The 55678-nt window shown below is 58.8% G+C and carries 57 protein-coding genes and 5 tRNA genes (2 of these 62 cut by a window edge); 19 read left to right on the top strand and 43 right to left on the bottom strand.

The annotated features are described in order from the left end of the window. The 11 genes from PVE98_RS04005 to PVE98_RS03955 all read left to right on the top strand — a co-directional run. A protein-coding gene (locus PVE98_RS04005; protein WP_407568545.1) for a phage tail protein I crosses the window boundary here: on the top strand, nt 1–245 show its 3' end. Its footprint begins 367 nt before the window's first position; the window shows 245 of its 612 coding nt (coding positions 368–612); its start codon lies beyond the left edge, outside the window; it ends in the stop codon at nt 243–245. Continuing rightward, on the top strand, nt 242–1375 hold the full coding sequence (locus tag PVE98_RS04000) for a phage tail protein (RefSeq protein ID WP_333620519.1): 1134 nt from the start codon (nt 242–244) through the stop codon (nt 1373–1375). The genes PVE98_RS04005 and PVE98_RS04000 overlap by 4 nt, the downstream gene beginning before the upstream one ends. Further along, entirely contained in the window at nt 1375–1965 is a 591-nt protein-coding gene (locus PVE98_RS03995; protein ID WP_333620520.1) for a tail fiber assembly protein, read from the top strand. The genes PVE98_RS04000 and PVE98_RS03995 overlap by 1 nt, the downstream gene beginning before the upstream one ends. A gap of 117 nt (nt 1966–2082) precedes the next feature. Next, a complete protein-coding gene (locus PVE98_RS03990) occupies nt 2083–3252 on the top strand; it encodes a phage tail sheath protein (RefSeq protein WP_333620521.1) in 1170 nt (389 codons plus the stop codon). Between the two features lie 12 nt (nt 3253–3264). Continuing rightward, nucleotides 3265–3780: a phage major tail tube protein gene (locus PVE98_RS03985; protein WP_333620522.1), complete on the top strand. Its 516-nt coding sequence runs from the start codon at nt 3265–3267 to the stop codon at nt 3778–3780. A 54-nt stretch (nt 3781–3834) separates the two neighbouring features. Continuing rightward, nucleotides 3835–4137: a phage tail assembly protein gene (locus tag PVE98_RS03980; protein ID WP_033752527.1), complete on the top strand. Its 303-nt coding sequence runs from the start codon at nt 3835–3837 to the stop codon at nt 4135–4137. An 11-nt stretch (nt 4138–4148) separates the two neighbouring features. After that, nucleotides 4149–4274, top strand: a complete 126-nt coding sequence (locus PVE98_RS03975) for a GpE family phage tail protein (RefSeq protein ID WP_224481611.1) — start codon at nt 4149–4151, stop codon at nt 4272–4274. Then, complete coding sequence (locus PVE98_RS03970) at nt 4267–6951, top strand: phage tail tape measure protein (protein ID WP_333620523.1); 2685 nt, start codon at nt 4267–4269, stop codon at nt 6949–6951. Before PVE98_RS03975 ends, PVE98_RS03970 begins: the two co-directional genes overlap by 8 nt. Next, complete coding sequence (locus PVE98_RS03965) at nt 6951–7436, top strand: phage tail protein (protein ID WP_333620524.1); 486 nt, start codon at nt 6951–6953, stop codon at nt 7434–7436. The genes PVE98_RS03970 and PVE98_RS03965 overlap by 1 nt, the downstream gene beginning before the upstream one ends. Continuing rightward, nucleotides 7433–8530: a phage late control D family protein gene (locus PVE98_RS03960; protein ID WP_333620525.1), complete on the top strand. Its 1098-nt coding sequence runs from the start codon at nt 7433–7435 to the stop codon at nt 8528–8530. The genes PVE98_RS03965 and PVE98_RS03960 overlap by 4 nt, the downstream gene beginning before the upstream one ends. A 69-nt stretch (nt 8531–8599) precedes the next feature. Continuing rightward, nucleotides 8600–8830, top strand: a complete 231-nt coding sequence (locus PVE98_RS03955) for an ogr/Delta-like zinc finger family protein (RefSeq protein ID WP_333620526.1) — start codon at nt 8600–8602, stop codon at nt 8828–8830. A 147-nt stretch (nt 8831–8977) separates the two neighbouring features. On the opposite strand, the gene rplS is transcribed toward PVE98_RS03955, so the two are convergent. From rplS to ffh, 5 genes are all read right to left on the bottom strand, one after another. After that, a complete protein-coding gene (rplS, locus tag PVE98_RS03950; RefSeq protein ID WP_033752010.1) occupies nt 8978–9325 on the bottom strand; it encodes a 50S ribosomal protein L19 in 348 nt (115 codons plus the stop codon). Between the two features lie 42 nt (nt 9326–9367). Then, a complete protein-coding gene (trmD, locus tag PVE98_RS03945) occupies nt 9368–10129 on the bottom strand; it encodes a tRNA (guanosine(37)-N1)-methyltransferase TrmD (RefSeq protein ID WP_033752014.1) in 762 nt (253 codons plus the stop codon). A 35-nt stretch (nt 10130–10164) separates the two neighbouring features. Continuing rightward, nucleotides 10165–10713 (bottom strand): ribosome maturation factor RimM, encoded by a 549-nt coding sequence (gene rimM / locus PVE98_RS03940; protein ID WP_033752018.1) that lies wholly within the window; start codon nt 10711–10713, stop codon nt 10165–10167. Nucleotides 10714–10731: 18 nt separating this feature from the next. Continuing rightward, nucleotides 10732–10980 carry a 30S ribosomal protein S16 gene (gene rpsP, locus PVE98_RS03935; RefSeq protein WP_007893313.1) on the bottom strand — a complete coding sequence of 83 codons (249 nt, stop codon included), beginning with the start codon at nt 10978–10980 and terminating at the stop codon, nt 10732–10734. Nucleotides 10981–11124: 144 nt separating this feature from the next. Beyond that, nucleotides 11125–12486, bottom strand: a complete 1362-nt coding sequence (ffh, locus tag PVE98_RS03930) for a signal recognition particle protein (protein WP_333620527.1) — start codon at nt 12484–12486, stop codon at nt 11125–11127. 168 nt (nt 12487–12654) lie between these two features. On the opposite strand from ffh, the gene PVE98_RS03925 reads away from it, so the two are divergent. Both PVE98_RS03925 and PVE98_RS03920 read left to right on the top strand, forming a co-directional pair. Next, nucleotides 12655–13452, top strand: a complete 798-nt coding sequence (locus tag PVE98_RS03925) for an inner membrane protein YpjD (RefSeq protein WP_096073717.1) — start codon at nt 12655–12657, stop codon at nt 13450–13452. 18 nt (nt 13453–13470) lie between these two features. Then, nucleotides 13471–14757 carry an HlyC/CorC family transporter gene (locus PVE98_RS03920; RefSeq protein WP_033752031.1) on the top strand — a complete coding sequence of 429 codons (1287 nt, stop codon included), beginning with the start codon at nt 13471–13473 and terminating at the stop codon, nt 14755–14757. Nucleotides 14758–14824: 67 nt separating this feature from the next. Here the strand turns inward: PVE98_RS03920 and luxS are convergent, their stop codons facing one another. The 15 genes from luxS to tam all read right to left on the bottom strand — a co-directional run bounded on the left by luxS (nt 14825) and on the right by tam (nt 25895). Continuing rightward, the gene (luxS, locus tag PVE98_RS03915; protein WP_033752034.1) at nt 14825–15340 is read right to left on the bottom strand and encodes an S-ribosylhomocysteine lyase; all 516 of its coding nucleotides are present in this window, start codon (nt 15338–15340) and stop codon (nt 14825–14827) included. Between the two features lie 149 nt (nt 15341–15489). Further along, a complete protein-coding gene (gene gshA, locus PVE98_RS03910) occupies nt 15490–17094 on the bottom strand; it encodes a glutamate--cysteine ligase (protein ID WP_033752036.1) in 1605 nt (534 codons plus the stop codon). Nucleotides 17095–17125: 31 nt separating this feature from the next. Continuing rightward, complete coding sequence (locus tag PVE98_RS03905) at nt 17126–17554, bottom strand: YqaA family protein (protein ID WP_096073719.1); 429 nt, start codon at nt 17552–17554, stop codon at nt 17126–17128. Continuing rightward, nucleotides 17551–18117: a fructose-1-phosphate/6-phosphogluconate phosphatase gene (yqaB, locus tag PVE98_RS03900; protein WP_096073720.1), complete on the bottom strand. Its 567-nt coding sequence runs from the start codon at nt 18115–18117 to the stop codon at nt 17551–17553. Before yqaB ends, PVE98_RS03905 begins: the two co-directional genes overlap by 4 nt. Before the next feature lie 403 nt (nt 18118–18520). Continuing rightward, a tRNA-Arg gene (locus PVE98_RS03895) sits at nt 18521–18597 on the bottom strand. 105 nt (nt 18598–18702) lie between these two features. Next, a tRNA-Arg gene (locus PVE98_RS03890) sits at nt 18703–18779 on the bottom strand. A gap of 95 nt (nt 18780–18874) precedes the next feature. Further along, nucleotides 18875–18951: transfer RNA gene (locus PVE98_RS03885), tRNA-Arg, on the bottom strand. Nucleotides 18952–19043: 92 nt separating this feature from the next. Beyond that, nucleotides 19044–19120 (bottom strand) — tRNA-Arg (locus tag PVE98_RS03880). A 9-nt stretch (nt 19121–19129) separates the two neighbouring features. Further along, nucleotides 19130–19222 (bottom strand) — tRNA-Ser (locus PVE98_RS03875). Nucleotides 19223–19527: 305 nt separating this feature from the next. Beyond that, nucleotides 19528–19713, bottom strand: coding sequence for a carbon storage regulator CsrA (csrA, locus tag PVE98_RS03870; RefSeq protein WP_004155916.1), 186 nt, complete (start codon nt 19711–19713; stop codon nt 19528–19530). 250 nt (nt 19714–19963) lie between these two features. Then, nucleotides 19964–22591 carry an alanine--tRNA ligase gene (alaS, locus tag PVE98_RS03865; RefSeq protein WP_096073721.1) on the bottom strand — a complete coding sequence of 876 codons (2628 nt, stop codon included), beginning with the start codon at nt 22589–22591 and terminating at the stop codon, nt 19964–19966. A 136-nt stretch (nt 22592–22727) separates the two neighbouring features. Next, nucleotides 22728–23240, bottom strand: a complete 513-nt coding sequence (locus PVE98_RS03860; RefSeq protein WP_081876066.1) for a regulatory protein RecX — start codon at nt 23238–23240, stop codon at nt 22728–22730. Between the two features lie 112 nt (nt 23241–23352). Next, nucleotides 23353–24426, bottom strand: coding sequence for a recombinase RecA (gene recA, locus PVE98_RS03855; RefSeq protein WP_033752052.1), 1074 nt, complete (start codon nt 24424–24426; stop codon nt 23353–23355). Nucleotides 24427–24521: 95 nt separating this feature from the next. Beyond that, nucleotides 24522–25016 (bottom strand): nicotinamide-nucleotide amidase, encoded by a 495-nt coding sequence (pncC, locus tag PVE98_RS03850; protein WP_096073722.1) that lies wholly within the window; start codon nt 25014–25016, stop codon nt 24522–24524. Between the two features lie 99 nt (nt 25017–25115). After that, a complete protein-coding gene (tam, locus tag PVE98_RS03845) occupies nt 25116–25895 on the bottom strand; it encodes a trans-aconitate 2-methyltransferase (protein ID WP_033752057.1) in 780 nt (259 codons plus the stop codon). Between the two features lie 145 nt (nt 25896–26040). Here tam and PVE98_RS03840 point away from each other — a divergent pair, with 145 nt between their 5' ends. Next, the gene (locus tag PVE98_RS03840; RefSeq protein WP_096073723.1) at nt 26041–26928 is read left to right on the top strand and encodes a dihydrodipicolinate synthase family protein; all 888 of its coding nucleotides are present in this window, start codon (nt 26041–26043) and stop codon (nt 26926–26928) included. A 33-nt stretch (nt 26929–26961) separates the two neighbouring features. Here PVE98_RS03840 and PVE98_RS03835 read toward each other — a convergent pair whose 3' ends face one another. Beyond that, nucleotides 26962–27300 (bottom strand): zinc ribbon domain-containing protein YjdM, encoded by a 339-nt coding sequence (locus PVE98_RS03835; RefSeq protein WP_033752063.1) that lies wholly within the window; start codon nt 27298–27300, stop codon nt 26962–26964. Between the two features lie 77 nt (nt 27301–27377). Continuing rightward, the gene (mltB, locus tag PVE98_RS03830) at nt 27378–28460 is read right to left on the bottom strand and encodes a lytic murein transglycosylase B (RefSeq protein ID WP_033752066.1); all 1083 of its coding nucleotides are present in this window, start codon (nt 28458–28460) and stop codon (nt 27378–27380) included. 290 nt (nt 28461–28750) lie between these two features. On the opposite strand from mltB, the gene PVE98_RS03825 reads away from it, so the two are divergent. Beyond that, complete coding sequence (locus PVE98_RS03825; RefSeq protein ID WP_096073724.1) at nt 28751–29539, top strand: A24 family peptidase; 789 nt, start codon at nt 28751–28753, stop codon at nt 29537–29539. Nucleotides 29540–29871: 332 nt separating this feature from the next. Continuing rightward, a complete protein-coding gene (gene mutS / locus PVE98_RS03820; RefSeq protein WP_096073725.1) occupies nt 29872–32433 on the top strand; it encodes a DNA mismatch repair protein MutS in 2562 nt (853 codons plus the stop codon). Between the two features lie 101 nt (nt 32434–32534). Here mutS and rpoS read toward each other — a convergent pair whose 3' ends face one another. The 13 genes from rpoS to cysG form a co-directional block, all read right to left on the bottom strand. After that, on the bottom strand, nt 32535–33527 hold the full coding sequence (gene rpoS / locus PVE98_RS03815; protein WP_048783701.1) for an RNA polymerase sigma factor RpoS: 993 nt from the start codon (nt 33525–33527) through the stop codon (nt 32535–32537). Nucleotides 33528–33577: 50 nt separating this feature from the next. After that, nucleotides 33578–34669, bottom strand: coding sequence for a murein hydrolase activator NlpD (gene nlpD / locus PVE98_RS03810; protein WP_048783698.1), 1092 nt, complete (start codon nt 34667–34669; stop codon nt 33578–33580). Nucleotides 34670–34833: 164 nt separating this feature from the next. After that, the gene (locus tag PVE98_RS03805; protein ID WP_033752075.1) at nt 34834–35460 is read right to left on the bottom strand and encodes a protein-L-isoaspartate(D-aspartate) O-methyltransferase; all 627 of its coding nucleotides are present in this window, start codon (nt 35458–35460) and stop codon (nt 34834–34836) included. Continuing rightward, the gene (surE, locus tag PVE98_RS03800) at nt 35454–36215 is read right to left on the bottom strand and encodes a 5'/3'-nucleotidase SurE (RefSeq protein ID WP_096073726.1); all 762 of its coding nucleotides are present in this window, start codon (nt 36213–36215) and stop codon (nt 35454–35456) included. Before surE ends, PVE98_RS03805 begins: the two co-directional genes overlap by 7 nt. Beyond that, a complete protein-coding gene (truD, locus tag PVE98_RS03795) occupies nt 36196–37245 on the bottom strand; it encodes a tRNA pseudouridine(13) synthase TruD (RefSeq protein ID WP_096073727.1) in 1050 nt (349 codons plus the stop codon). Before truD ends, surE begins: the two co-directional genes overlap by 20 nt. After that, nucleotides 37242–37724, bottom strand: a complete 483-nt coding sequence (ispF, locus tag PVE98_RS03790) for a 2-C-methyl-D-erythritol 2,4-cyclodiphosphate synthase (RefSeq protein WP_033792059.1) — start codon at nt 37722–37724, stop codon at nt 37242–37244. The genes truD and ispF overlap by 4 nt, the downstream gene beginning before the upstream one ends. Beyond that, on the bottom strand, nt 37724–38440 hold the full coding sequence (gene ispD / locus PVE98_RS03785; RefSeq protein WP_033752084.1) for a 2-C-methyl-D-erythritol 4-phosphate cytidylyltransferase: 717 nt from the start codon (nt 38438–38440) through the stop codon (nt 37724–37726). Before ispD ends, ispF begins: the two co-directional genes overlap by 1 nt. A 3-nt stretch (nt 38441–38443) precedes the next feature. Beyond that, nucleotides 38444–38758 (bottom strand): cell division protein FtsB, encoded by a 315-nt coding sequence (ftsB, locus tag PVE98_RS03780; protein WP_033752087.1) that lies wholly within the window; start codon nt 38756–38758, stop codon nt 38444–38446. Between the two features lie 171 nt (nt 38759–38929). Further along, on the bottom strand, nt 38930–39250 hold the full coding sequence (locus PVE98_RS03775; protein ID WP_033752090.1) for a DUF3561 family protein: 321 nt from the start codon (nt 39248–39250) through the stop codon (nt 38930–38932). A 55-nt stretch (nt 39251–39305) separates the two neighbouring features. Then, nucleotides 39306–39911 carry an adenylyl-sulfate kinase gene (gene cysC, locus PVE98_RS03770; RefSeq protein ID WP_033752092.1) on the bottom strand — a complete coding sequence of 202 codons (606 nt, stop codon included), beginning with the start codon at nt 39909–39911 and terminating at the stop codon, nt 39306–39308. Beyond that, nucleotides 39911–41338, bottom strand: coding sequence for a sulfate adenylyltransferase subunit CysN (gene cysN, locus PVE98_RS03765; RefSeq protein WP_033752095.1), 1428 nt, complete (start codon nt 41336–41338; stop codon nt 39911–39913). The genes cysC and cysN overlap by 1 nt, the downstream gene beginning before the upstream one ends. Nucleotides 41339–41348: 10 nt before the next feature. Next, complete coding sequence (gene cysD, locus PVE98_RS03760; RefSeq protein WP_033752098.1) at nt 41349–42257, bottom strand: sulfate adenylyltransferase subunit CysD; 909 nt, start codon at nt 42255–42257, stop codon at nt 41349–41351. Between the two features lie 9 nt (nt 42258–42266). Then, nucleotides 42267–43682, bottom strand: coding sequence for a siroheme synthase CysG (gene cysG, locus PVE98_RS03755; protein WP_096073728.1), 1416 nt, complete (start codon nt 43680–43682; stop codon nt 42267–42269). A 254-nt stretch (nt 43683–43936) separates the two neighbouring features. On the opposite strand from cysG, the gene PVE98_RS03750 reads away from it, so the two are divergent. Further along, the gene (locus tag PVE98_RS03750) at nt 43937–44956 is read left to right on the top strand and encodes an aminopeptidase (protein WP_096073729.1); all 1020 of its coding nucleotides are present in this window, start codon (nt 43937–43939) and stop codon (nt 44954–44956) included. A 73-nt stretch (nt 44957–45029) separates the two neighbouring features. On the opposite strand, the gene PVE98_RS03745 is transcribed toward PVE98_RS03750, so the two are convergent. Genes PVE98_RS03745 through cysJ form a run of 3 tightly spaced genes read right to left on the bottom strand, consistent with a single transcriptional unit; the run spans nt 45030 to nt 49290 of the window. Further along, nucleotides 45030–45764, bottom strand: a complete 735-nt coding sequence (locus PVE98_RS03745) for a phosphoadenylyl-sulfate reductase (RefSeq protein ID WP_096073730.1) — start codon at nt 45762–45764, stop codon at nt 45030–45032. Then, entirely contained in the window at nt 45761–47485 is a 1725-nt protein-coding gene (cysI, locus tag PVE98_RS03740; protein WP_096073731.1) for an assimilatory sulfite reductase (NADPH) hemoprotein subunit, read from the bottom strand. Before cysI ends, PVE98_RS03745 begins: the two co-directional genes overlap by 4 nt. Continuing rightward, nucleotides 47485–49290: an NADPH-dependent assimilatory sulfite reductase flavoprotein subunit gene (gene cysJ, locus PVE98_RS03735; protein WP_313620090.1), complete on the bottom strand. Its 1806-nt coding sequence runs from the start codon at nt 49288–49290 to the stop codon at nt 47485–47487. The genes cysI and cysJ overlap by 1 nt, the downstream gene beginning before the upstream one ends. A gap of 296 nt (nt 49291–49586) precedes the next feature. On the opposite strand from cysJ, the gene queD reads away from it, so the two are divergent. Further along, nucleotides 49587–49946 carry a 6-carboxytetrahydropterin synthase QueD gene (gene queD, locus PVE98_RS03730; RefSeq protein WP_033752114.1) on the top strand — a complete coding sequence of 120 codons (360 nt, stop codon included), beginning with the start codon at nt 49587–49589 and terminating at the stop codon, nt 49944–49946. Between the two features lie 151 nt (nt 49947–50097). Continuing rightward, entirely contained in the window at nt 50098–50694 is a 597-nt protein-coding gene (locus PVE98_RS03725) for an inorganic diphosphatase (RefSeq protein WP_096073733.1), read from the top strand. A gap of 39 nt (nt 50695–50733) precedes the next feature. Here PVE98_RS03725 and queE read toward each other — a convergent pair whose 3' ends face one another. The 5 genes from queE to relA all read right to left on the bottom strand — a co-directional run. Next, nucleotides 50734–51405, bottom strand: a complete 672-nt coding sequence (gene queE, locus PVE98_RS03720; RefSeq protein ID WP_096073937.1) for a 7-carboxy-7-deazaguanine synthase QueE — start codon at nt 51403–51405, stop codon at nt 50734–50736. A gap of 162 nt (nt 51406–51567) precedes the next feature. Then, nucleotides 51568–52866 (bottom strand): phosphopyruvate hydratase, encoded by a 1299-nt coding sequence (gene eno / locus PVE98_RS03715; protein WP_033752120.1) that lies wholly within the window; start codon nt 52864–52866, stop codon nt 51568–51570. A 76-nt stretch (nt 52867–52942) separates the two neighbouring features. Continuing rightward, nucleotides 52943–54580 (bottom strand): glutamine hydrolyzing CTP synthase, encoded by a 1638-nt coding sequence (gene pyrG / locus PVE98_RS03710; protein ID WP_033752123.1) that lies wholly within the window; start codon nt 54578–54580, stop codon nt 52943–52945. A 229-nt stretch (nt 54581–54809) separates the two neighbouring features. Further along, nucleotides 54810–55598 (bottom strand): nucleoside triphosphate pyrophosphohydrolase, encoded by a 789-nt coding sequence (mazG, locus tag PVE98_RS03705; protein ID WP_096073734.1) that lies wholly within the window; start codon nt 55596–55598, stop codon nt 54810–54812. A gap of 63 nt (nt 55599–55661) precedes the next feature. Then, a protein-coding gene (gene relA, locus PVE98_RS03700; RefSeq protein ID WP_033752126.1) for a GTP diphosphokinase crosses the window boundary here: on the bottom strand, nt 55662–55678 show its 3' end. The gene runs 2215 nt beyond the window's last position; only the last 17 of its 2232 coding nucleotides appear in the window; its start codon lies beyond the right edge, outside the window; its stop codon occupies nt 55662–55664.

Genomic DNA, 55678 nt, shown 5'->3' with positions numbered 1-55678 from the left:
GCATTACGGAAGAAACCTATCACGAGCTGGAGCGGCTCATCAGTGACGCCAAACCCTGCAGCCGTCACCTGCTGGGCATGTCCATCAACCTGCAGGTGAGCGGCGAAACGCGCATAGCCGCCGCGAGCTATGACGGTGACGATCTCTCGATTTACCCGTATACCCCGGAAATTCTTTCCGTCAGCGGCCCGACGTATGCGGGCGCGGCGGTTCACGTTATCGACCTGATGGAAGTGGGACAATGACACAAAAATTTTACGCAATCGTGACCAACCTCGGCGCGGCCAAAATTGCCAATGCCGCCGCGCTCGGCACAAAGCTGAACATCACGCAGATGGCCGTGGGCGACGGCGGCGGCACGCTGCCCACGCCGAACGCCAGCCAGACAAAGCTGGTAAACGAGGTGCGCCGGGCAGCCATCAACACGCTGAGCATCGATCCGGCCAACGCCAGCCAGGTGATTGCCGAGCAGGTGATCCCCGAAACGGAGGGCGGATTCTGGATCCGGGAAATGGGCCTGTTTGATGCAGACGGAACGCTGATAGCGGTCTGCAATACGCCGGAAACCTACAAGCCCGCGCTGCAGGAAGGCAGCGGACGCACGCAGACCGTGCGGATGCTCATCATCGTAAACAGCACCGACGCCATCACCCTGAAGATTGACCCCTCCGTGGTGCTGGCTACCCGTAAATATGTTGATGACAACATTCTGACGGTCAGGCAGTACGCGGATCAGCTTCTGGCAGACCATGTAGCAGCTGCCAATCCGCATAATCAGTATCCGTTAATCAAGAACGCCCTGAAGGAAATGGCTGATGCCGGTTTACTGCCGGACGTTCTCAAAAACCTCGGTTTAGGCGAAGGCTCGCCAGTCATAGGTTCGCCGTTCCCCTGGCCGCACGCGAAAATGCCCAACGAGCTGTTCCCCTCAATGGCGGGCATGGTCTTTCTAAAAAGTAACGGGGCGAGCTTTAGCGGCACGCTTTATCCAAAGCTGGCGCTGGCTTATCCGGGACTGGTGCTAACAGATTTGCGGGGCGAGTTTATAAGGGGATGGGATGACGGGAGAGGAATAGACAGTGGGCGTAAAATTTTGTCAGCGCAAGGACATGCATTTAAGGACCACGCTCACAATCTGCAGATCTGGACCGGCTCACCAACGACCTCAAGCAATATAGGTCAGACCGGAAATTTCGCGCCACTGGCAACGGGCGGCGATGGCGGGATAGTCAACACTGATGCCGCACCGCAGGGTCTGCCATCAGCGGTGCGGGCCGTCGGTACGCGCACTGTTACTGCAGATAATGCAGCCAATATCAGCACAGAGACTCGCCCGCGCAACGTCGCATTTAACTACATCGTGAGGGCTGCATAATGGCTAAGGTGACGCTTGATAAAAATGGCCTGGCGAAATCGGCCGGCACGCTGACTATCTACAGCTTTAACAGTATTACCGGCGAGTTTACCGGCTCAGCTGATGAGTACCTGCAGCAGGGTGTCGGGCTTCCTGCGAGCGCCTGTACTGTCGCCCCGCCGCAAACAGACGCGGGAAACGTTGCTGTATATCGTGATGGCGGCTGGCAAAACGTTGCCGACCATCGAGGCGAAACGGTCTACTCCGTTGCAGATGGCTCGGCAACCGTAATATCAGAGCTAGGCGATTATCCGGCAGATACGACACCGCTTGCGCCCGCAACCGCCTGGGATCAGTGGGATGGTGAAAAGTGGGTGACTGATGCAGATGCACAGCTGGCCGCCAATATGAAGAGCGCAGACAGGCAGAAATCTGCGCTCATCAGCGAGGCGAACGGCGTAACGCAGGCATGGCAGACGCAGCTGCTGCTCGGCATCATCACGGATGCAGACAAAGCCTTGCTCACCGAATGGATGAAATATATTCAGGCGGTGCAGGCTACAGACCTGACGAACGCGCCTGACATCAGCTGGCCGGTAAAACCAGAGTAAATTACAGGCCCTTTCGGGCCTGTTTGCTTTGTGCCATTCCCCGCACAATGTCCGCAGGGTGCGCCCTAGCCCGTCACCTTTCACCATAGCGGAACCCCTTTACAGGAGAACCGCCACATGGCTCAGGATTATCACCACGGAGTGCGCGTTGAGGAAATCAACGAGGGCACCCGAACTATTACCACCGTCAGCACGGCAATCGTCGGTCTGGTCTGTACCGGCGACGACGCCGACGCGGCAACTTTTCCGCTCAACCGCCCGGTGCTGCTGACCGACGTGCTCACCGCCAGCGGCAAGGCTGGCGAGTCCGGCACGCTGGCCCGCTCGCTGGACGCCATTGCCGATCAGTCCAAGCCCGTCACCGTCGTTGTGCGCGTGCCGCAGGGCGAAACCGAGGCGGAAACCACCGCTAACATCATCGGCGGCGCGACCGACGGCCAGCGCACCGGCATGAAGGCGCTGCTGGCCGCGCAGGCCGTCTGTGGCGTCAAGCCGCGCATTCTCGGCGTGCCGGGACATGACACGCAGGCCGTTGCGACCGAGCTGCTGAGCGTGGCGCAGAGCCTGCGCGGCTTTGCCTACCTGTCGGCCTACGGTTGCAAAAGCGTAGAAGAGGCCATTGCCTACCGCGCCAACTTCAGCCAGCGCGAAGGGATGCTTATCTGGCCTGACTTCATCAACTTTGACACCGTGCTGAAAGCGGACGCGACGGCCTACGCCACCGCTCGCGCGCTCGGTCTGCGCGCCAAAATCGACGAGCAGACCGGCTGGCACAAGTCCCTGTCAAACGTCGGGGTGAACGGCGTCACCGGCATTTCCAAAGACGTCTTCTGGGACCTGCAGGATCCGGCAACGGACGCGGGCCTGCTGAACCAGAACGACGTCACCACGCTGATCCGCAAAGACGGTTTCCGCTTCTGGGGTTCCCGCTGCCTGAGCGACGACGCGCTGTTTCAGTTTGAGTGTTACACCCGCACCGCGCAGGTGCTGATGGACACCATGGCAGAGGCGCAGATGTGGGCCGTTGACGGTCCGCTGAACCCGTCGCTGGCCCGCGACATCATCGAGAGCATCCGCGCGAAGCTGCGCAGCCTGGTGAATCAGGGCTACCTCATCGGGGCGGACTGCTGGCTGGATGAAAGCGTGAACGACAAGGACACGCTGAAGGCGGGCAAGCTGACCATCGACTACGACTACACGCCGGTGCCACCGCTGGAAAACCTGCTGCTGCGCCAGCGCATCACTGACCAGTACTTGGTCGATTTCAGCAGCCGCGTGAGCGCATAAGGAGACTGAAACATGGCATTACCCCGCAAGCTCAAGCACCTGAATGTGTTTAACGCAGGCAACAACTGGCAGGGGCTGGTTGAGTCCATCACCCTGCCGAAAGTCGCCCGCAAGTTTGAGAAGTACCGCGGCGGCGGCATGGCCGGTGCGGTAGACATCGACATGGGCCTGGACGACGGCGCGCTGGATACGGAGTTCACTGTAGGCGGCACCGAGGCGCTGCTGTTCAAGCAGCTGGGCACCGCCACCGTGGACGGCGTGCAGCTGCGCTTTACCGGCTCTATCCAGCGCGACGACACCGGCGAAGTGCAGGCGGTCGAACTGGTCACGCGCGGCCGCTACAAAGAGCTGGATTCCGGCGAGTGGAAAACCGGCGATTCAAGCACCACCAAGGTATCCGCGACCAACAGCTACGCCAAGCTGACCATTAACGGGGAAGTGGTTTACGAGATTGACCTCGTGAACATGATCCACATCGTGGACGGCACCGACCTGATGGAAGCGCACCGTAACGCGCTCGGCCTCTGATAAACCCGGCAGGGGCAACCCTGCCGCTCTGAAACGTATAAACGGAAAATAACCATGACCGACAAAACTACCGAAAAAGCTGTTGAGCTGGACACCCCCATTCTGCGCGGCAAAACCGAAGTTACCAGCGTGACCGTGCGCAAGCCGCAGGCCGGGGCGCTGCGCGGCATCCGCCTGCAGGCGCTGATGGATATGGACGTTAACGCGATGATGGCCGTGCTGCCGCGCGTCACGAACCCGGCGCTGACCGTGCAGGAAATTAACGAAATGGACCCCGCCGATCTGCTGTCCCTGTCGGTCGAGGTGATCACTTTTTTGTTGCCGAAGTCGGCGCTGTCAGCTTTCCCGACAGCCTGACGGTAGAAGATTTGGTAGCGGACATCGCTACCGTTTTTCACTGGCCGCCGCCGGTGATGTACGCGGAGTCTCTGACGGACGTGCTGGAGTGGCGGCATAAAGCGATGCAGCGTAGCGGAGCCGGTGACGATGAGTGATACAAACCTGCGGCTGCAGGTGGTATTAAGCGCGGTGGATAAAATCACGCGCCCCTTTCGCAGCGCGCGCGACGGCTCAAAGGAGCTGTCTGCCGCGCTGAAGGCCAGCAAAGACGGCCTGAAATCCCTTAACGAGCAGGCGGGCCGCATTGACGGTTTCCGCAAAACCCGCTCACAGCTTGCCGTTACCGCCAACAACCTGAAGGCCGCCCGCGAGGAAGCGGCGCGCCTTGCCGTGCAGTTTACCGAAACGAACAGGCCCACGGCGCAGCAGGCCAGACTGCTTGAGCAGGCAAAGAACCGCGCCAGCCAGCTGCAGCAGACCTATAACGGCCTGCGCCTGTCGGTGCAGCGCCAGCGTGAGGCGCTGAACGCGGCGGGCATTGACACAAAACAGCTGAGCGAGGCGCAGCGCCGGCTGAAAACGGACGCGCAGGCGGCAACCGGGGCCATCGAGCGCCAGCAGGCAGAGCTGCGCAAGCTCGGCGAGCGTCAGCAGAAGATTCGCGACATCCAGGCACGGCATGAAAAGCTGACCGAGACGCGCAACAAGCTGGCCGGTAACGGCGCGGGCATAGTGGCAACCGGCGTTGCTACCGGCGCGACCCTGATGGCTCCGGTGCGCGCCTATGCGGACTCGGAGAACGCCGCGACGCAGCTGGCCGCCTCCATGATGGGGCCGGGTGCCAAGGTGCTGCCGGAGTATGAAAAAATCAACAGGCTGGCGGTGAGCCTGGGCGACAAGCTGCCCGGCACCACGGCGGACTTTCAGAACATGATGACCATGCTGCGCCGCCAGGGCATGAGCGCGCAGGCGATCCTGGGCGGGCTGGGTGAGGCGACGGCCTATCTCGGCGTACAGCTGCAGATGGCCCCGACCGATGCGGCGGAGTTTGCGGCGAAGCTGCAGGACGCCACGCAGACCAGCGAAAAGGACATGATGGCGCTCACCGACATCATTCAGAAGGGATTTTATGCGGGCGTGGATTCGGAAAACATGCTGCAAGGCTTTTCCAAAATCGGCAGCGCCATGGACATCATTCACCAGAAAGGGATTACTGCTGCGAAAACCTTCGCGCCACTGCTGGTTATGGCTGATCAGGCCAGCATGTCTGGCGAGTCGGCGGGCAACGCCTACCGCAAGATTTTTCAGGCAACGCTCAATAATAAAAAAATTGGTGACGCGAATGATGTATTGGCTGGTACAGGGATAAAGCTGAATTTCCAGAACAAAAAGGGGCAGTTTGCCGGGCTGGAAAATTTGTATGCGCAGCTGGCGAAGCTGAAAAAAATCACCAGCGACAGCAAGCGCCAGTCCGTTTTGAATACGTTGTTTGGTGATGACGCGGAAACCCTGCAGGCGCTGAACATCATGATCAGCAAGGGGATCGAGGGCTATCGGGAAACTGCAGCGAAGCTCGACAACCAGGCGTCTCTGCGCGAGCGCGTAGACGCCTCGCTGAAAACATTATCTAACCGCTGGGATGCGGCGAGCGGTTCGTTCACGAATGCTTTAGCTGCCATTGGGGAAACTGTAGCACCCGCGCTTAAACAGCTGGCCGACTGGCTCGGAGATCTCGCCAGCGCGCTCGGCAGCTTTGTGAAACAGCACCCGCAGATAACGGCGGCGCTGTTCAAGATGGCAGCAGGTTTTGCCATCGCTGCGACGGCTATAGGTGCTGTGATGCTGGCAGCTGCAGCAGTATTTGGGCCAATGCTGATAATGCGCGTACTTATGAATAAGGCGGGCCTCCAGGCGTTTAGTTCGTTTGGCCTCATGCGTAAGGCTATTGGCCTTGTCGGTAATGGCGTGCTGTGGCTGGGGCGGCTGATGATGGCGAACCCCATTCTGGCCGTGATCGGGCTGATTGCCATGGGGGCTATATATATCTGGCAGAACTGGGACACGCTGGGGCCGAAGTTTGCCGCGCTGTGGGACGGCATCAGCACCAAAGTCAGCAATGTATGGACGGCGATCCGCGCCTACATCAGCACCAAATGGGAGGAAATCGTGGCTGACGTGAAGGCGCTGCCCGCGCGCTTTCAGGAAGCTGGCTCGCAGATGATTGATGGCCTGCTGGCAGGCATCAGCCAGAAATGGGATGCGCTCAAAAGCAAGCTGTCCTCGCTGACTGATTACCTGCCGGACTTTCTGAAGCCCGGCAATGACAAGCCAGGCGCACCGGCGCAGGCAGCACGACCACGCCCGGCGCAGGTCACGGCAGACGGGAAAGTGTCGCTGCCGCCGGGCGGCTTCCCGGCGTTTCCGAGGATGTACGACACCGGCGGGCATATTCCGTCCGGGCAGTTCGGCATCGTCGGGGAAAACGGGCCGGAAATTGTGAACGGCCCGGCCAACATAACCAGCCGCCGCCGCACTGCCGCGCTGGCCGCCTCTGCCGCGCTGGCGATGGGCATGGCTGCTACGCCAGCGGCTGCGCGTCCGCTGCATCCGATGAGCCAGCCCTCGCAGGCATACCGGCAGGAAGCGGCACGACCGCAACCGGTGGGCAGTGTATCGCCCGTGACCATTCATGCCCCTATCACCATTATGCAGCAGCCAGGGCAGAGCGCGCAGGACGTGGCGGACGAGGTTATGCGCAGACTTGAGGCAAAAGAGCGACAGGCGAAGGCCCGCGCCCGCAGCAGCTACCACGACAGAGAAGGATTTGAATAATGATGATGACGCTGGGGATGTTCGTTTTCATGCTGCAGACCATCCCTTATCAGGAGTTGCAGATCCAGCGCAGCTGGCGGTTTCCTTCAAACAGCCGCGTAGGCGTGCGCTCGTCCCTCCAGTTTTTGGGGCCGGATAATGAAACGCTGACGCTTTCGGGCGTTCTGCTGCCGGAGATTACCGGCGGCAGGCTGTCACTGCTGGCGCTGGAACAGATAGCAGAGCTGGGGCGCGCGTGGCCGCTGATAGAGGGAAGCGGCACCATTTACGGCATGTTTGTAATCGAGAGCCTGAGCCAGACCAAAGCGGAGTTTTTCAGCAGTGGCGTCTGCCGGCGCATTGAGTTCACGCTCACCCTGAAGCGCACCGACGAAACGCTGGGCGAAATGTTCGGCAGTCTGAGCGATCAGCTCTCAGCCATGAAGGGTGCGGCGACGGACGCCGCGGGTAAAGTTACCAGCATGATGGGAGGGCTGCTTTCATGAGCGCCACGAAATGGATAAACGGGCAGGCAAATTCCCCTTCTTTCAGGCTGACGCTTGAGGGCGCGGACATCACGCAGAAGATTGAGAAGCGGCTTATGAGCCTGACGCTCACGGATAACCGGGGGTTTGAAGCTGACCAGCTGGACATCGAACTGGACGACGCAGACTGCCAGCTGCTGCTGCCCCGCCGGGGCGTATCTCTGTCGCTCGCGCTCGGCTGGCAGGGTGAGGCGCTTTTTCCGAAAGGCACCTTTATCGTGGATGAGATTGAGCACTCCGGCACGCCTGACCGGCTGACCCTGCGCGCCCGCAGCGCCGACTTCAGGCAGACACTCAATACCAAGCGTGAAAAATCATGGCACCAGACGACTGTGGGCGACATCGTGAAAGACATTGCAGGCCGCCACAAGCTTAAGATCGCCCTGGGTGATGATGTGGCGAAGATGGCCGTAGATCACCTTGACCAGACCAACGAGTCAGACGCCAGCTTTCTGATGCGCCTGGCGAAACAGTCAGGCGCGATAGCCTCAATCAAAAACGGCAATCTGCTGTTCATACGTCAGGGGCAGGGAAAAACGGCCAGCGGTAAGGCGCTGCCGGTGATCACCATTCAACGCAAGGATGGCGACAGCCACCGCTTTACCATGGCTGATCGCGACGCCTACACCGGCGTGATTGCCAGCTGGCTGCATACCCGCGAACCGGCAAAAAAACCGGTGGCGAAAGTAAAGCGCAGGCGGAAAAAGACGACAAAGAAAAAAGAGCCAGAAGCCAAACAGGGCGATTACCTGGTCGGAACGGATGAAAACGTTCTGGTGCTGAGCCGTACCTATGCAAACCGGGCCAATGCAGAGCGCGCGGCCAAAATGCGTTGGGAGCGGCTGCAGCGCGGGGTTGCGTCGTTTTCTATACAGCTGGCTCGCGGCCGGGCAGATCTCTACACCGAGATGCCGGTAAAGGTGAGCGGCTTCAAGCAGCAGATAGATGCGGGCGAATGGATTGTCACGACGCTTACGCACAGCCTCAGCGCGGACAGTGGCTATACGACTAGCTTAGATTTAGAAGTAAAAATCGATGATTCATCCATGCAATAGCAAAATATTTTACCCATTTTGAGATTTTAGAGTTAACATTCGCAGAAAAGACCACAGGACGAATCCGAAATGATGAACTGCCCGATGTGCTTACACGCCGCTCATACCCGTAGCAGCGTCCAGCTGTCCGAAAACACAAAGGAAAGATACAACCAGTGCCAGAACATTAACTGCGGCTGCACCTTCAAATCCCTTGAGACGGTGACGGACATTATTATGCGTCCGGGCAGAGTGAACCCCGCCCCGCCCCATCCTTCACGAGCAACAGCTAAAGCCTCGCAAGGCAACCTCTGGTTATAACCCGCTTCGGCGGGTTTTTTATTGCCTACATCTGACCGCAAAGTAAATCTGCGTAGCCAATCCGTGGACAAGAGCATAAAAAAAGGGGCTGGCACCACGCCAATCCCTTGTTTTCTATTAACTTTTAGATGTCGCGTTAGCGATACCTTAGTTAAGACGCTCTTTGATACGAGCTGACTTACCAGTACGCTCACGCAGGTAGTACAGTTTGGCTTTACGCACAGCACCACGGCGTTTGACAGAGATGCTGTCGATGACCGGAGAGTGAGTCTGGAAGACACGCTCAACGCCTTCGCCGTTAGAAATCTTACGAACAGTGAATGCAGAGTGCAGACCGCGGTTACGAATAGCAATAACCACGCCCTCGAATGCCTGCAGACGTTTTTTAGAACCTTCAACGACCCATACTTTCACTTCCACGGAATCACCCGGGCGGAAGGAAGGTACGTCCTGTTTCATCTGCTCTTGTTCAATTTGCTTGATAATGTTGCTCATAATTAAATCTCTTATCCTGGGTAAACTGATAGTCGCGGGAGATTACTCTGCCGCCTCATCGTTTTGTTGCTGATGTTCCAGCTGGAACGCTTTCAGCAACCTTGCTTGCTCTTCAGTCAGAGCCAGGTTTTCCAGAAGTTCAGGTCTTCTTAGCCAGGTACGGCCCAGCGACTGTTTCAGGCGCCAACGGCGAATCTCTGCATGGTTGCCAGACAGTAAAACTGCCGGTACCTCCATGCCTTCCAGCACTTCAGGTCGGGTATAGTGCGGACAGTCCAGCAAGCCGTCAGAGAACGAATCCTCCTCGGCTGACGCCTGCTTGCCCAGCACGCCAGGAATTAACCGGGCCACTGAGTCAATCATCGTCATGGCTGGCAGTTCGCCGCCGCTGAGCACGTAGTCGCCGATTGACCACTCTTCGTCAATTTCGGTTTTAATTACGCGCTCATCAATACCTTCATAGCGGCCGCAGACCAGAATTAACTTCTGCTGCGTCGCCAGTTCGCAAACGCCCTGTTGGTCAAGTTTGCGTCCCTGAGGTGACAGGTAGATTACCCTGGCCCCTTCTCCCGCCGCCGCTTTCGCTGCGTGGATTGCATCCCGTAAGGGCTGCACCATCATCAGCATTCCCGGTCCGCCGCCGTAAGGACGATCGTCCACCGTGCGGTGCCGGTCGTGAGCGAAATCGCGAGGACTCCAGCTCTCGATGCTGAGCAGGCCATTTTTTACTGCCCGGCCAGTTACCCCGTAATCGGTAATTGCGCGAAACATCTCTGGAAAGAGGCTAATAACACCAATCCACATCGTTTTCGCCGTTACGTTACCTTGCGATTCGGAGATCAAAAACCAGGATCCCAGTCTACTTCAATGACGCCAGTAGCGAGATCGACTTTCTTGATAACCTGTTCATCAAGAAACGGAATTAACCGCTCCTTCACACCGAACGCATCTTTCAGGTTCGCCTTAACGACGAGTACGTCGTTCGAGCCGGTCTCCATCATATCGATGACTTTGCCCATCTCGTAGCCGTCAACGTTGACCACCTGGAGACCCATCAGGTCTTTCCAGTAGTAATCGCCGTCATCCAGCTGCGGCAGCTGCGCCGAGTCGACCGTAATTTCGCAATTGGTCAGCTGCGTCGCCGCGTCCCGATCGTCAATGCCTTTGACTTTGATGATCAGGTCCTGATTGTGATGCCGCCAACTTTCCAGCTCAACCTGCTGCCATTTACCGGCGCGCTGAATGAACCAGGGTTGGTAGTCGAAGATACTTTCGGCCGCTTCGGTGGAGGAAAACACTTTGAGCCAGCCACGTATGCCGTAGGCAGCGCCCATTTTGCCCAGTACGAGGGGCTTAACGGGAGGCTGTGCGGCAACTTCTTTGCTCATGCTCACCACCGTGACAGATTAAGCTGCTTTTTTTGCTTCTTTGATCAGCGCGTTAACGCGATCTGAAAGCGTTGCGCCCTGGCCAACCCAGTGCTCGATACGGTCCAGATCCAGACGCAGACCTTCAGCCTGACCAGATGCGATCGGGTTGAAGAAACCAACGCGTTCGATGAAGCGACCGTTACGTGCATTGCGGCTGTCAGTAACGACGACCTGATAGAACGGACGCTTTTTAGCGCCGTGACGTGCCAAACGAATTGTTACCATAACATCCTCTTAAGTTAATAAAACAACCGGGCCCCATTGAGGGAACGGGGCCCGGGTGCAATATAAAAAGCCCGAAAATTTTACTCATTTCGGCGCAAAAAGCAACCTGTGAGGGCAACCTTTCGGGCTTTTATTGCCGAACGCTTAGCGTCCGGGGAATCCTGGGGGCATCATGCCTTTCATACCGCGCATCATTTTCGCCATGCCGCCCTTCTTCATTTTCTTCATCATGCGCTGCATATCGTCGAACTGCTTCAGCAAGCGGTTGACGTCCTGCACCTGCATGCCGGCGCCAGTAGCGATGCGGCGTTTGCGCGAGCCTTTGATAATCTCCGGCTTCTCGCGCTCTTTGCGCGTCATGGAGTTGATAATCGCCTCCATACGCACCAGCACCTTATCGTCCAACTGCGACTTCACGTTGTCCGGCAGTTGCCCCATGCCCGGCAGTTTGCCCATCAGGCTCGCCATGCCGCCCATGTTGCGCATCTGCTTAAGCTGCTCGAGAAAGTCGTTGAGGTCGAAACCGTCGCCGGTTTTGAGCTTTTTCGCCAGCTTTTCCGCCTGATCGCGGTCAACCTTGCTCTCGATATCCTCGATCAGCGACAGCACGTCGCCCATGCCGAGAATACGCGAGGCGATACGATCGGGATAGAAAGGCTCCAGCGCCTCGGTTTTCTCACCGACGCCCATAAACTTGATCGGTTTGCCGGTGATATGACGAATCGACAGAGCCGCACCGCCGCGCGCGTCGCCGTCGACCTTCGTCAGGATGACGCCGGTCAGGGGCAGCGCTTCGTTAAAGGCTTTCGCCGTGTTCGCCGCATCCTGGCCGGTCATGGCGTCGACCACGAACAGCGTTTCGACCGGATTGATCGCGGCGTGCACCTGCTTGATCTCATCCATCATCGCTTCGTCGACGTGCAGACGACCGGCGGTATCCACCAGCAGCACGTCGTAGAACTGCAGCTTCGCTTCTTTCAGCGCGTTCTTAACGATGTCGACCGGCTTCTGGCTCAGATCGGACGGGCAAAAATCGACGCCGACCTGCTGCGCCAGGGTTTCAAGCTGTTTGATCGCCGCCGGGCGATAAACGTCCGCAGAGACGACCAGCACTTTCTTCTTGTGCTTTTCGCGCAGGAATTTACCCAGTTTGCCGACGCTGGTGGTTTTACCCGCGCCCTGCAGACCTGCCATCAGCACCACGGCCGGCGGCTGCGCGGCCAGGTTAAGCGCGTTATTCTCCGCGCCCATCGCCGCAACCAGCTCGTTGCGCACGATTTTGATAAACTCCTGGCCTGGCGTCAGGCTTTTGTTGACGTCGTGCCCCACCGCGCTCTCTTTGACGCGGTTGATAAAGTCGCGCACCACCGGCAGCGCAACGTCCGCTTCCAGCAGCGCCATGCGCACTTCGCGCAGCGTGTCTTTGATGTTGTCTTCTGTCAGCCTTCCGCGGCCGCTGATATTGCGCAGGGTTTGCGACAAACGATCGGTTAAATTGTCAAACATTGTCTCTCACTCAAAAAAAATCGCGAGGCGCCTGATCGGCATAATGCGGCGGATTATAACACGAAGCTGCAACGATCTCTGCTATTGCGCCTCAGATCGGTTGGAGGCGGCTTCGGCTGGCGCTATACTGCCTTTTTCCTTTCATCTCGCTGATACCTGTAAGGATCTATGTCCGTTTTCTCGCTCCTGGCGCTGTTCGCCTACTCCCTGAGTATTGCACTGATTATTCCCAGCCTGTTGAAGCGCAATAGCGGCTGGCGGCGAATGGCGGTGCTTTCCGCCTGTTTCGCGCTGGTGGCGCACGCCGTGGCGCTGCAGCAGCGCATCTTCGCCGTCGACAGCGGGCAGAACCTCAGCCTGCTGAATATCGGCTCGCTGGTGAGCCTGCTTATCTGCGCCATTATGACCATCGTCGCCTCGCGCAACCGCGGCTGGCTGCTGTTGCCGGTCGTCTACAGCTTCGCCCTGATCAATCTGGCGTTCGCCACCTTTGTGCCTAACGCCTTTATCACCCATCTTGAAACCACCCCGGGCATGATGATCCATATCGGCCTGTCGCTGTTCGCCTACGCGACGCTGATTATCGCCGCGCTCTACGCGCTGCAGCTGGCATGGATCGACTATCAGCTGAAAAACAAAAAGCTGGCCTTTACCCAAGATATGCCGCCGCTGCTGAGCATCGAGCGTAAAATGTTTCATATCACCCAGGTTGGCGTCGTGCTGCTGACGCTGGTGCTCTGCACCGGCCTGTTTTATATGCATAACCTGTTCAGCGCCGAGAACGTCGATAAAGCGGTGCTGTCGATTCTTGCCTGGTTCGTCTATATCGTTTTGCTCTGGGGCCACTATCATGAAGGCTGGCGCGGACGTCGCGTTGTGTGGTTCAACTGCGGCGGCGCGCTGCTGTTGACTATGGCCTACTTCGGCAGTCGTATCTTACAGCACCTGCTGACTCACTCGTCTTAACCAAAAGGAAGTTCTGCGTTGGAACAGGTTTCAACCACCACCCTTATTATTATTCTGGTCGTTATGGTGCTGGTTTCCGCCTGGTTCGCCGGGTCGGAAACCGGCATGATGACGCTTAACCGCTATAAGCTGCGCCATCAGGCGAAAAATGGCAGCCGCGCCGCCCGCCGGGTGGAAAAGCTGCTGCGGCGCCCCGACCGCCTGCTCAGCCTGGTGCTGATCGGCAACAACCTGGTGAATATTCTGGCTTCCGCGCTCGCTACCATCGTGGGCATGCGCCTGCATGGCGATGAGGGCGTCGCCATTGCGACCGGCATCCTGACTTTTGTCGTGCTGGTGTTTGCGGAAGTGCTGCCGAAAACCGTGGCGGCGCTCTATCCCGAGCGGGTCGCCTTTCCCAGCAGCATGCTGCTGGGCCCGCTGCAGATTGTTATGTCGCCGCTGGTCTGGCTGCTGAACACCATCACGCGCCTGCTGATGCGTATGGCCGGCATGAAAACCGAGGGCGCCGCCAGCTCGGCGCTAAGCAAGGAAGAGCTGCGCACCATTGTCTACGAGTCGCGCAGCCTGATGTCGCGCCGCAATCAGGATATGCTGCTGTCAGTGCTCGATCTGGAAAAAGTCAGCGTTGACGACATCATGGTGCCGCGCAACGAAATCGTCGGCATCAATATCAACGACGACTGGAAGTCGGTGATGCGCCAGCTCAGCCACTCGCCCCACGGCCGCATCGTGCTGTTCCGCGACTCGCTGGACGACTGCGTCGGCATGCTGCGCGTACGCGAAGCCTGGCGCACCATGACCGAGAAGAAAGAGTTCAACAAAGAGACCCTGCTGCGCGCCGCCGATGAGATCTACTACGTACCAGAAGGCACGCCGCTCAATATTCAGCTGGTAAAATTCCAGCGCAACAAAAAGAAAGTCGGTCTGGTGGTGGATGAGTATGGCGATATCAAAGGCCTGGTAACAATCGAAGATATTCTGGAAGAGATCGTCGGCGACTTTACCACCTCAATGTCCCCTACCCTTGCGGAAGAGGTGATGCCGCAGAACGACGGCTCTGTGCTGGTGGAAGGCAGCGCCAACGTGCGGGAAATTAACAAGGCGTTTAACTGGCATCTGCCGGAGCAGGAAGCGCGCACCATCAACGGCATGCTGCTGGAAGCGCTGGAGGAGATCCCCGAGATCAACACCCGCGTCGAACTGGCGAACTACGCCGTCGATATTCTTGACGTGCAGGACAATATGGTAAAGCAGGTGCGCATTACGCCGCAGACGCCGCTGAAGTCCTCTGTCGGCTCCTGACGACGCCCGCCCATAAAAAACGCCGCATCGATGCGGCGTTTTTTTTACTGCGCGTGACCCACCACGACTAGATGTGCAGCTCCTGCAGCTTTTCAGCCGGCAGCTTCAGATCTTCGTTGCGGTTCACGCCGATATCGTGCGCCAGCACGTTGCGCGCGATCTGCTGCGCTTCGTCGAGCGAATGCAGCTTGTAGCTGCCGCACTGGTATTCATTCAGCTCAGGGATTTGATTCTGATCCTTCACCTTCAGAACGTCTTCCATTGCTCCTTTCCATGCGCTGGCGACGCGCTGCTCGTCCGGCGTGCCGATCAGGCTCATGTAGAAACCGGTGCGGCATCCCATTGGAGAGATATCCACGATTTCTACGCCGTCGCCGTTAAGGTGATTACGCATAAAGCCCGCGAAGAGATGCTCGAGCGTATGGATACCGCGCTCGGTCAGGATCTCTTTGTTGGGACGGCAGAAACGCAGGTCAAAAACGGTGATGGTATCGCCATGGGGAGTTTTCATGGTCTTCGCAACACGCACTGCGGGCGCGGCCATAATGGTATGGTCAACGGTAAAACTGTCCAGTAGTGGCATACGTCACCTCCTGTTTTGAAATTTTTTTATAAACGATGAAACTTTTCTGTTCGCCCAACGTCTGAATATATGAAAGACGCGCATTTGTTATCATCATCCCTGACAACAGAGATGTTAATTTGGCCACATTGATGTGGCCTTTTTCTTTTCTAGCCTTCGCGACTGGCAAGGTAAGCTTCAAAATCGAGCGTATCGCCCTCTTCCAGCTTCTTCTGTGCCGCAACCGACTCCAGCGCCTGGCGCGTAAAATCTTCTTCGCTAATCACTTCCAGCGGCTCTTCGCACAGCATATGACGATACTGTTCCGCCAGAGCGATGCCGGTATCGGTGACGCCGCTGGCTTTGATCGCCTGCAGAATGCGCGCCGAATAGGTTAGCTCAGGATCGTCAAAGGACGCTACCAGTTGATCGCACACCTGTTGATATTGCGTGCTGCCCTGATTGCTGTCGAGCACTTCCGCCACGCGATGCAGATCGGCGAACAGCGCTTTACCCACTTCTACCAGCGAATGTTCAGTTTCGCTGCAGCCGACCGAAATTTTCTGGTTCGGCTTGCGCCCTTCCAGCACCACGCGATTCCAGTTTTTACGCGTGCACAGCAGCTCATCGGCGCTCATTTCAGGCGCGTCGGCCAGCGTGCACCAGATCAGGAAGAGATCGAGGAAACGCACCTGGTTGGCGTCGACGCCGATGGCGGAGAACGGGTTGATGTCGAGCGAGCGCACTTCGATATACTCGATGCCGCCGCGCAGCAGCGCATCGGAAGGCGCTTCGCCGGAGCGGGTTACGCGCTTCGGACGGATCGGCGCGTAAAGCTCGTTCTCAATCTGCAGTACGTTGGTATTAAGCTGCAGCCAGTTGCCGTCCGCATCTTTCGTGCCCATCGCGGCATACTCTTCAGACGGCGTTTTGATGGCGGCTTTTAACGCCTTAACGTATCCCTCAAGGGAGTTGAAGGTAATGCCGAGACCGCTCTGCGACTTGTTGGTGTAGCCGAGGTCGCTCAGGCGCAGCGAGGTCGCATAGGGCAGCCACAGCGAATCTTTACCATCGGTTTCAAACGGCAGTTTGCTCTCGCGTCCCTGCAGGAAGCTGGAGCTAATCGCCGGCGAAGCGCCGAAGAGATAAGGGATCACCCAGCCGTAACGGTAGTAGTTGCGGATAAGGCGCAGATAGCCGGCAGAGATGGTCTCTTTGCCGCTTTCGGCATCTTTAACGTCCGCCCACTCCTGCCAGAAGCTCAGCGGCAGCGAGAAGTTATAGTGGATGCCGGAGATGGTCTGCATCAGCGCGCCGTAGCGATTTTTCAGCCCCTGACGATAGAGCGTCTTCATGCGTCCGATGTTAGAACTGCCGTACTGCGCCAGCTCGATGCGATCGGCGTCGTCGATCAAACAAGGCATGCTGAAAGGCCACATGCGCTCTTCAGCCAGCTCGCGCGCCACATGGCGATGGATATCGCGCAGAAACGCCAGCATATGGTCGATGTTTTGATCCACCGGCGTGATGAACTCCAGCAGCGTTTCCGCGAAGTCGGTGGTAATCCAGTCATGCTTCAGCGCCGATCCCAGCGAGTCGGGATGGCCGCTCTCCGCCAGATGACCATCAGGCTTTACGCGCAGCGTTTCGCGTTCAATGCCGCGGCCAATACCTTTCAAGGCATTGGGATGCGCTTCCAGCCAGGAGAGCGCTTTAGATACGTCCGGGATCACATTAACCTCCCGCTGGGACAGTAATTTATTTTTGTTCAGCATAATGTTAACCCTAGCCTCGAATCTGTGCGAATCAATGCCACCATTGCAAACCCTGTAAGGTGGCGGTCGCGATAACGATATAACGCAGTGTTTTCCCGACGGCGAGAAACAGCAGGACCGGAAGCCAGGCAAAGCGCATCCAGCCTGCGAGCACGCAGAGCAGGTCGCCGATTACCGGCAGCCAGCTCAGCAACAGTGCTGCAGGTCCCAGTCGGCGCAACCACGTTATTGCTGTGTCATGCCATCGCCCCTGCCGTTTCAACGGCAGTAAGCGACCAAGAAAAATATTGGTTATGCCGCCCAGCGTATTTCCCACTGATGCAGCGACAATCAATCCAAAAACGGAAGCCTTTTTGGCAACCAGTAACGCAATCAGCAGCGCCTCAGAACTTCCCGGTAACAGGGTGGCGCTGAGAAAGCTGCTGCCAAACAGAGAAGCAAGCGCCAGAACGTCACTCACAGCAGGCGCACGTCAACCACATCCATACCGGCCGCTTTCGCCGCCTGTACGCCAAAATCGGCGTCTTCGAACACTACGCAGCGTCCGGGCTCGACGCCCATCAGCGCTGCGCAGCGTAAAAACGTATCGGGTTCGGGTTTGTGACGCTCGACGTCGTCGGCGCCCACCACCGCAGTGAAGAGCTCGCGAACGCCCAGCTGGTTGAGCAGCGCGTCCGCCATGCTGTGTTCGCTTCCTGTGCCGACCGCCATCGGACGGCGGCCGTGATAGGCTTTCACCACCTCCATCAGCGGAAGTGGACGCACGTTTTCCAGCAGCATGGCCTTAACCGCCGCGGTTTTTTCGGCGGCCAGCTGATACGGATCCTGAGAGGAGCGGTTTTGTTCGATAATAAATTGCGCAAGTCGCCAGGTGGGCGCGCCGTTGAAACCAACCATTTGCGATTCGTCTAACGACAGTCCATATCGTCCCAGTACCTGATGCCACGCTTTTCGATGTGTCGGCTCGGTATCGAGAATCGTGCCGTCCATATCGAAAATCAGTGCGTCATATTGATCGTACATCGTCACTCCGGACATCCAACAAATGAGCCATTACTTTAGCCTAATGCGCCCAGGTTGTCGCCAGGGGACATGAACAGCAAATGCTTTGAAAGCATTAGCAATTTTTCTTTTCAGAAAAAGGTGATCGCGCGATGCCGGAGATAATTGCCGGAAATTTCAGTGAGTTTGGGTTTTGTTACAGCTGTGAATGGTAAGCAGGAAAGGAGAATAAAGCGTATTGAAAAAGGGGCTTAGACGGGAGATGAGGACTGTTCATATCGTAGAGTATGGTGCATCCGGGAGGATTACTCGGCTTTCGCCTCGCCCTGCGGGCCGTTGCTGATGCAACGTTTTCCTCCCTCATACTGTCTGGCATTCAGTCTGGCCATATCAGTTCGGGGCGCACTGTTCATATCGTAAATTATGGTGCATCCGGGAGGATTCGAACCTCCGACCGCTCGGTTCGTAGCCGAGTACTCTATCCAGCTGAGCTACGGATGCATCGGGAAAGCATTTTGCAGGGGGTAAATCAGATAACCAGGAAGTGCCGGCAATTACGCGTCTCGCGTTGAGACATCTTGCCCATACTGTCGATATCGCAAAGTATGGTGCATCCGGGAGGATTCGAACCTCCGACCGCTCGGTTCGTAGCCGAGTACTCTATCCAGCTGAGCTACGGATGCATCGGGAAATCGTTTTACAGGGATTAAATCAGACAACCAGGAAGTGCCAGAATTAACGCGTCTCGCTTGAGACATCTTGACCATATCCAGAGATATGGTGCATCCGGGAGGATTCGAACCTCCGACCGCTCGGTTCGTAGCCGAGTACTCTATCCAGCTGAGCTACGGATGCATAGATAATTCTTGTACAACGCAGGGTGCTAACAACTCACCGAGAAAGGAACGACTCTTTCACTTACTTTTTTATTCCGCATCTTTAAAAGATGGTGCATCCGGGAGGATTCGAACCTCCGACCGCTCGGTTCGTAGCCGAGTACTCTATCCAGCTGAGCTACGGATGCATCGGAAAATGGCGGTGAGGCGGGGATTCGAACCCCGGATGCAGCTTTTGACCGCATACTCCCTTAGCAGGGGAGCGCCTTCAGCCTCTCGGCCACCTCACCTTACGCGTTCTTCCGAACCGTGCGTCTGAACGTTGTATCTGCTCATCGGCACTGCGTGGCGCACATATTACTTTCCCGCACTTATAAGTCAAACAATTTTTCCCACCGCTCGATCGTTTGCACAAATGACGCTCAATTGGCGTAATTTGCCGACAAAAAGAGTGAATTATCAACAGTAAAAGCGAGCAGTCAGGAAAATAATCAGAAAGACGGAGCGGGAGTAAACCAAGGCGAAGCGGGAAGAAAAGAGGCGTAAAGCGGAAAAGCGGTAGCGCCTCGCAGAATCCGGCGAGGCGCTGAATCCGTTAGTAACTCGTTTGCTGAGTTTTTTCGGCCTGAATGCGCTGATAAATCTCTTCGCGATGCACTGAGACCTCTTTTGGCGCGTTCACACCAATACGAACCTGGTTACCTTTCACACCCAGCACCGTTACAGTCACCTCATCGCCAATCATGAGGGTTTCACCAACTCGACGAGTTAGAATAAGCATTCTTTGCTCCTTGAAAGATTAAAAGAGTCGGGCTCTGTTTGGGCTCCCGGCATTATCCATCATTTAACGCTGAACATTGACTATGACAAATACACCAATGTACGTCGCTACGCCAATACATTCTGCTGATAGTTAGTTTAGCCGAAATACACTACATCAACCTGACTTTGTCATTACCTGATGCACATCGTATTAAAAAGCGCCGGAACCTCAGGCCCTGGCGCTTTTCACGATGCATTGTTCTATTTCGTTACAGGCGGCTGCTGACCCAGCTTTCAACGCCCGCCAGCGCGCCTTTCAGCGCCTGCGCATCGGTGCCGCCGGCCTGGGCCATATCGGGGCGCCCGCCGCCTTTGCCGCCAACCTGCTGCGCCAGTTCGCCCACCAGCTCGCCCGCTTTTACGCGGTCAGTGAGATCTTTGGTTACGCCTGCAATTAACGACACTTTTCCTTCCGCTACGGTCGCCAGCACAATGACCGCCGAACCCAGCTGATTTTTCAGATCGTCTACCATGGTGCGCAACATTTTCGGCTCTACGTTGCTCAGTTCGCTAACCAGCAGCTTCACACCTTGAATGTCGATCGCTTTATTGCTCAAAGAAGCGCTCTCAAGCGCAGCCTGCTGATCGCGCAGCTGCTGCAGCTCTTTCTCCAGCGAGCGCACATGATCGACCAGTCCGCGCACCTTGTCGTTCAGATTGCTGCTGTTGGCTTTCACCAACTGCGCAATCTCGTTCAGCTGACTGCTCTGCGCATAAACCTGCGCCAGCGCGCCCTCGCCAGTTACGGCTTCGATACGGCGTACGCCTGCGGCCGTGCCGGACTCGCTCAAAATGCGGAACAGACCAATATCGCCGGTGCGCGCAGCGTGGGTACCGCCGCACAGTTCGATGGAGAAATCGCCCATGGTCAGCACGCGCACGCGCTGATCGTACTTCTCGCCGAACAGCGCCATCGCGCCCTTGCCTTTCGCCGCGTCGATATCCATCACTTCGGTTTCGACCGGCAGGTTGCGGCGGATCTGCGCGTTGACGATCTCTTCAACCTGATGAAGCTCCTGCGGTTTCATCGCTTCAAAATGCGAGAAGTCGAAACGCAGATACTTATCATTGACCAGCGATCCCTTCTGCGCCACATGTTCGCCGAGAACTTCACGCAGCGCCGCGTGCAGCAGATGCGTTGCAGAGTGGTTCAGACGAATGCGCGCGCGGCGCGCTTCGTCAACCTGCGCCTCAACGCGATCGTTGATACGCAGATGACCAGCCGTCAGCTTACCGATATGGCCGATAGCCTGGCCATATTTTTGTGTATCCTGGACGCTAAATTCAGCATTCTTCCCTTTCAGCAGGCCTGTATCGCCTACCTGGCCGCCCGATTCACCATAAAACGGCGTTTCGTCCAGCACCACGACCGCTTCCTGACCTGCGGCTACTTCCTCTACCGCGACGCCGTCAACGTAAATAGCCTTCACGCTAGCCGCGAGATCGAGCTGGTCGTAGCCTTTGAAGGCGGAGGCCGCATCGATGCTGATGACGTTGCTGTAATCGGCGCCGAAACCGCTGGCCTCGCGCGCGCGCTGGCGCTGCTGCTCCATTGCTTTTTCAAAGCCGGCTTCGTCGATTTTCAGGTTGCGCTCGCGGCAGACGTCGGCCGTAAGATCGGCCGGGAAGCCGAAGGTATCGTACAGACGGAAGACGGTTTCGCCGTCCAGCGTATCGCCCTGCAGTTTGGCCAGCTCCTCGTCCAGCAGCGCCAGACCGCGCTCCAGCGTTTTCGCGAACTGCTCTTCTTCAGTCTTGAGTACCGTTTCCACCTGGCTCTGCTGACGCTTAAGATCGTCGCCCGCAGCGCCCATCACCTCGACCAGCGGGGCGACCAGCTTGTAGAAGAACGCCTCTTTCGCGCCCAGCATATTGCCGTGGCGTACCGCACGACGAATGATGCGGCGCAGTACGTAGCCGCGGTTTTCGTTCGACGGGATAACGCCGTCGGCGATGAGAAACGCGCAGGAGCGGATATGGTCGGCGATAACGCGCAGCGACTTATTGCTGAGGTCAGTCGCGCCGGTGACGCTGGCTACCGCTTTGATCAGTTTGTCGAACAGATCGATTTCATAGTTGGAATTAACGTGCTGCAGCACGGCGGATATACGCTCCAGGCCCATGCCGGTATCGACCGAGGGCTTCGGCAGCGGCAGCATGGTGCCGTCCGGCTGACGGTTGAACTGCATGAAGACGATATTCCAGATCTCGATATAGCGATCGCCATCTTCTTCCGGGCTTCCCGGCGGTCCGCCCCAGATGTGGTCGCCATGATCGTAGAAAATTTCGCTGCATGGTCCGCAAGGACCGGTATCGCCCATCTGCCAGAAGTTGTCAGAGGCGTACGCGCTGCCTTTGTTGTCGCCGATACGAATAATGCGCTCGCGCGGCACGCCAATATCGTTGGCCCAGATGTCGTAGGCTTCGTCATCGGTCTCATAAACGGTGACCCACAGACGCTCTTTCGGCAGAGCGAACCAGGTTTCTCCCGTCAGCAGTTCCCAGGCATAAGCAATCGCCTCTTTCTTGAAGTAGTCGCCGAAGCTGAAGTTGCCCAGCATTTCAAAGAAAGTGTGGTGACGTGCGGTATAACCGACGTTTTCCAGATCATTGTGCTTGCCGCCTGCACGCACGCAGCGCTGCGACGTGGTCGCGCGCGAATAGTTGCGCTTGTCCTGTCCAAGGAAAACATCCTTGAACTGAACCATGCCGGCGTTGGTGAACAGCAGCGTCGGGTCGTTATTCGGTACGAGGGAGCTGCTGGCTACAACCTGATGTCCCTTGCTATGGAAAAAGTCGAGAAACGCTTGACGGATCTCAGCAGTGCTCTTGCTCATATATATCCTGGAATCACGCTAACGAAAGTTCCGTCCGGTCAGACAAGCCGCATCCGCGCAGTTGTCCGTTCAGTGGAACAAAAAAGTGGGAATAAGATAAATTTTCTTCACAGGGAAGTAAAACCCCGCGCGGCTTTCAGTCATCAAAATTTCTGAAAACGGACTGAATATCCTCCATGAAAAAGCCTTTTGCCTGCAAAAAGCGCTGAACTTTGGCTTTTGCCTTCCATTCCGTGGGCAAAGGAAGACCGAATTTGCGCTCCGCCAGCTGCGCGGCGCAGGCGCCCCAGTCAATCTCACAGGCTTCCATCGCAATATCAATTTCTGGCCGCGCGATGCCTTTTTGTCCCAGCTCTAGCCGGATACGCTGCGGGCCGTACCCTTTACGGCTGCGGCTCTGGATAAAGCGCTCAGTAAAGCGCGCCTCATTAAGCCAGCCGTTTTCCTGGCACCAGCCGATGACTTTATCCAGCTGCGCGTCGGTAATGATTTCAGGGTCGTTCTGCTGGATAAAGGCCGCTCGCTGCACTGACTGCTGCAGCTTTCTGCGCAGTTCGGCCTCGCTGTGATCGCGCTGCGCCAGAATGCGCATAGCGCGGTCGAGCAGTCGCGGAAAAGCGATTTCCTTAGGTTGCGGTTGTTCACTCATAGCGGTCACCTTGCTCAATCAGAAGGGGATTATGGCGGCAGAACGAGGGGGAAGAAAAGAGAGGGTCGTTAAAACTAAAAACGGGAGTGGATTGCCCACTCCCGTTACAGGGTTAGAAATCTTCGTTCGTCTCGCTGGCTGCGTCTTCCAGCGCGCCTGCTGGCGCATTAGCGGCGCCCGCTTCGGCATTCGCGCTGTTCAGCAGCATCTCACGCAGTTTAACGTCCAGCTCGTTGGCGATCGCCGGGTTTTCCTTAAGGAAGTTGGTGGCGTTCGCTTTACCCTGGCCAATCTTGTCGCCGTTGTAGCTATACCAGGCGCCTGCTTTTTCCACCAGCTTATACTTCACGCCCAGGTCGACCAGCTCGCCGAAGGTGTTGATGCCTTCGCCGTACATGATCTGGAACTCTGCCTGCTTAAACGGCGCGGCGATTTTATTTTTCACCACTTTAACGCGGGTTTCGCTGCCGACCACTTCGTCGCCCTCTTTGATCGCGCCGATACGACGGATATCAAGACGAACAGAAGCGTAGAACTTCAGCGCGTTACCACCAGTAGTGGTTTCCGGGTTACCGAACATCACGCCGATTTTCATACGGATCTGGTTGATGAAGATCAGCAGCGTGTTGGACTGCTTCAGGTTACCCGCCAGCTTACGCATCGCCTGACTCATCATACGCGCCGCAAGGCCCATGTGAGAGTCGCCGATTTCGCCTTCGATTTCCGCTTTCGGCGTCAGCGCCGCGACGGAGTCGACGATGATAACGTCCACGGCGCCTGAGCGCGCCAGCGCGTCACAGATTTCCAGCGCCTGCTCGCCGGTGTCCGGCTGAGAACAGAGCAGATTGTCGATGTCTACGCCGAGCTTCTTGGCATACACCGGATCCAGCGCGTGTTCAGCATCGATAAAGGCGCAGGTTTTGCCTTTGCGCTGTGCTGAAGCGATAACCTGCAGCGTCAGCGTAGTTTTACCAGAAGATTCCGGACCATAGATTTCGACCATACGGCCCATCGGCAAACCGCCGGCGCCCAGCGCGATATCCAGTGAAAGCGAACCGGTAGAAATGGTTTCCACGTCCATTGAGCGGTCTTCACCCAGACGCATGATGGAGCCTTTACCGAATTGCTTCTCAATCTGGCCCAGCGCAGCAGCTAAAGCCTTCTGTTTGTTTTCGTCAATTGCCATTTCTACTCCTGACTCATACGGGGGTAAGCACGCTACAAATGCCTGCTCGCTTTCTGTTGCTGCTAATTATACTGTATAGTCATACAGTATCAAGCTTAATTTGCCAAAAAATCGTCCTGTAATGTCTGTAGCGCAAAGGCTACGGACTGCCGACGTACCGCCTCGCGATCCCCTTGAAATTGCTGGCGTTTCGCTACTACTTTTCCGCCTGGCGCCGCGAAGCCGAACCATACGGTGCCGACCGGTTTTTCCGCGCTGCCGCCGTCCGGCCCGGCGATGCCGCTGACCGATAGCGCATAGTCCGCCTGCGCAGCGCGCTGTGCGCCCTGCGCCATCTCGCGCACCACGGCTTCGCTCACCGCGCCGTGCTGCGCAAGCGAAGCCGCAGCAACCCCCACCAGCTCCTGCTTGGCCTCATTGCTGTAGGTCACGAAACCGCGTTCGAACCAGGCGGAGCTGCCGCTGATGTCGGTCAATACTTTGGCGATCCAGCCGCCCGTACAGGACTCGGCGCAGGTTACCGTCGCGCTTGCCGCCTGAAGGCGTTTGCCTATTGCCGCGCTTAAGCGCTGCAGTTCCAGATCGTTCATCGCCACTCATCCTTTTAGCCTGGTTAAGAGAACATGGTGCAGAAGCGGGATATTTTCAACCCATCCCGCACATTGCCTGCCCGCTTTGCGCAACGCCTCTCAGCGCGAAGTCCCCTTTTTCACCGCTACGATAAAAAGACGCGGGAAGGCGAGCAAAATGCGGCCGTCGGCGCGCGGCGGATAGGCCAGCCGCAACGCCTGATGATACTGCTCCAGAAAGCGCGGCTGCTCGTCAGGTTCCAGCGCGTTGAGAAACGGCCGCAGTCCGGTCGCTTGCAGCCACAGGACAATCGCCTGCGCGTCGGGCATTACGTGGTAATAGGTGGTGCGCCAGAGATCCACTTCGCAGCCCGCCTGCGCCAGCAAATCGTAATAGCGCTCGCTGGTGAGCGGCTTTTTCCGCTCTACGTCGCCGATACGCTGACGCCAGGGATCGCAGGCGGCGATTTCGCGCATCAGACGATGCGAAGGCTCCTGCAGATTATCCGGCATCTGTATCGCCAGCGCGCCGCCGCTCGCCAGCTGACTCGCCAGCTGCGGCAACAGGCTGTCGTGCGCGTCCAGCCACTGCAGCGAAGCATTAGCATAAATTACCTGCTGCGGCTCAGCGGCGCGCCAGCGCCGAATATCCTCCTTGAGGAAAGTGCAGTGCGGCAGCCGTTCGCGCGCCTGCGCCAGCATCGCTTCAGAACTGTCCAGCCCGATAATCCGCGCGTCGGGCCAGGCGTGAGCCAGCAGCTCGGTGCTGTTGCCCGGTCCGCAGCCTAAATCCGTGGCGAAACGCACGTCGGTAACGGGAATACGTGCCAGCAGCTCTTGCGCAGGCCGCGTCCTTTCCGATTCGAACTGTCGATAAAGTTGGGGATCCCAGTCCTGCATCTTGAGCCTCTGTGTGAGTGAGCCTGAATACGCTGCGAAGCGGAAAAATGCGATGCGCTGCCCAATTTTACGCGCTGCGCTGGCAGAGCGTCACGCTGCGCATTAGGTTAAAACAGTGTTTCATTTTTCACGTTCAGGAGCGTTTATGATCTCGCAACCCGCATTTTCCGGCGTGTGGTGCCCCTCCGTTACGCCTTTTACGTCGCAAGGAGAGCCAGATATCGACGCGCTGGGTCGCCACTTCGCCCGACTAAACGCGTCAGGCATTAATACCTTACTGCTGATGGGCAGCATTGGCGAATTTGCTTCGCTGACGCAGCAGGAGCGATTGCTGTTGATTCGCGAGGCGCGACAGCTCTCGCCGCTCAGCATGGTCGCCAATATCTCCAGCACCTGCGTGTCGGATATGCTGGCGCTGGCCGAGGCCGCTTGGCAAAACGACTTCGACGCGGTGATGGTGCTGCCGCCCTACTACTACGGCCAGACGCCGCGTCAGCTGCTCAGCTACTTCCGCGCGCTGGATAAGCAGATCGGCGGCAGATGGTTCGCCTATAATTTTCCGGCGCGTACCGGCTGCGATTTGACGCCGACGCTGGTCAGCGAGCTGGCGGCCGAACTGCCTAATTTTATCGGCATAAAAGATACGGTCGACTGCCTGTCGCATAATCGCGCGCTGATCGAAGAAACTAAAAAGGTGCGCGACGATTTCGCCGTGCTCTCCGGCTATGACGAATATCTGGTGCCGAATCTGCTGGCAGGCGGCGCGGGCGTGATTTCAGGTCTGAATAACATCGTGCCGGAGCTTTTCGCTGCGGCGATGCAGGCGTGGCGCGAGCAGGATCTGGCGGCGCTGACGCGCATTCAGCAGCGCATCGGCAAGATGATGGCGATTTACGCCATCGGAGAGGATTTTGTCACCACCATTAAAACCGCGGTGGCACGCCGGTTCGATTCGATGACCAGCCAGTCGCGCAACTATGGCGGCGCGCTGAGCGCTGAGCAGTGCGAGGCGCTCGACCGGCTGTTTGACTAAGGCGCTGATGCGGGCGCGACGCGCCCGCCTGCGTTATCCGCGCTTTACGAACTCCGATTTCAGCTTCATCGGGCCAAAACCATCGATCTTGCAGTCGATATTATGATCGCCCTCAACCAGACGGATCCCTTTCACGCGGGTGCCGATCTTCAGCGTGGAGGAGCTGCCCTTCACTTTGAGATCTTTAATCACGGTCACCGTATCGCCATCTTCCAGCAGATTGCCGTTGGCGTCGCGCACCACAAGACGATCCGCAGTGCTTTCGCCTTCGCCCGGCGACCAGATATGACCACAGGCGGGACAGTTAAGGTTGTCGCCATCCTGCCAGCTGTAATCAGCCTGACAAAGGGGACATGCGGGAAGTGATTGCATAACAGCTCCTGAAACAACAGATATGATGACGCCAGAGGGGCGCCATCATATACCCGCACTATTGATAAGGGCAACTATCAGAACATCGCGCCGCTGCGCGCTTTGCTAACCGCCTCGCCCAGCTGCCATACCGCCATCGCGTAGTGCGTGCTGTGGTTGTAGCGGGTAATGACGTAGAAGTTAGGCAGTCCGTACCAGTACTGATAGCTGGTACCCATATCCAGACGCAGCAGGCTGACCTGGTTATTGCCGTCGAGCGAACCTTGCGGAGAGAGGCCGGACGCCGCCAGCATCTGCGGCGTGTAGCTGGTTTTGAAGCCGTTCTCCAGCAGCGGCGCCTGACCGCTGGCGGGAACGGCGACGCCCTCTCCGCTGCGCCAGCCGTGCTCTTTGAAGTAGTGCGCGACGCTGCCGATGGCGTCTACCGGATCCCACAGATTGACGTGGCCGTCGCCGTTGAAATCCACCGCATACTGCTGATAGGAAGAAGGCATAAACTGACCGTAGCCCATCGCGCCGGCGAACGATCCCTTCAGATCCAGCGGATCGTCCTCTTCGTTGCGCGCCATCAGCAGGAAGGTTTCCAGCTCGCTGCTGAAGTAGCTGGCGCGGCGCGGATAGTTAAACGACAGCGTGGCGAGCGCGTCGAGAATGCGCGTTTTCCCCATGACGCGGCCCCAGCGCGTCTCTACGCCGATAATGCCGACAATAATCTCCGGCGGCACGCCGTAGACCTGCTGCGCGCGCGTTAAGGCGTCCTGGTACTGGTTCCAGAAGGCGACGCCGTTCTGCACGTTGTCCGGCGTAATGAACTGCTTGCGATAGCGGATCCAGGCGCCGTTGGGCCCGGCGGGCGGCGTATAGGCGGGTGCCTGACGATCCATCAGGCGCAGTACGTAGTCCAGCCGTTTCGCCTGGCCGATAACCGCGTGCAGCTGCTGGCGGTCGAAGCCATGCTTCTCCACCATCTGGTCGATGAATTTTTCGGCGGCCGGATTACCGGCAAAGTCGCCAAGCACAGGCTGGACGGCGTGAGACTGTTCCAGCAGAAAGCCCCCTTTCGGCGCCGCCAGGGTAGCGGCCTGCGGCGCGGATTCAGGTTTACTGCTGCAGGCGGCAAGTAAGGCAACAAGCGGAAGCAAGGTGATCTTAAAACGCATTTGATATCCATAAGCATGCAGTGAAGGTAACGAATTATGGTAAACATTCACTCACGGAATAGACAGGGCGAAACGCAAAAATAGCGCCAGTGCATAGCTGTGAACTGGCGCAGGAAGCGCGGCAAACGGCTGCGCTGTTTCAGCGTCATCCTGCGGCACGGGACGCAAGGCTCACAGAAAACAGCAGGTTATGCTGTACGCCGACAGCAATAAAGATAGAGTGCGTTCAGCCCCTGGCGGTTAAGCCGGTTGCTCAAAACCGGCGCATCAAGGAAGAGGAACCGAAACCGATGAGCTATGACCTCTTATGCTGGTTGCTGCTGGCCGCCGCCGCGCTCTGCGTCGGCAGCTTTCTCAACGTGGTGATCTATCGCCTGCCGCTGATGGTGCTGCAGCCGCAGCCGGGATTCTCGCTGCTGCTGCCTCGCTCCCACTGCCCGCGCTGCAAAACGCCGGTGCGCGCAGGCGACTGCGTTCCGCTGCTCGGCTGGCTGCGCCTGCGCGGCTGCTGCCGCAGCTGCTGCCGTCCCATTTCATGGCGTTACCCGGCGATCGAACTCGCCGCGCTGGCGATAAGCCTGCTGCTTGCCTGGCAACTGCCGTGGAACGGCGTGCTGCTGGCGGCGCTGGTAATGAGCGGCTTTTTGCTGACGTTATCGCTGATCGACCTGCGCGTCCAGCTGCTGCCCGATGCGCTGACTCTGCCGCTGCTCTGGCTCGGACTGCTGTTTCAGGCTCTGGGCGTTCTGCCGCACAGCAGTCCGGCGGAGGCGATCCTTGGCGCCGCCAGCGGCTATTTGCTGTTCCGGCTGCTGGCCTGGGCCTGGCGTTTGTTCCGTCATCGGGAGGCGCTGGGCGGCGGCGACGCCGTGCTGCTGGCGGCGCTCGGTGCCTGGCTGGGCTGGCAGCCGCTTCCCCTGCTGCTGCTGATCGCCTCCTGCACCGGTTTAAGCGCCGCGCTGCTGGCACGCCTGTGTATGCGGCGTCCGCTGCATCTGCCCTTGCCTTTCGGCCCCTGCCTGGCGCTGGCGGGTGAAACGCTGCTGCTGGAGCAGCTGGCATCAGCGCCTTTTGCGTAGCGCCTCGCACAGGCCCGCTATCAAACGGAGATCCGTTGGGCTTTTAGGCCGCGGCCTGATAACGTCGTGCGCATTAACCCAGGTTTTGCGGCACTCGCCTTATTCGTTCAGGACGAAACACGTTTGCCCTGGCGGTGAAAAAGCGGCAGCCTTGATGTTCAGCAGGCAACTTTTCATAATGGCTTTCAGACGCAGCTTATCTCGCAGCCAGGGCCGCATTTTTCCGTGCATCCTCTCTGTTTCTGAATGGGTTGATCCCGTTACATACGCCAGATCGCGCAGTCCGATGCAAGGCTTGCCCAATAACCGAATGATTTAAGAGCTAATTATTTATGAACAAATCAGTCGATAAGGACATCACCGCTCATACGCCTATGATGCAGCAGTATCTGCGCCTCAAGGCGGAACACCCTGACATTCTGCTGTTTTACCGCATGGGCGACTTCTACGAGCTCTTCTATGACGACGCGAAACGCGCCTCGCAGCTGCTGGAGATCTCGCTGACCAAACGCGGCGCTTCGGCAGGCGAACCGATCCCGATGGCGGGCGTGCCCTACCATGCGGTGGAGAGCTATCTGGCGAAACTGGTGCAGCTGGGCGAATCCGTGGCGATTTGCGAGCAGATCGGCGATCCGGCGCTGAGCAAAGGGCCGGTTGAACGCAAGGTGGTGCGCATCGTCACTCCGGGCACCATCAGCGACGAAGCGCTGCTGCAGGAGCGTCACGACAACCTGCTGGCCGCCATCGTGCAGAGCCCGCAGGGGTTCGGCTACGCCACGCTCGATATCAGCTCCGGCCGTTTTCGCCTGAGCGAACCGGCGGACGCCGAAACCATGGCCGCCGAACTGCAGCGCACCAATCCTGCCGAACTGCTCTATCCGGAAGATCTGCAGGCGATGTCGCTGATTGACCAGCGTCGCGGCCTGCGCCGTCGTCCGCTGTGGGAGTTCGAGATCGCGACCGCGCGTCAGCAGCTTAATATGCAGTTCGGCACCCGCGATCTTAATGGATTCGGCGTCGAGCAGGCGCATCAGGCGCTGCGCGCGGCGGGCTGCCTGCTGCAGTACGTTAAGGATACGCAGCGCACCAGCCTGCCGCATATCCGCTCGCTCAGCATGGAGCGACAGCAGGACAGCATCATCATGGACGCCGCCACGCGCCGCAATCTGGAAATTACGCAGAACCTCGCCGGCGGCACGGAGAACACGCTGGCGGCGGTGCTGGATCGAACCGTGACGCCGATGGGCAGCCGCATGCTCAAGCGCTGGCTGCATATGCCGCTGCGCGACGCGCAGACGATCGGTCAGCGCCAGGACGCCATCGCCGAGCTTCAGCCGCTGAGCGACACCCTGCAGCCGGTGCTGCGCCAGGTGGGCGATCTGGAGCGTATTCTGGCGCGTCTGGCGCTGCGTACCGCGCGTCCGCGCGATTTAGCCCGCATGCGCCACGCTTTTCAGCAGCTGCCGGAGCTGAACGCCCTGCTGGCCAACGTCGAATCGACGGCGCTAATCCGTCTGCGCGCACAGATGGGCGAGTTCACCGAGCTGCGCGAGCTGCTTGAAGCGGCGATTATCGAGGCGCCGCCAGTGCTGATCCGCGACGGCGGCGTTATCGCGCCGGGGTACAACGCAGAGCTGGATGAGTGGCGCGCGCTGGCGGACGGCGCCACCGACTATCTGGACAGACTGGAGATCCGCGAGCGCGAAAAGCTTGGCCTCGACACGCTCAAGGTTGGCTACAACGCCATCCACGGCTACTACATTCAGGTCAGCCGCGGCCAGAGCGACCATGTGCCGATTCACTACGTGCGCCGCCAGACGCTGAAAAACGCCGAGCGCTATATCATCCCGGAACTGAAAGAGTACGAGGATAAGGTGCTGACCTCGAAGGGCAAGGCGCTGGCGCTGGAGAAAAGCCTCTACGAGTCGCTGTTTGACCAGCTGCTGCCCCACCTGGAAGCGCTGCAGCTCAGCGCCGCCGCGCTCGCCGAGCTGGACGTGCTAAGCAACCTGGCGGAACGCGCCTGGACGCTGAACTACTGCCGCCCGACGCTGCAGGAGAAACCCGGCATAAAAATCACCGGCGGTCGCCATCCGGTGGTCGAGCAGGTGCTGAAAGAGCCGTTTATCGCCAACCCGCTGTCGCTAACGCCACAGCGCCGCATGCTGATCATCACCGGCCCCAATATGGGCGGTAAGAGCACCTACATGCGTCAGGCGGCGCTGATCGCGCTGATGACCTGGATTGGCAGCTTTGTGCCGGCGGAAGAGGCGGTGACCGGTCCGCTGGATCGTATCTTTACCCGTATCGGCGCGGCGGACGATCTCGCCTCGGGCCGTTCGACCTTTATGGTGGAGATGACGGAAACCGCCAATATTCTGCATAACGCCACCGAAAACAGCCTGGTGCTGATGGATGAAATCGGGCGCGGCACCTCGACCTATGACGGCCTGTCGCTGGCCTGGGCCTGCGCGGAGAGCCTGGCGAACCGCATTAAGGCGATGACGCTGTTCGCCACCCACTATTTCGAGCTGACCACGCTGCCGGAGAAAATGGAAGGCGTGTTCAACGTCCATCTGGACGCGGTCGAACACGGCGACACCATCGCCTTTATGCACAGCGTGCAGGAAGGGGCAGCCAGCAAAAGCTACGGTCTGGCGGTCGCGGCGCTGGCGGGCGTGCCGAAAGAGGTGATCAAGCGCGCGCGCAATAAGCTGAAGGAGCTGGAGACGCTGTCGAACCATTCCGCCTCTTCGACCATCGACGGCTCGCAGCTGCCGCTGCTGGTGGAAGAGAGCTCGCCAGCCGTGGAGGCGCTTGAAGCGCTGGATCCCGACACCCTGACGCCGCGTCAGGCGCTGGAGTGGATTTACCGACTGAAGTCGCTGGTGTAGCGCTCCCTGGCGGCAGGTCTTCCCGGCCCTGCCGCCGCTGTCGCAGCAAAAAAAAAGCGGAGGCCCACGGCCACCGCTTTTTTGTACTTACAACTTGTCAGTTACTCACGAAACAGCGCTTCAATGTTCAGACCCTGCGCCTGCAGGATTTCACGCAGACGACGCAGGCCTTCAACCTGAATCTGGCGTACGCGCTCGCGGGTCAGACCGATTTCGCGGCCCACATCCTCAAGCGTTGCCGCTTCATAGCCTAACAGGCCGAAACGACGCGCCAGCACTTCGCGCTGCTTGGCGTTCAGTTCGAACAGCCACTTAACGATACTCTGCTTCATATCGTCATCCTGCGTGGTGTCTTCCGGACCGTTGTCTTTCTCATCGGCCAGAATGTCCAGCAGCGCCTTTTCGGAGTCTCCGCCTAACGGCGTATCAACCGAGGTGATGCGTTCGTTAAGACGCAGCATACGGCTGACGTCGTCAACGGGCTTATCCAGCTGCTCCGCGATCTCTTCCGCACTCGGCTCATGATCGAGCTTGTGGGAGAGTTCACGCGCGGTGCGCAGATAAACGTTCAGCTCTTTAACAATGTGAATCGGCAGGCGGATGGTACGGGTTTGATTCATGATCGCCCGTTCAATCGTCTGACGAATCCACCAGGTGGCATAGGTTGAGAAACGGAACCCACGCTCTGGGTCGAACTTCTCAACGGCACGGATTAAACCGAGATTGCCCTCTTCAATCAGGTCAAGCAGCGCGAGACCACGATTGCTGTAGCGGCGGGCAATCTTCACCACCAGTCGTAAGTTACTTTCAATCATGCGGCGACGAGAAGGAATATCGCCTCGTAATGCGCGGCGAGCGAAGAACACTTCTTCCTCTGCCGTTAACAGCGGGGAATAGCCAATCTCCCCGAGATAGAGCTGCGTCGCATCCAAAACGCGCTGCGTCGCACCCTGTGACAACAACTCTTCTTCCGCTACGTCGTTATCACTGGGTTCATTTTCAACAAGAGCCTTCTCATCAAAAACCTCAGCTCCGTTCTCCTCGAATTCCGCATCTTCATGTAACTCGTTTACTTTCAGCGTATTCTGGCTCATAAGCGGCTCCTACCCGTGATCCCAGGGCAGAACAGCAGGGTTCTGCCGGTTTATCGCTGCGGCAAATAACGCAACGGGTTTACGGATTTCCCCTTGTAACGAATTTCAAAATGTAATCTAACTGAACTGGTTCCGGTGCTACCCATGGTAGCGATCTTTTGCCCCGCCTTAACTTCCTGTTGTTCCCGGACCAGCATTGTATCGTTATGGGCGTAGGCACTCAGGTAATCATCATTGTGCTTAATGATGATCAGGTTGCCGTAACCCCGAAGCGCGTTGCCTGCGTACACTACTCTTCCTGATGCGGTAGCGACGACAGGTTGTCCACGCGAACCAGCGATATCGATTCCTTTGTTCCCCCCTTCAGAGGCGGAGAAGTTATCGATAATCTTCCCATCGGTCGGCCAACGCCAGCTTCCAACCGGCGTCGAACTGTTCGTTGTACTGCTAACCGTGGGCGGTGCGGCAACCACGGGGGGAGCTGTTGTCGTTGCAACATTTGTTCCCTTCGACGGCAACATTTTGCTACCAGACGAGTTACCCGAATCATCAGAATACGTAATAACTGGTTGCTGTGCAACAGGCGCTGGTTTAATTTGCGGCGCGGTCGGGACGCCGCCCTGCGTTGCGTCGGCTGCGGTAATCGCATTGCCGCCCGTAATCGGCTGGCCTGAGCCGTTGCCAACCTGCAGCGTCTGGCCGACATTCAGGCCGTACGGGGCCTGCACGTTGTTGCGCTGCGCCAGATCGCGGAAATCGTTGCCGGTAATCCAGGCGATATAGAACAGCGTGTCGCCGCGTTTAACGGTATAAGTATCGCCGGCGTAACTACCTTTCGGAATATTCTGATAACTGCGGTTGTATACGATGCGGCCGTTTTGCGTCTGAACATTATCATTGCCGCTAACCATTGCACCGCTGCTGGGCGCGGAAGGTACAGTGTTGCTAATCATACCTCCCTGACGTGGCGTCGATGGAACGCCGCCTGACGCGCTAAGCATGCCGCCGCTGCTGCCATTATCTCCAACCTGGCTAATGGGTGCTTGTGTGTTGTCGCCTGAACTACAGCCTGCCAGCCAAAATCCAACCAGAGAAAGCGCCGCAAGGCGGCGTAACTGAAATATTGGGCTTCCCGTGCTCATTGTTCCCCCGTGATGGCAAACCTGAATAACGCTTCTTGCTAACGCACCAGCACAAAGCTCTGTGAGGCGTATTAAAGCCTGCGTATAACGCATGAAAATGGATAGTAACAAGATCAAAAGGATGGTGCTATGAAACAGTTGTGAAGAAATACGTAGGGTAAGCCTCAGGCCAAATCGCCCTGAACCAGCGGAACGAACCGCACCGGCTCGATAGTTTCTTCCACAATGTCGCCACCCTGGCGGCGCAGACGCTTCAGCACCTGCTGATCTTCCCCCACCGGCAGCACCATAATGCCGCCCTCGTCGAGCTGCGCAATCAGCGCAGTCGGAATTTCCGGCGGCGCGGCGGTGACGATGATGGCGTCGAAAGGACCGCGCGCGGGCCAGCCCTGCCAGCCGTCGCCGTGGCGCGTCGAAACGTTATGCAGGTCGAGCTGTTTAAGGCGGCGTTTTGCCTGCCACTGCAGCCCTTTGATGCGTTCGACGGAGTAAACGTGATCCACCAGATGGGCCAGAATGGCGGTCTGATAGCCGGAACCGGTGCCGATCTCCAGCACGCGCGAATGGGGTTGCAACTCCAGCAGCGCGGTCATGCGCGCCACCATATAGGGCTGCGAAATCGTCTGCCCGGAACCGATGGGCAGCGCCACATTGTCCCAGGCTTTATGCTCGAAGGCTTCGTCGATAAAACGTTCCCGCGGCACGTCCGCGATGGCCTTTAACAGGATCTCATCGTGGATGCCCTGCTGGCGTAGCTGCTCCAGCAACGCTTCGATACGCCGGTTCACCATACGAGACTGACCTCCGACTTCTCCAGCCAGTCAATCAGCACATCCTGCGCGCCGTGCGCGGTGAGGTCGACATGCAGAGCGGTCACGGAGACATAGCCCTGATCCACGGCGGCGAAATCGGTATCCGGGCCGGCATCGAACTTTTCGCCCGGCGGTCCAATCCAGTAGAGCGTGTTGCCGCGCGGATCCTGCTGCGCGATAACCTGATCGGCGGGATGACGGCTGCCGCAGCGCGTCACGCGAATGCCTTTGATCTCTTCCAGCGGCAGATCCGGCACGTTGATATTGAGAATACGTCCGGTGCGCAGCGGTTCGCGCGTCAGCGCCTGCAGCAGCGCGCAGGTGACTGCCGCCGCCGTATCGTAATGCTGATGCCCGTTGAGCGATACCGCTAGCGCGGGCAGCCCGAGATGACGCCCTTCCATCGCCGCCGCCACGGTGCCTGAGTAGATAACGTCGTCGCCCAGATTGGGGCCGGCGTTAATGCCGGAAACCACGATATCCGGGCGCGGCTGCATCAACGCGTTGACGCCGAGGTAGACGCAGTCGGTCGGCGTGCCCATCTGCACGGCGATGTCGCCGTTTTCATGGGTAAAGGTGCGCAGCGGCGTCTCCAGCGTCAGGGAGTTGGAGGCGCCGCTGCGGTTGCGGTCAGGCGCGACCACCTGCACCTCGGCGATATGGCGCAGCGCCTTTGCCAGCGTCTGAATGCCCGGCGCATGAATTCCGTCGTCATTACTCAGCAATATCCGCATCGTCACCTTCCTGTTGCAGAAGTTCCCGAATCACGCTGGTGGCGAAACTGCCTGCCGGCAGCCAGAACTGCATCTCCAGCGTGACGTCGTCCCACCAGCTCCAGCGCAGATCGCGCGGCACCACCAGCATCGCGCGCCGCGCCGCATCCACTCGCTCTCGCTCAAGCAGTGTAACCAATTCTGCTGCGCCCGCCAGAGATTGCTGCTCAAAGGCGAGCGCCTCCGCCTGCGGGCCCGGCTCGCCGCGTCCCGGCAGCGGCGCAGTAATGCGCAGTTCATGCTGATCGACGCGGGTTTGCAGCTCGCTCAGCTCGTCCGCCTGCGCGACAAACCAGCTGCCGCGGCCGGTAAGCTGCAGCGCATCGCCCTCTATCACCTGCGTCAGCGAGCCCTGCTGCTGCAGGCGCGCGCTGGTAACCTGATTAAACAGCGCGCTACGCGCCGCCGAGAGGATCAGGCTGCGCTTGTTGCGATCGCGCAGGCTGATTTCGCTACGCGCCCACTGCTGCGCCATGGTCAGGTTATTGCCGCCGCGGCCAAAGCGCTGCGTGCCGAAGTAGTTGGGGGCGCCGACGTCGCGGATCAGCGCCAGGCGCGATTCCACCGCGTCGCGATCGCTGATGTGGCGCACCACGAGACGAAAGGCGTTGCCCGCCAGCGCCCCGACGCGCAGCTTACGCTTGTGGCGTGTCGCCTCGAGAATGTCGACCCCTTCCAGCGAAAAGCCGCTTAGATCGGGCATCGCATTGCCCGGAATACGGAAACAGAGCGTCTGCTCGGTCACCGCATGGCGGTCTTTCATTCCTGCATAGCTCATATCGCGCTGATGCACGCCGAGGAACTTCGCCAGCGCTTCCGCCACAAAACGGGTATTAGCGCCGGTTTTACGAATGCGCACCAGCAGATGCTCCCCTTCGCCGTCGGCGCCGTAACCAAGATCCTCCACCACCACGAAATCTTCGGGGTTCGCTTTGATCATACCGCGCGCGGTCGGCTTGCCGTGCAGAAAAGCCTGGTTCTCCAGCGTCATGCCGCATCCGCCTTCAGCAGCAGCGCGACCGCTTCGCAGGCGATGCCTTCGCCGCGCCCGGTAAAGCCCAGCTTCTCGGTAGTGGTCGCTTTGACGTTGACCTGATCCATATGGCAGCCCAGATCTTCAGCGATATTGACGCGCATCTGCGGCACATGGGGAAGCATTTTCGGCGCCTGAGCGATGATAGTGACGTCGACGTTGCCGATGCGGTAGCCCTTTTCCGCGATGCGTCGCCAGGCTTCGCGCAGCAGGCCGCGGCTGTCCGCGCCCTTATAGGCGGGATCGGTATCGGGAAACAGCTTGCCGATATCGCCCATCGCCACCGCGCCAAGCAGAGCGTCGGTCAGCGCATGCAGCGCCACGTCGCCGTCGGAATGGGCGAGGAAACCCTGTTCAAACGGGATCCGCACGCCGCCAATCACCAGCGGACCTTCGCCGCCAAAAGCGTGAACGTCAAAACCGTGACCGATACGCATCATGCGCTCTCCTTTAACTGAATCTGGGTTAAGTAAAATGCCGCCAGCGCCAGATCTTCCGGCCGGGTGACTTTGATGTTATCACTGCGTCCGCTGACCAGCAGCGGATGATAGCCGCAGTATTCGAGCGCCGAGGCTTCGTCGGTAATGGTCGCGCCTTCCGCCAGCGCGCGCGTCAGGCAGGCGGTCAGCAGCTGGTGAGGAAAAAACTGCGGCGTCAGCGCGTGCCAGAGATCTTCGCGCTCGACGGTATGCGCTACGGCGGCGACGCCCGGCTCGCCGCGCTTCATGGTGTCGCGCACCGGCGCTGCCAGAATGCCGCCGACGCGGCTGGTTTCCCGCACCTGCAGCAGACGCGCGAGATCGTCAGGGTGCAGGCAAGGACGCGCCGCGTCGTGCACCAGCACCCAGCCTGCGCCCTGCGCGGCGCGTAGCCCCGCCAGCACCGACTCCGCGCGCGTTTCGCCGCCCGTCACGCTGAGCACGCGCGGATCCCGCGCCAGCGGCAGCGACGCGAACTGCGCGTCGTCCGGGCTAAGCGCGACGATGACCTGTTTGATAGCGGGATGGGAAAACAGACGTGCGATGCTGTGTTCCAGAAGCGTCTGCTGACCGATGGTCAGATACTGCTTAGGACAGGTCGCCTGCATCCGGCTGCCGATACCGGCAGCGGGCACCACGGCGATCACCTCCGCAGGGAGAGAGTGCATGTTCATGAGTTATCGTTGTTGGTTTTGCGCAGCCTGCGCGTTGCGTTTGTTCTGATCCGGCACCAGACGATAGAAGGTCTCACCGGGCTTAATCATGCCCAGCTCATTGCGTGCGCGTTCCTCGATCGCTTCCGAGCCGCCATTGAGATCGTCAATTTCGGCAAACAGCTGATCGTTACGCGCTTTAAGTTTGGCGTTGTTCGCCTGTTGCACCGCGACGTCGTCATTGACGCGCGTATAGTCGTGAATACCGTTTTTGCCCAGCCACAGCGAATATTGCAGCCAGCCGAGCAGCACCAGTAGCAGTAACGTCAGTTTTCCCATCCCCGCCCCCTGAAAAACGGCTCAATCATCCCATAACTTGGTGCAGGACTCCACTCCAGCGGTGAAAATGGCCCGCTTTACCGGCTGTCTGCGCAAATTCTGATTAGGATGGCAAGAAAGCGGACAGGTAAAGTTTTGTAACCTGCCGACGCGTTTCCACATCGGGAGGCGTCACCAGCCGGATAAAAAAGAGAAGAGCAGCCAGAAAAGGCAGACCACCACTATCGCCGTAGCGGGCGTCGTCCAGAGCAGCCTGCCGCGCAGCGCCATGCTGAAAATGATGCCGATCAGTACAGATACCGGCAGCAGCGCCAGGAAAAAGGGCCAGGTATAGAGGAAGAAGAAAAGCGTATTGGAACCGTACAACAGGAAGGGGATCGCCAGCGCGCACCAGTATGAGAGAAAGCCGATGATGCCGCCCGGCAGCGACGAGCGCGGCTCGTCCGGGATGCTTTCATCTTTGCGGGCCAGCATAGGAGTAACGTTCTGCATAGAGATCCTGTTGACGCGAAGGCGGCAAATCAACCTCGATTTGCCGCTTGTCTGTTCAGGATTCGATGATATCGCGGTGGCGCAGCAGGTCTAACAATTGGCCGGTCAGTTTTGTAACCAATTGTTCGCCCGCTAAGCGTATTTCCGGCTGCTCCGGCGCCTCGTAGACGCTGTCGATGCCGGTAAAATTACGCAGTTCGCCCGCGCGCGCTTTTTTATATAACCCTTTGGGATCGCGCGCTTCGCACACCGCCAGCGGGGTATCGACGAAGATCTCGATAAAGCGCCCTTCCGGCAGCATATCGCGCACCATCTGACGCTCGGCGCGATGCGGCGAGATAAAGGCGGTGAGCACCACCAGTCCCGCATCCACCATCAGCTTCGCCACTTCGCCGACGCGGCGGATGTTCTCTTTGCGATCCGCGTCGCTGAAGCCCAGATCGCGACAGAGGCCGTGACGCACGTTATCGCCGTCGAGCAGATAGGTGCTGACGCCGAGCGGATGCAGCGCCTGCTCCAGCGCGCCGGCCACCGTCGATTTGCCGGAGCCGGAGAGGCCGGTAAACCACAGCACCGCGCCCTGATGGCCGTGCTGCCGCTCGCGCGCCTCGCGCGTCACCGGATGATCGTGCCACACCACGTTTTCATCGTGCTGCGCCATTACTCACCGCCCAGCAGATCGCGCGCGTTCCAGTGCGGGAAGTGGCGGCGGATCAGCGCATTCAGCTCCAGCTCGAACTCGCTGAACTGGCCTGCCTGGCGCGCCGCGCCGCTCAGCGGCTGATGGATCATGCCAGCCCCCACGGTGACGTTGCTCAGGCGATCGATAAAGATCATGCCGCCCGTCACCGGGTTCTGCTGGTATTTATCCAGCACCATAGGTTCGTCGAAGGTCACTTCCACCAGGCCGATGCCGTTCAGCGGCAGCGTTTCGGCGGCGCGCTTCTCCAGCGTGTTGATCTCAACCTGATGAATCACCTTCTCCACGCGGCCGCGCGCCTTCTTGCCGGCGATTTTAATATCGTAGCTCTGGCCCGGCTGCAGCGGCTGCTCCGCCATCCATACCACGTCGACGGTGGCGGACTGCACCGCCTCCAGCTCGGCGTCGCTGTCGACCAGCAGATCGCCGCGGCTGATATCGATCTCGTCGTTCAGCACCAGAGTAATGGCTTCGCCCGCGCCCGCTTCCTGCAGGTCGCCGTCAAAGGTAACGATGCGCGCCACGGTGGACTCCACGCCCGACGGCAGCACCTTCACGCGCTGGCCGACCCGCACCGCGCCAGAGGCGAGCGTACCCGCATAGCCGCGGAAATCCAGGTTCGGACGGTTAACATACTGCACCGGGAAGCGCATCGGCTGCTGATCCACCACGCGCTTCACCTCGACGGTCTCCAGCACGTCGAGCAGCGTCGGACCGCTGTACCACGGCATGGTCTGGCTCGGCGTGGCGACGTTGTCGCCCTCCAGCGCTGACATCGGCACGAAGCGAATATCCAGGTCTTCCGGCAGCTGCGCCGCAAAGTCGAGGTAATCCTGTTTAATTTGCTCGTAGGTCTCCTGGCGATACTCCACCAGGTCCATTTTGTTGATCGCCACCACCAGATGCTTAATGCCCAGCAGCGTCGAGATAAAGCTGTGGCGTCGAGTCTGATCCAGCACGCCTTTGCGCGCGTCGATCAGCAGAATCGCCAGATCGCAGGTCGAAGCACCGGTCGCCATGTTGCGGGTGTACTGCTCGTGTCCCGGCGTGTCGGCGATAATAAATTTACGCTTCTCGGTGGAGAAATAGCGGTAAGCCACGTCGATGGTGATGCCCTGCTCGCGCTCCGCCTGCAGCCCGTCCACCAGCAGCGCCAGGTCGAGCTTCTCGCCCTGAGTGCCGTGACGCTTGCTGTCGTTGTGCAGCGAGGAGAGCTGATCTTCATAGATCTGACGCGTATCGTGCAGCAGGCGGCCGATCAGCGTGCTTTTGCCGTCGTCGACGCTGCCGCAGGTGAGAAAACGCAGCAGACTTTTATGCTGTTGCGCGGTCAGCCAGGCTTCCACGCCGCCCTGATCGGCAATCTGTTGTGCAATAACGGTATTCATCTGCGTCTCCTTAGAAATAACCCTGACGTTTTTTCAGTTCCATCGAACCGGACTGATCGCGGTCAATCACGCGGCCCTGACGTTCGCTGGTGGTAGAGACCAGCATCTCTTCGATAATTTCCGGCAGCGTCTGCGCTTCCGATTCCACCGCGCCGGTAAGCGGCCAGCAGCCCAGGGTGCGGAAGCGCACCATACGCTGCTTGATCACTTCGCCAGGCTGCAAGTCGATACGGTCGTCATCCACCATCATCAGCATACCGTCGCGCTCCAGCACCGGGCGCGGCGCGGCGAGATAGAGCGGCACGATTTCGATGTTTTCCAGGAAGATATACTGCCAGATATCGAGTTCGGTCCAGTTCGACAGCGGGAAGACGCGAATGCTTTCGCCCTTGTTGATCTGGCCGTTGTAGTTATGCCACAGCTCCGGGCGCTGGTTTTTTGGATCCCAGCGGTGGAAACGGTCGCGGAAAGAGTAGATACGCTCTTTGGCGCGCGACTTCTCTTCGTCGCGGCGCGCGCCGCCGAACGCGGCGTCAAAGCCATATTTGTTCAGCGCCTGCTTCAGCCCTTCGGTTTTCATGATATCGGTGTGCTTGGCGCTGCCGTGCACGAAGGGGTTGATGCCCATCGCCACGCCTTCCGGATTGCGGTGAACCAGCAGCTCGGCGCCCATCTCTTTCACGGTGCGATCGCGAAAGGCGTACATCTCGCGAAATTTCCAGCCGGTATCGACGTGCAGCAGCGGAAACGGCAGCGTGCCTGGATAGAAGGCTTTACGCGCCAGATGCAGCATCACCGACGAATCTTTGCCGATGGAGTACATCATGACCGGATTGCCGAACTCCGCTGCGACCTCGCGGATGATATGAATGCTTTCCGCCTCTAACTGACGCAGATGAGTGAGTCTTTTTTGATCCATGATTTTTCCTCAAGCCAGTGTGACAACGGCGGACTCGCGGGTCGCCTGCTGTGCAGAATGTTGAAACCACGCCAGCTGCTCGTGCAGCTTCACCACTTCCCCGATCACCAGCAGCGCTGGCGTCGGCGCGGCGGCAGCCAGCGTCTCAAGGTGTTCCAGCGTGCCGGTCAGTACCTGCTGATCCTGCCGCGTGCCGCGGCCAATCACCGCAACCGGCGTCGCGGGATCGCGGCCGTGACGTATCAGCCCTTCGCTAATCGCCGCTGCCTTTACCGTGCCCATATAGATCGCCAGCGTCTGACGTGCGCGCGCCAGCGACGGCCAGTCGATGTCGTCGCCGTCGGCGCGACAGTGACCGGTAATAAACAGCACGCTCTGCGCGTGATCGCGGTGCGTCAGCGGAATACCGGCGTAGGCGGTAGCGCCTGCCGCCGCCGTTACGCCGGGCACCACCTGAAACGGGATCCCCGCCTCCTGCGCCGCCTGCAGCTCTTCGCCGCCGCGGCCGAAGATAAAGGGATCGCCCCCTTTCAGGCGCACCACGCGTTTGCCTTTGCGCGCCAGCTCCACCAACAGGCGATTGGTCTCTTCCTGCGGCACCGAGTGCGCGCCGGCGCGTTTGCCGACGCAGATGCGGTCGGCGTCGCGGCGCACCAGATCCAGCACTTCGTCGCTGACCAGATGGTCGTAAAGCACAACGTCCGCCAGCTGCATCACCTGCAGACCGCGCAGCGTCAGCAGGCCGCTGTCGCCGGGTCCGGCGCCGACCAGAATGATCTCGCCTGCGCGGCTCGGTTCTTCATTGAGCTCGCGCGTCAGCGTGCGCGTCGCCTCGTCCACGTTGCCCGCCGACATCTGGCTGGCGAACAGGCCGTTAAAGGCGCGCTCCCAGAAGCGACGGCGATCGGACATGCGGCTAAAACGCTGTTTTACGCGGTCGCGAAACCCGCCCGCGATCTCCGCCATCTGCCCCAGGCTGGCGGGCAGCAGCGCCTCCAGCTTTTCGCGCAGCATACGCGCCAGCACCGGCGCGGTGCCGCTGGAGGAGATAGCGACCACCAGCGGAGAGCGGTCCACGATAGAGGGAAAGATAAAGCTGCACTTCGGCTGGTCGTCTACCACGTTGACCAGTCGGTGACGGGCGTTGGCCTCGTCGTAAACCTGGCGGTTGAGCAGGTTATCGTCGGTCGCGGCGATAGCGAGAAAAACCGCGTCGAGCTGCGCCGGCTCGAAAGCCGTCGCCAGCCATTCGATCTGCTGTTCCTGATGCAGCGCCTGAAGTTCGGGGCAGAGCTCGCGCGACACCACGCGCACCTGCGCGGAAGCGCGACGCAGCAGTTCGATTTTGCGCGCCGCGACGTCGCCGCCGCCGACGACCAGCACCGGACGACCTTTGAGATCGGCGAAAAGAGGCAAATAGTCCACGATAACCCTGGCGTTGTAACCGTAATTTAACGCGACTATACGTTGCGCCCTTCTGGCAGATGAAATTACGAATTGGAATGAGTAGTTACCGAATGGAATAACGCGCCAGGCAAGCTCATAACAAAATGTGCTTAACGAATGATCTGGCAAGGCTTTCAGAGCGAATCAAATTGTTTAATGGCGATCACAGTTTCATACTGGAGAGCGAAAAAATTTTTGCTTTTCGTCACAGGATGACCCACAAGGAACACCGCATGTTTGCCCTTCTCCGCCTGACCGCGCTGGCTGCGCTGTTGAATTGCGGTTTCGCTCTGCACGCCCAGGCCGCCAGCGTTGCGCCGGGGGCATTTGCCGAGCAGCAGCTTCGTCACATCGCCACTTACTTCCCTGGCCGCATGAGCGGCAGCCCGGCCGAGATGATGGCCGCCGACTACCTGCAGCAGCAGTTCACCGCGCTCGGTTTTCAGAGTAATACCCGTCAGTTCAATACCGGCTACCGCTGGCGCGAAACCAATGGCGATCTGCGCTGGCATAAAGTGACGGCGACCTCGGTGATCGCCGCTCGCGCCGGCAGCGCGCCGCAGGAGATCCTGATTGTGGCGCATCTCGACACCTGGACGCCGCTCAGCAGCAGCGATGCCGAGCATAACCTTGGCGGCCTGCGTCTGCAGGGCGTCGACGACAACGCGTCAGGGCTGGGCGTGATGCTGGAGCTGGCGCAGCAGCTGAGCCGCCGGCCGCTGCATTACGGCGTGCGCTTCGTGGCGCTGAGCGCAGGCGAAACCGCGCTAGGCGGCATGCAGGATTACGTGGCGCGCATGAGCGAGAAAGAGAAAAAGAACACGCTGCTGGTAGTGGATCTCAACAGCCTGATCGCCGGCGACCATCTCTATTTCAACAGCGGCAGCAATACGCCGCGCGCGGTGCGCAAGCAGACCAGCGAGCGCGCGCTGCGCCTCGCGCAGCAGCTCGGCATTCCCGCCGCCAGCCATCAGATGACCGCGCGCGACTATAACGCTGCCAACGCCTTCGATAAGGCGGGTTTTCCGCTGCTGGACGTGACGGCGAGCAACTGGGCGCTGGGCGGCAAAGACGGCGCGCAGCAGCGCAGCCGCTCGAAGCACTTCCCGGACGGCACTACGCGCCATCAGACCGATCGCGATAACCTCAGCTATCTCGATCGCTGGCTGCCGGGCCGTATTTCCCTGCGCACGCGCGACAGCGTGAAGGTGCTGCTGCCGCTGCTGGGCGAGTTGACCAATCCGAAAGTGTAACTGAGTAGTGATATCAGAGGGGATGATGCGGGGGCGCGCTGCCCGGGGTAAGTCAGGCAGCGCGCGCTAAGACTCAGCCTTCGTGCAGGCCGCACTCGCGCTTCAGGCCGAAGAAGCGCGTCTCCTCTTCCGCCATGCCGGGCTCCCATTTGCGCGTGGTGTGGGTATCGCCCACCGACAAATAGCCCTCATCCCACAGCGGATGGTATTTAAGGTTGTGCTGCTGCAGATAGTGATGAATCTGACGGTTGTCCCAGTCGATAATCGGCAGCACCTTGAACACGCCGCGCTGCACGCCGAGCACCGGCAGATTCGCGCGACTGCCGGACTGATCGCGCCGCAGCCCGGCGAACCAGGTCTGCGCGCCCAGCGTCTGCAGCGCGCGGTTCATCGGCTCAACCTTGTTGATCTGGTTGTACTGCTCAATGCCTTCCACGCCCTGCTCCCACAGCTTGCCGTAGCGCGCTTCCTGCCAGGCCGCCGAGGTTTCGGCGCGAAACACCTGCAGATTCAGGCCCAGCTGCTCTGTCAGCTGATCGATAAAACGGTAGGTTTCCGGGAAGAGATAGCCAGTATCGGTAAGGATCACCGGAATATCGGGCATCTGCCGCGTGACCAGATGCAGCGACACCGCCGCCTGAATGCCGAAACTTGACGAGAGCACAAAAGCGCCCGGCAGGTTTTCCAGCGTCCAGCTGACGCGCGCCTCCGCCGAGCTTTTCTCCAGCTGCGCGTTAACGGACGCCAGCGCCAGCGTGCGCTCGACTTTGTTCATTTCACCCAGTGCTGCGAGGTCGAACTGACTCATACTGCCTCCGAATCCCAGAAATCTCGTGCCGGATCGACGACCGGCTTGACGATACCTGCGCGGATCGCGAAGTCGCCGAAGCCCTCAGCGCCGTGACGCTCGCGCGCCCAGCGACCCACCAGCTCGTCGATGCTGGCGAGGATCTCGCTTTCGGTGATGTTCTCGCGGTACATGCGCGGAATACGCGTGCCGATGCGGTTGCCGCCGATATGCAGGTTGTAACGGCCCGGCGCTTTGCCCACCAGCCCGATTTCCGCCAGCATGGCACGGCCGCAGCCGTTGGGACAACCGGTGACGCGTAGCACTATGTGCTCTTCGCCCACGCCGTGGCTGTGCATGATCTCTTCGACTTTAGTGACAAAGGCGGGCAGAAAACGCTCCGCTTCCGCCATCGCCAGCGGGCAGGTCGGGAACGAGACGCACGCCATCGAATTTTCGCGCTGCGCGGTCACGCTCTCCATCAGGCCATGTTCACGCGCAATCGCCTCGATTTTCGCCTTTTCGCTCTCCGGCACGCCGGCCACGATCAGGTTCTGGTTCGCCGTCAGGCGGAAGTCGCCCTGATGCACGCGCGCAATCGCCGCGATGCCGCTTTTCAGCGGACGGTCCGGGTAGTCGAGCAGGCGGCCGTTTTCGATAAACAGCGTCAGGTGCCACTTCTTGTCGATGCCCTTGATCCAGCCAATGCGATCGCCGCGGGTGGTGAACTCGTAAGGGCGAATCGGCTCGAAGGTCAGCCCGGCGCGCTTTTCGACTTCCGCTTTGAAGGTCTCGACGCCGACGCGCTCCAGGGTATATTTGGTTTTGGCGTTTTTACGATCGGTGCGGTTGCCCCAGTCGCGCTGGGTGGTCACCACCGCAGCCGCGACCTCCAGCGTTTTTTCCAGCGGCAGATAGCCGAACTCGCTGGCGGTGCGCGCATAGGTCGCTTTGTTGCCGTGCTCGATCGACAAGCCGCCGCCGACCAGCAAGTTAAAGCCGATTAGCCTGCCCTTCTCCGCCACCGCGATAAAGTTCAGGTCGTTGGCGTGCAGATCGACGTCGTTGTGCGGCGGGATCACCACCGTGGTTTTAAACTTACGCGGCAGATAGGTCTCGCCGAGGATCGGCTCCTCATCCGTGGTCGCCACCTTCTCTTTATCCCACCAGATTTCTGCGTAGGCGCGGGTGCGCGGCAGCAGATGCTCGGAGATTTTCTTCGCCCACTCGTAGGCTTCCTGATGCAGCTCCGACTCGACCGGGTTTGAGGTGCAGAGCACGTTGCGGTTGACGTCGTTAGCGGTCGCCAGCGCGTCGAGCCCGACTTCGTGCAGCATCTGGTGCGAAGGCTTGACGTTCTTCTTCAGAATGCCGTGGAACTGAAAGGTCTGGCGGTTAGTCAGGCGAATGCTGCCGTACAGCGTTTTTTCGGTGGCGAATTTATCGATCGCCAGCCACTGCGTCGGCGTGATGATACCGCCAGGCAGACGGCAGCGCAGCATCATAGCGTGACGCGGCTCCAGCTTCTGCTCGGCGCGCTCGGCGCGAATGTCGCGATCGTCCTGCTGGTACATGCCGTGGAAACGGATCAGCAGGAAATTATCGCCGTTAAAGCCGCCGGTCAGGCCATCATCCAGATCCTCCAGGATGGTGCCGCGTAAATAGTTGCTCTCTTTTTTAAGACGCTCGGCGTCGACCAGCTTGCCTTCAACGACCAGCGGTCCGGGGTGTTTTTCGCTCATTAGTAAACGTCTCGCTGATAGCGGCGCTCAATGCGCAGCTCGCTTAAAAATTCGTCGGCCGTTTCACGATCCATTGCGCCGTGTTCGACCACCACATCCAGCAGTGCCTGCTCGACATCCTTCGCCATACGGTTGGCGTCGCCGCAGACATAAATATGCGCGCCCTCTTCGATCCAGCGCCACACTTCCGCCCCTTTGGCGCGGATTTTGTCCTGCACGTAGACTTTCTGCTCCTGGTCGCGCGACCAGGCGAGATCGATATGGGTCAGCAGGCCATCTTTTACATACTGCTGCCACTCAACCTGATAGAGAAAATCCTCGGTGAAGTGCGGATTGCCGAAGAAGAGCCAGTTTTTGCCGCCAGCGCCGTCGTTGTCGCGCTGCTGCATAAAGGCGCGGAACGGCGCGATGCCGGTACCCGGACCAATCATAATGACCGGCGCGTCGGGACTGGCGGGCAGACGGAAGTTATCGTTATGCTCGATAAAGACGCGAATTTCCGCATCCTCTTCCAGGCGGTCAGCCAGATAGCTGGAGGCGCCGCCTGCGCGCGCGCGGCCGTCGATATCGAAGCGCACCGCGCCGACGGTGATATGGACTTCGGTTTCATTCTCCGCCTGCGACGAGGCGATAGAGTAGAGGCGCGGCGTCAGCGGACGCAGCAGCGTCGTCAGCTGTTCGGCGTTGAGTTCGGTCGGCGCGTTACGCACCATATCGACGATCGGGAAGGTCTGCGCGTAGTGCTGCAGCTTCGCCTTATCGCCCACCAGCGCCAGCAGCGCGTCGTTGCGCGACAGCGCGGCGTACTGCTCAACAATCTGCGCGGTATTTACCGTCAGCTCAAAGCGTTTTTGCAGCGCGTCGCTAAGCGGCAGGGTTTCATTGTCGATCTGCACGGGCTCGTCGCCTTTCAGCCACAGCAGGCTTAGCAGCTCGGCGACCAGCTCCGGGTCATTTTCATACCAGATGCCCAGCGCGTCGCCCGGCTGGTAACGTAAACCGGAGTCGCCCAGATCGATTTCGATATGACGCACGTCCTTATCGGAATGGCGGCCGGTAATTTTTTGGTTTACGGCAAAGCTGGCGGTGAGCGGCGCCTCTTTGGTGTAGGGGCTGCTGTGCACTTCATTGACGCTGCCGGTCGCGGTCGCCACTGCCTGCGCCGGCGTTTCGCTCGGCACGCGCTGTTTCAGCACCTCGACCAGCGCACGGCGCCAGCTGGCAGCCGCCTCGGCGAAATCGACGTCGGCGTCGACGCGATCCAGCAGGCGCTCTGCGCCCAGCTCCGCCAGGCGGCTGTCGAAGTCCTTGCCCGCTTTGCTAAAGAATTCGTAAGAGGTGTCGCCGAGGCCGAGCACCGCGAAAGCGGCGCCATCCAGCTTCGGCGCTTTCTTCGACATCAGGAATTTATGCAGTGCCACCGCCTCTTCCGGCGGATCGCCTTCACCCTGCGTGGAGGTCACCACCACCAGCAGCTTCTCCTGGCCAATCTGCTTGAACTTGTAATCGCCGGCGTTAACCAGCTTAACGTTCAGCTTCGCCGCCTGCAGATCGTCGCGCAGCTGCTCGGCGACGCGGCGCGCGTTGCCGGTTTGCGAAGCGGAAATCAGCGTAATCGCCGGGATCTCCGCCGCCGCTGGCGCGCTGGCCGCGACGCTGCCGGGCGTCTGATTGATCATTCCCCAGAAGTAGCCAGAGATCCACGCCAGCTGGGTGGGAGAAAAATCAGTCGTTGCCGCCTGTAAGCGCGCAAGTTGCTCCGGGTTGAGCGGGAGCAGAGAACCTGGGGGTGCCTGAGTCGTCATCGCGTTAAGAATTCCAGTATCCAGAGTCCGGACGGTAAAGTAGCAGGAAGAGTGGTAGGTTACCGGCCCGTATATTAACGATTAAATACGGCTTCGACATAATTAATAACCAAAATGACTAAGTGGTTTTTCAGGTAGGCATAATCAGTAAAACTGGTATAGAAAGTGAATATTTATCAGTCAGTTAAAAGGGAGCGTTATTGCGTTGGCCGCGCAAATCCCTCTTTACAACGGTACGGATGCGAAAATTCCGTATTTCAGGTAGAATTCCCCGGTTTTTTAGCCTGAGAGCCATTATGTCTACCACATTGTTTAAAGAGTTCCAGTTCGAAGCCGCTCACCATTTGCCTAACGTCCCGGAAGGACACAAATGCGGTCGCCTGCATGGCCATTCGTTTCTGGTGCGACTGGAAATTACCGGCGAAGTGGACGCGCATACCGGCTGGGTGATGGACTTCGCCGAACTGAAAGCGGCGTTCAAGCCGCTGTATGAGCGCCTCGATCACCACTATCTGAATGAGATCGCCGGCCTTGAAAATCCTACCAGCGAAGTGCTGGCAAAGTGGATTTGGGATCAGATGAAGCCGCAGCTGCCTGAGCTGAGCGCGGTGATGATCAAAGAGACCTGCACGGCGGGCTGCGTCTATAAAGGATAAGTCCCGTCAGGGCTGTGGTCCGCACAGCCCGCCCTTTCCACTCTACGCTTCTTTACGCCTGGGTCATCTTTCTGTCATCTGACGTCTCTACGTTGTTCTCTCCTTCATTAAAGATCAAGAGAATCAACATTAAAGATCAAGAGAATCAACAATGAACCTGAAACGCCTTGCCGCCCTCGCGCTGCTTTTTACCGCCTCTGCCGCCGTACAGGCGCAAAACGTGCTCGACTTTCCCCAGCCGGACAACGTGCCGGACGAGTTCTACGCCGTGACCGAAATTCCCGCCGGCGGCACCATCAAATATGAGACCGATGCCAAAACTGGCTTTATCGTGGCGGACCGCTTTCAGTCGATGCCGATGGCCTGGCCAGCCAATTACGGATCCCTGACGCAGTCGCTGGGCGGCGATAACGATCCGCTCGACGTGATCTTCTATACCCGCGCGCCGTTGCAGCCGGGCACGCTAATCAAACTGCGCGCTATTGGCGTGCTGAAGATGATCGACGGCGGCGAAGTGGACGACAAGATCGTCGCGGTGCCGACCAGCAAAATCGATCCCACCTGGGACGATATTAAGAGCATGAGCGATCTGCCGAAGATGGAACAGGCGCGCCTCGAGGCCTTTTTCCGCGTTTATAAGCAACTGCCGGAGGGGCGCAAGAAGGTCGAGCTGAACGGATTTGAAAGCGCCGACGTGGCGAAGAGCGAGATCAAGAAGGCGTTTGACGCCTATAAAGCGAAGCAGTGAGGCTAGCGGGCGGCGCGGCCGCCGCCCTGCTCTCTGCCGTCAGGCGATATTAAGATATTTATGAGTCTGCATCGATAAGCGCCAGTTGCGCGTGATACAGGTTTCAATACAAAGTTTCGTCGCCGCGTCTTTGCGGCTGATAGGCTGCAGCGCAATAATGCGCGCTTTGCTGTCGCTCAGCGTTGCCAGCAGTTCATCAAGCGCCTCTATGTCGCGCTCGCGCGCCACCGGATGCTTGATCTCATCCGCGCGCTGCAGCGCCTGCGCCAGCACGTCATAGCCGCCGCGCATATTCACCTTCGGCGATACCGTCACCCAGGTTTTCTCGGAGCAGTGCACTTCGTGCGTGCCGCTGGTTTCGATCTGGCACTGAAAACCCTGCGCTTCCAGCGCCGTGGTCAGCGGGCGCAGATCGTAAATCGACGGCTCGCCGCCGGTAATCACCACATGGCGCGCCGTCCAGCCCTGACGCTGGATAGTCTCAATCAGCAGCGCCGCATCGGCGTTGCCCCAGGCATCCGTTTCCACCGTTTTGACCAGAATATCGCCCAGCGCCGTTTCCCGATCGGCCAGCTTCTCCCAGGTATGTTTGGTATCACACCAGCTACAACCCACCGGGCATCCCTGTAAGCGGATAAAGATGGCCGGAACGCCGGTATAAAATCCTTCTCCCTGCAGCGTCTGGAACATTTCATTAATCGGGTATTGCATTACGGACTCGCTAGAAAAAAACAGGGCGCTGATTATGGCAGATTTGCCGCGCAGCTCAACCACGCGATGTGCCTTTTCTCTGCGCCAGATAAAGCAAAAGCCCCGCGCAAGGCGGGGCTTTGATTCAGGCTTGTGCCGTCATGCGACGGCACCGGCAGGCGATTACGCCTGGCCTTTTACCTCTTTCAGACCGTTGAACGGCGCTTTTGAACCCAGCGCTTCTTCAATACGGATCAGCTGGTTGTACTTAGCAACGCGGTCAGAACGGCTCATAGAACCGGTTTTGATCTGGCCTGCTGCAGTACCGACCGCCAGGTCAGCGATGGTGGCGTCTTCGGTTTCACCTGAACGGTGTGAAATCACCGCGGTGTAGCCTGCGTCTTTCGCCATTTTGATCGCCGCCAGGGTTTCGGTCAGAGAACCGATCTGGTTGAACTTGATCAGGATGGAGTTAGCGATGCCTTTCTCGATGCCTTCTTTCAGGATCTTGGTGTTGGTCACGAACAGGTCGTCGCCCACCAGCTGGATTTTGTCGCCCAGCACTTTAGTCTGGTAAGCAAAGCCGTTCCAGTCTGACTCGTCCAGACCATCTTCGATAGAGACGATCGGGTACTGTTTGGTCAGATCTTCCAGGAAGTGCGTGAACTCTTCAGAGGTAAAGGCTTTGTTGCCTTCGCCAGCCAGCACGTATTTGCCGTCTTTGTAGAATTCAGACGCCGCGCAGTCCATCGCCAGGGTGATATCTTTGCCCAGCTCGTAGCCCGCCGCTTTTACCGCTTCCGCGATAACAGCCAGCGCTTCGGCGTTAGAACCCAGGTTCGGCGCGTAGCCGCCTTCGTCGCCAACAGCGGTGTTCAGGCCTTTAGACTTCAGCACTTTCGCCAGGTGGTGGAACACTTCAGAACCCATACGGATCGCTTCTTTCACCGTTGAAGCGCCAACCGGCTGGATCATGAATTCCTGGATGTCGACGTTGTTGTCGGCATGCTCACCGCCGTTGATGATGTTCATCATCGGCAGCGGCATAGAGAATTTGCCCGGGGTGCCGTTCAGCTCAGCGATGTGCTCGTACAGCGGCTGACCTTTAGAGGCCGCTGCCGCTTTCGCCGCAGCCAGCGATACCGCCAGAATGGCGTTTGCGCCGAAGTTGGATTTGTTCTCAGTACCGTCCAGGTCGATCATGATCTTATCGATGTTCGCCTGATCTTTCGCGTCTTTGCCTTTTACCGCATCCGCAATCGGACCGTTAACCGCAGCAACTGCTTTAGTTACGCCTTTGCCCAGGAAACGAGATTTGTCGCCGTCGCGCAGTTCCAGCGCCTCGCGTGAACCGGTAGAAGCGCCTGACGGTGCCGCTGCCAGACCAACAAAACCACCTTCCAGATGTACTTCCGCTTCTACAGTTGGGTTGCCGCGGGAGTCGATGATTTCGCGACCGATGACTTTAACGATTTTGGCCATTACGATTTTCCTCAGTACAAGTTAGTCAATCCTAAGACAAACAACGCGCGAAAAGTTCGCGCGTTGCTCGTGAAACTTACTTCGCTAAACGCTTCTGGTGATCCTGCGCGGCCTTAACAAAGCCGGCGAACAGCGGATGACCGTCGCGCGGTGTTGACGTGAACTCCGGGTGGAACTGGCAAGCCACAAACCAGGGGTGGTTCGGGATCTCGATGATCTCGACCAGCTGGTCGTCGCCAGAACGTCCGGCAATGCGCAGCCCTGCGGCTTCAATCGGCTTCAGCAGCAGATTGTTGACTTCGTAGCGGTGGCGATGGCGCTCGACGATGGTGTCGGAACCGTAGAGCTGACGGACTTTGCTGTCCGGCGTCAGCTGACACTGCTGGCTGCCGAGGCGCATGGTGCCGCCCAGGTCGCTGGTTTCCGTACGCTGTTCCACGTTGCCGTTTTCATCGCGCCATTCGGTGATCAACGCCACCACCGGATATTTACAGTCTGGCACAAATTCAGTGGAGTTGGCGCCTTCCATCCCGGCGACGTTGCGCGCGAACTCCATCAGCGCAACCTGCATGCCGAGGCAGATGCCCAGATAAGGCACGTTGTTTTCACGCGCGTACTGCGCGGTCATCAGCTTGCCTTCCACGCCGCGGTAGCCGAAGCCGCCGGGGATCAGAATCGCATCCAGATCTTTCAGAATTTCGACGCCGCGCGTCTCGACGTCCTGCGAATCGATCAGCTTGATGTTGACCGTGACACGATTTTTCAGGCCGCCGTGCTTCAGCGCTTCAATCACCGATTTGTACGCGTCCGGCAGTTCGACATATTTGCCGACCATGCCGATGGTCACTTCGCCGCCCGGATTAGCCTCTTCGTAGATCACCTGTTCCCATTCGGACAGGTTAGCTTCCGGCGCGTTCAGGTTGAAGCGCTTGCAGATATAGTCATCCAGACCCTGCGACTTCAGCAGGCCCGGGATTTTGTAGATGGAGTCGACATCTTTCAGCGAGATAACCGCTTTTTCCGGCACGTTACAGAACAGCGCAATCTTGGCGCGTTCGTTGGCGGGCACAGCGCGGTCGGAACGGCAGATCAGCACGTCCGGCTGGATGCCGATAGAGAGCAGCTCTTTAACGGAATGCTGGGTCGGCTTGGTTTTCACCTCGCCCGCCGCCGCCATATAAGGCACCAGCGTCAGGTGCATATACATGGTGTGCTCACGGCCAACGTCGACCGCCATCTGGCGAATCGCTTCCAGGAACGGCAGCGACTCGATATCGCCGACGGTGCCGCCGATCTCCACCAGAACGACGTCGTGACCTTCGCCACCTGCGATAATGCGTTCTTTAATGGCGTTAGTGATATGCGGGATAACCTGAATGGTCGCGCCGAGATAGTCGCCGCGGCGCTCTTTGCGCAGCACTTCAGAGTAGATACGACCCGTGGTGAAGTTGTTGCGGCGCGTCATTTTAGTGCGAATGAAGCGCTCGTAGTGACCCAAATCCAAATCGGTTTCGGCCCCGTCGTCGGTGACGAACACTTCACCGTGCTGAGTAGGGCTCATGGTGCCCGGATCGACGTTGATATAGGGATCCAGCTTCATGATGGTCACGTTGAGACCACGTGCTTCGAGAATGGCTGCGAGGGAGGCTGCGGCAATGCCTTTACCCAGAGAGGAAACGACCCCGCCGGTCACAAAAATATAATTCGTTGTCATGCTGAACCTGAGAGTTTAGGTTTAAAGACGGTGGAATAACCAGGACGGGAAAACAGTATACCTGAAACCCCTGTTAGCCACAATTGATGAATCACCGCCATCCTCCAACGCATTGCAGCGGGTAACATAGCGGATAGCGGCCAGGGAAATGTTGATGCAGGTCACAACTTTTTTCTCGCGCTGAATCGAGTAAGCGTGACCGGCTAAATTGTATGCGGCGCTGGAATAATCAGCGTTTTTCGCCTTCTTTTACCTGCTGCCAGGCTGCCTCCATCTGCTCCAGCGTCGCCTCGGACATGGCGAGCCCTTGCGCGGCGATAATCGCTTCTACCGCGCGGAAACGGCGCTCGAACTTGTCGTTCGCCTTTTGCAGCGCGGTTTCCGCTTTGCTGCCCAGATGGCGCGACAAATTAACCGTGGCGAACAGCAGATCGCCGATCTCCTCTTCCAGCTTGTGCGGATCGATGGTCGCCTGCTGCGCCTCGTGCATCACTTCGTCGATCTCTTCATGCACTTTATCCAGCACCGGGCCGATCGAGGTCCAGTCGAAGCCGACGTTATGGCAGCGCTTCTGGATTTTGTGCGCACGCATCAGCGCCGGCAGCGCTTTGGGAATGTCGTCGAGCGCCGAGTGCTGCGCCTTTTCCGCCCGCTCCGCGCCTTTGATCGCCTCCCAGTTTTTCAGCACCTCCGCGCTGTCCGCCACGCTGGCGTCGCCGAAGATGTGAGGATGGCGGCGCTCCAGCTTGTCGCTGATGGCGTCGCAGATATCTTCGAAGGTAAAGCGATCCTGCTCGCTGGCCATCTGCGCGTAGAACACCACCTGAAACAGCAGATCGCCCAGCTCGCCGCGCAGATCGTCGAAGTCCTCTCGCTGGATAGCGTCCAGCACTTCATAGGTCTCTTCCAGCGTATAGGGCGCGATCGAGGCGAAGGTTTGCTCGCGATCCCACGGACAGCCGCGTTGCGGATCGCGCAGGGTTTGCATAATGCCCAGCAGGCGATCGAGTGAGCTCATAGTCAGTCCTTTTCAAACACGGGGTCATAAGCGCGGGGATGGGCGCGCGCCCATCCCGCAACATCAGTGAAGACGTCGGG

The sequence above is a fragment of the Pantoea sp. GABEPS69 genome, assembly GCF_045780835.1.
In the GTDB taxonomy this organism is placed as follows: Bacteria; Pseudomonadota; Gammaproteobacteria; order Enterobacterales; family Enterobacteriaceae; genus Pantoea; species Pantoea septica.
Note: the sequence above shows the minus strand (reverse complement) of the source record. Positions and strands in the feature narration are given on the sequence as shown.

Bases quoted from the DNA above. Each gene is read 5' to 3' on its own strand.
- PVE98_RS04000 (WP_333620519.1), top strand. From the start codon at position 242: ATGACACAAAAATTTTACGCAATCGTGACCAACCTCGGCGCGGCCAAA.
- PVE98_RS03995 (WP_333620520.1), top strand. From the start codon at position 1,375: ATGGCTAAGGTGACGCTTGATAAAAATGGCCTGGCGAAATCGGCCGGC.
- PVE98_RS03990 (WP_333620521.1), top strand. From the start codon at position 2,083: ATGGCTCAGGATTATCACCACGGAGTGCGCGTTGAGGAAATCAACGAG.
- PVE98_RS03985 (WP_333620522.1), top strand. From the start codon at position 3,265: ATGGCATTACCCCGCAAGCTCAAGCACCTGAATGTGTTTAACGCAGGC.
- PVE98_RS03980 (WP_033752527.1), top strand. From the start codon at position 3,835: ATGACCGACAAAACTACCGAAAAAGCTGTTGAGCTGGACACCCCCATT.
- PVE98_RS03970 (WP_333620523.1), top strand. From the start codon at position 4,267: ATGAGTGATACAAACCTGCGGCTGCAGGTGGTATTAAGCGCGGTGGAT.
- PVE98_RS03965 (WP_333620524.1), top strand. From the start codon at position 6,951: ATGATGATGACGCTGGGGATGTTCGTTTTCATGCTGCAGACCATCCCT.
- PVE98_RS03960 (WP_333620525.1), top strand. From the start codon at position 7,433: ATGAGCGCCACGAAATGGATAAACGGGCAGGCAAATTCCCCTTCTTTC.
- PVE98_RS03955 (WP_333620526.1), top strand. From the start codon at position 8,600: ATGATGAACTGCCCGATGTGCTTACACGCCGCTCATACCCGTAGCAGC.
- rplS (WP_033752010.1), bottom strand. From the start codon at position 9,325: ATGAGCAACATTATCAAGCAAATTGAACAAGAGCAGATGAAACAGGAC.
- trmD (WP_033752014.1), bottom strand. From the start codon at position 10,129: ATGTGGATTGGTGTTATTAGCCTCTTTCCAGAGATGTTTCGCGCAATT.
- rimM (WP_033752018.1), bottom strand. From the start codon at position 10,713: ATGAGCAAAGAAGTTGCCGCACAGCCTCCCGTTAAGCCCCTCGTACTG.
- rpsP (WP_007893313.1), bottom strand. From the start codon at position 10,980: ATGGTAACAATTCGTTTGGCACGTCACGGCGCTAAAAAGCGTCCGTTC.
- ffh (WP_333620527.1), bottom strand. From the start codon at position 12,486: ATGTTTGACAATTTAACCGATCGTTTGTCGCAAACCCTGCGCAATATC.
- PVE98_RS03925 (WP_096073717.1), top strand. From the start codon at position 12,655: ATGTCCGTTTTCTCGCTCCTGGCGCTGTTCGCCTACTCCCTGAGTATT.
- luxS (WP_033752034.1), bottom strand. From the start codon at position 15,340: ATGCCACTACTGGACAGTTTTACCGTTGACCATACCATTATGGCCGCG.
- gshA (WP_033752036.1), bottom strand. From the start codon at position 17,094: ATGCTGAACAAAAATAAATTACTGTCCCAGCGGGAGGTTAATGTGATC.
- yqaB (WP_096073720.1), bottom strand. From the start codon at position 18,117: ATGTACGATCAATATGACGCACTGATTTTCGATATGGACGGCACGATT.
- csrA (WP_004155916.1), bottom strand. From the start codon at position 19,713: ATGCTTATTCTAACTCGTCGAGTTGGTGAAACCCTCATGATTGGCGAT.
- alaS (WP_096073721.1), bottom strand. From the start codon at position 22,591: ATGAGCAAGAGCACTGCTGAGATCCGTCAAGCGTTTCTCGACTTTTTC.
- PVE98_RS03860 (WP_081876066.1), bottom strand. From the start codon at position 23,240: ATGAGTGAACAACCGCAACCTAAGGAAATCGCTTTTCCGCGACTGCTC.
- recA (WP_033752052.1), bottom strand. From the start codon at position 24,426: ATGGCAATTGACGAAAACAAACAGAAGGCTTTAGCTGCTGCGCTGGGC.
- pncC (WP_096073722.1), bottom strand. From the start codon at position 25,016: ATGAACGATCTGGAACTGCAGCGCTTAAGCGCGGCAATAGGCAAACGC.
- tam (WP_033752057.1), bottom strand. From the start codon at position 25,895: ATGCAGGACTGGGATCCCCAACTTTATCGACAGTTCGAATCGGAAAGG.
- PVE98_RS03840 (WP_096073723.1), top strand. From the start codon at position 26,041: ATGATCTCGCAACCCGCATTTTCCGGCGTGTGGTGCCCCTCCGTTACG.
- PVE98_RS03835 (WP_033752063.1), bottom strand. From the start codon at position 27,300: ATGCAATCACTTCCCGCATGTCCCCTTTGTCAGGCTGATTACAGCTGG.
- mltB (WP_033752066.1), bottom strand. From the start codon at position 28,460: ATGCGTTTTAAGATCACCTTGCTTCCGCTTGTTGCCTTACTTGCCGCC.
- PVE98_RS03825 (WP_096073724.1), top strand. From the start codon at position 28,751: ATGAGCTATGACCTCTTATGCTGGTTGCTGCTGGCCGCCGCCGCGCTC.
- mutS (WP_096073725.1), top strand. From the start codon at position 29,872: ATGAACAAATCAGTCGATAAGGACATCACCGCTCATACGCCTATGATG.
- rpoS (WP_048783701.1), bottom strand. From the start codon at position 33,527: ATGAGCCAGAATACGCTGAAAGTAAACGAGTTACATGAAGATGCGGAA.
- nlpD (WP_048783698.1), bottom strand. From the start codon at position 34,669: ATGAGCACGGGAAGCCCAATATTTCAGTTACGCCGCCTTGCGGCGCTT.
- PVE98_RS03805 (WP_033752075.1), bottom strand. From the start codon at position 35,460: ATGGTGAACCGGCGTATCGAAGCGTTGCTGGAGCAGCTACGCCAGCAG.
- surE (WP_096073726.1), bottom strand. From the start codon at position 36,215: ATGCGGATATTGCTGAGTAATGACGACGGAATTCATGCGCCGGGCATT.
- truD (WP_096073727.1), bottom strand. From the start codon at position 37,245: ATGACGCTGGAGAACCAGGCTTTTCTGCACGGCAAGCCGACCGCGCGC.
- ispF (WP_033792059.1), bottom strand. From the start codon at position 37,724: ATGCGTATCGGTCACGGTTTTGACGTTCACGCTTTTGGCGGCGAAGGT.
- ispD (WP_033752084.1), bottom strand. From the start codon at position 38,440: ATGAACATGCACTCTCTCCCTGCGGAGGTGATCGCCGTGGTGCCCGCT.
- ftsB (WP_033752087.1), bottom strand. From the start codon at position 38,758: ATGGGAAAACTGACGTTACTGCTACTGGTGCTGCTCGGCTGGCTGCAA.
- PVE98_RS03775 (WP_033752090.1), bottom strand. From the start codon at position 39,250: ATGCAGAACGTTACTCCTATGCTGGCCCGCAAAGATGAAAGCATCCCG.
- cysC (WP_033752092.1), bottom strand. From the start codon at position 39,911: ATGGCGCAGCACGATGAAAACGTGGTGTGGCACGATCATCCGGTGACG.
- cysN (WP_033752095.1), bottom strand. From the start codon at position 41,338: ATGAATACCGTTATTGCACAACAGATTGCCGATCAGGGCGGCGTGGAA.
- cysD (WP_033752098.1), bottom strand. From the start codon at position 42,257: ATGGATCAAAAAAGACTCACTCATCTGCGTCAGTTAGAGGCGGAAAGC.
- PVE98_RS03750 (WP_096073729.1), top strand. From the start codon at position 43,937: ATGTTTGCCCTTCTCCGCCTGACCGCGCTGGCTGCGCTGTTGAATTGC.
- PVE98_RS03745 (WP_096073730.1), bottom strand. From the start codon at position 45,764: ATGAGTCAGTTCGACCTCGCAGCACTGGGTGAAATGAACAAAGTCGAG.
- cysI (WP_096073731.1), bottom strand. From the start codon at position 47,485: ATGAGCGAAAAACACCCCGGACCGCTGGTCGTTGAAGGCAAGCTGGTC.
- cysJ (WP_313620090.1), bottom strand. From the start codon at position 49,290: ATGACGACTCAGGCACCCCCAGGTTCTCTGCTCCCGCTCAACCCGGAG.
- queD (WP_033752114.1), top strand. From the start codon at position 49,587: ATGTCTACCACATTGTTTAAAGAGTTCCAGTTCGAAGCCGCTCACCAT.
- PVE98_RS03725 (WP_096073733.1), top strand. From the start codon at position 50,098: ATGAACCTGAAACGCCTTGCCGCCCTCGCGCTGCTTTTTACCGCCTCT.
- queE (WP_096073937.1), bottom strand. From the start codon at position 51,405: ATGCAATACCCGATTAATGAAATGTTCCAGACGCTGCAGGGAGAAGGA.
- eno (WP_033752120.1), bottom strand. From the start codon at position 52,866: ATGGCCAAAATCGTTAAAGTCATCGGTCGCGAAATCATCGACTCCCGC.
- pyrG (WP_033752123.1), bottom strand. From the start codon at position 54,580: ATGACAACGAATTATATTTTTGTGACCGGCGGGGTCGTTTCCTCTCTG.
- mazG (WP_096073734.1), bottom strand. From the start codon at position 55,598: ATGAGCTCACTCGATCGCCTGCTGGGCATTATGCAAACCCTGCGCGAT.